Below are 57,671 nucleotides of genomic sequence, written 5' to 3' on the forward strand. Positions count from 1 at the left end.
CGGCCCTGGGCGGCGCCGGGGGCCATGGTGGCGGCGCCGTCGTTGCCCTCGACGATGTGCGCGAGGGTGGTCTTGTTGGGCACGTAACTCATGCTGCGGGCGAGTTCGGTCTGCCACTTCTCGCTGACCAGGGCGGTGATCAGGTCGACGGCCCGGGTGCGGTTCTTCGTCCGCTCGGGAATGATCAGGTCGGAGCCGCCGGTGAGGACGGCGCCGGCCTTGTCGGGGGTCTTGCCGGGTATCGGGAAGAAGCCGAGCTTGCCCTTGAGCGCCGGGTTGGCGGCTTCGATCTGGGCGGCCTGGCCGGGCGGTCCGATGATCTGGGCGACCTGACCGCGGGCGAAGACGTCGGCCTGCGGGGGCGTCTCCTCGTCGGCGTCCTTGGGACCGTCGCCGAGGCTTTGGAGCTGCTTGTAGAACTCCATGCCGGCGAGGGCCTTGTCGTCGTCGAGCGCGCCCACCCACTGTCCGCTCGTCTCGACGGCCAGTTCACCGCCCTCGTCCCAGATGAACCCGGCGAGGACGTACCAGTTCTGACCGGCGAGGTAGATGCCCTGCTGGTCGCCCTTGTCGAGCTTCTGGGTGGCCGCGATCCACTCCTGGCGGTTCTTGGGGGTGGCCTTGACGCCGGCGTTCGCGAAGAGGTCCTTGTGGTAGATCACCACCCGGTTCGCGGCGTACCAGGGGACTCCGTACTGGGCGCCGTTGACGCTGCCCGGGTCCGAGAGGCCCTTGAGCCAGTCCTTGCTGCCCCATGCGCGCAGGCCTTCGAGGGTCACCTCGGAGATGCCTCCGGTCTCGACGTACTGGGCGACCTGGGTGTTGCCGACCTCGATGACGTCGGCGCTCTCCTTGCCCTTGCCGGCGAGGACGGCGTTGACCTTGTCGCCGATCCCGGTCCACTCCTGGATCTTCACCTCCAGGTCGATGCCGGGATGCTCCTTCTCGAAGTCCGCGGTGAACTTCGTGATGAAGTCCTGCGAGGCACTGCCCTTCATCAGCCAGAGCGTCACCTTCTCGGACCCGTCGGCCGATCCGCCCACCAGGCTGCATCCGGTCAGGGCGGTCGCGGCCGCGAGGGCGGTGCACACGGCAAGGAAGCGCATCTTCAAGGGGTCACCTTCTGGAGATTGATCTCAGATGGCTTGAAATTGGCATAGACCAATGGGTGGGTCAAGAGCCTTTCGCCCGGGATTGTTCACGCAAAGTTCGCGGACCTGCCCGTACTGGGGCACCTTGGAACAAGGCAACACGACGACTGGTGGGAGAACCCATGTCCAACCACACGTACCGGGTGACCGAGATCGTCGGCACCTCCACCGAGGGCATCGATCAGGCCATCCGGAACGGCATTTCGCGCGCGGGCCGGACCCTGCGCAACCTCGACTGGTTCGAGGTCACGCAGATGCGCGGGCACGTCGAGAACGGCGAGGTGGCGCACTACCAGGTCGGCCTGAAGGTCGGCTTCCGCCTCGACGAGGAGGAGTGAGGGCCGGCCGTACACCGGTCACGGCGGACGTGCGAACGCGTCCACGGCTCGGACGCGTGGTCGGCTCGGACGCGTTGATGGCTCGGACGCGTTGATGGCGCGGACGCGTTCAGGTGCGGCCCTCCCCCTCCTGGGCGGCCTTCAGCTCCGGCGCGTCCGCCGCCCAGTTCGCGAGGACGACCCGGAAGCCCGCCGCGCGCGCCGCCCGGCAGACCAGTTCGTCGTCGTCGACCAGCATCCGCACCTCACGGCCGCGCGCGATCCGCTTGAGCACCTCCAGCTTGGTCACCCGGGCCGGGCGACGGTCCTGGTTCCCGCGCATCCACAGCCGCCCCTCGGGCAGCCCGTGCCGGGCGAGCCAGTCGACGGTGTCGGCCCGGCACCGCTCCGGGCGGCCGGTCAGGTACACCACCTCGCAGTCGGTCGCGCTCTCCACGGCCAGGGCCACCCCGCGCGCGAGCGGCGGATCCGCCGGGGCCGCGCCGAAGAACCCGTCCCAGTTCCGGGGCCGGCCCTCCAGGAAGTGCTGCCGGTGCGCGGTGTCGGCGAGGGTGTTGTCGAGGTCGAAGACGGCAAGCGGGCGGTGGGACGCGTTCTCGGTCATGGCCGCAGCCTAGGCCGCCCCTCCGACACGACGGACGCCCTCGTCGAGGGTGGCGGCCGGGTGGTCCCCGGTCCGGGGAATCCTGACCGCCGCCCGGTGTTGGCACCTGTGTGATCCGAAGAATCTCGATACTCGACCGGTCCCGCACCCGCGAGGGGCACCCCGCCCCCGAGGCCCTGCGCGACACCGTGGACCTGGCCCGCACCGCGGAGCGGCTCGGCTACCACCGGTTCTGGGTGTCGGAGCACCACGGCGTGCCCGGGGTGGCCGGCTCCGCGCCGACCGTCCTGGCGGCCGCCGTGGCCGCCTCCACCCGGCGCATCCGGGTCGGCACCGGCGGGGTCATGCTGCCCAACCACCGGCCGATGGTGGTCGCCGAGCAGTTCGGGGTGTTGGAGGCCCTCTTCCCGGGCCGGATCGACATGGGCCTCGGCCGCTCCGTCGGCTTCACCAACGGGATCCGTCGGGCCCTGGGCCATGACACCGCCGACGCGGACCGTTTCGAGGAGCAGCTGGCGGAGCTGCTGGGCTGGGTCGACGGCACCCAGCGGGCCCACCCCGAGGTGCACGCCCTGCCGGCCGAGGGGCTGCGGATCCCGCCCTTCGTCCTGGCCACCGGTGAGGGCGCCGACATCGCGGCCCGGGCCGGGCTGCCGATGGTGGCGGGCGACCTCCGCGGCCGTGACCGGCTCGTGGAGACCGTCGAGCGGTACCGCGCCGAGTTCCGACCGTCCGCCCTGGGCGGCGAGCCGTACGTCGTGGTCTCCGGGACGGTCGCGGTCGCCGCCACCGAGGAGGCCGCGCGACGGATCCTGCTCCCGGAGGCGTGGGCCGTGGCCCACTCGCGCACCCGTGGCAGCTTCCCTCCGCTGCGGCCCGCCGAGGAGGTGGAGGCGCTGGAGATGACCCCGAAGGAGCGGGAGCTGTACGAGGGCGCCCTGACCGGGCACATCGCCGGGACGGAGGAGCAGGTCGCCGCCGAGCTGGCCCGGGTGGCGGAGACCACCGGCGCCGACGAGCTGCTCGTCACGACCTCCACCCACGACCGGGCCGCCCTGCTGGACTCCTTCGGGAGGCTGGCCCGGATCGCGGGCCTCTAAACTGGGGCGAATGCACCACTCCCCCGATCCCGACACCCGTACGACGCCGGACGCCCCCGACCCCTGCGTGCGGGTGCGGGGCGCCCGTGAGCACAACCTGCGCGGCGTCGACGTGGACATCCCGCGCGACACCCTGACCGTCTTCACCGGCGTCTCGGGCTCCGGGAAGAGCTCGCTGGCCTTCGGCACCCTGTACGCGGAGGCACAGCGCCGGTACTTCGAGTCCGTGGCCCCGTACGCGAGGCGGCTGATCCACCAGATCGGCGCCCCGAAGGTGGACTCCGTGACCGGGCTGCCGCCCGCCGTCTCGCTGGAGCAGCGGCGCTCCTCGCCGGGCTCGCGCTCCTCGGTGGGGACGGTGACGCTGCTGTCGAACTCCCTACGGATGCTGTACTCGCGGGCCGGTACCTACCCGCCGGGGGCGGAGCGCCTCGACTCCGACTCCTTCTCCCCCAACACCGCCACCGGGGCCTGCCCTTCCTGCCAGGGGCTCGGCCGGATCCACCGCACCGGCGCGGAACTCCTCGTACCCGACGACAGTCTGTCGATCCGTCAGGGAGCCATCGCCGCGTGGCCCGGGGCATGGCAGGGCAAGAACCTGCGGGACATCCTGGACGCGCTCGGGTACGACGTGGACGCGCCCTGGCGGGAGCTGCCGGCGAAGGACCGCGAGTGGATCCTGTTCACCGAGGAGCAGCCGGTGGTCACGGTGCACCCGGTACGGGACGCCGATCGAATCCAACGGCCTTACCAGGGCACGTACATGAGCGCCCACCGCTATGTGATGCGGACCTTCTCCGACACGAAGAGCGCCACCCTGCGGGCCCGTGCCGAGAAGTTCCTCACCGATGCGCCGTGCCCGGTGTGCGCGGGGCGCCGGCTGCGGCCCGAGGCCCTGGCGGTGACCTTCGCGGGCCGTACGATCGCGGAGCTGGCCGCGCTGGCGCTGACCGAGCTGGACGGCGTACTGGCCGGCGCCGACCTGCGCGACGAGGCGGCCCGGGTGCTGGCCGAGGACCTGCGCTCCCGCATCGCGCCGGTCACCGAACTCGGCCTCGGCTACCTGAGCCTGGACCGGACGGCGCCCTCGCTGTCGGCGGGCGAGCTGCAACGGCTGCGGCTCGCCACCCAACTGCGGTCGGGGCTGTTCGGAGTGGTGTACGTGCTGGACGAGCCGTCGGCGGGGCTGCACCCGGCCGACACCGAGGCGTTGCTCACCGTGCTGGACCGCCTCAAGGCGGCCGGGAACACCGTCTTCGTCGTGGAGCACAGCCTGGACGTGGTGCGGCACGCGGACTGGCTGGTGGACGTCGGCCCGCTCGCCGGTGAACACGGCGGGCAGGTGCTGTACAGCGGCCCGCCGCGGGAACTGGCCGGGGTGGACGGATCGGCGACGGCACGGCACCTGTTCGCGTATCCGGAGGCCGCCGGGGCCCGACCCGTGCGCGAGGCGACCGGGACCGTGCGGCTGACGGGTGTCGACCTGCACAACCTCCGCGGCGTGGAAGCGGAGTTCCCGCTCGGCGTCCTCACCGCGGTGACGGGGGTGTCCGGTTCGGGAAAGTCCACGCTGGTCGGCCGGGCACTGGCCGAGGAGGTGGCCGGGCGACTGGCGGATCCGGACTTCCCGGTCCGACGGTTGGTGGAGGTCGACCAGAAGCCGATCGGGCGCACGCCGCGGTCCAACCTGGCCACGTACACCGGGCTGTTCGACGTGGTGCGCAAGCTGTTCGCCGCGACCCCCGGGGCGCGGGCGCGGGGCTGGAAGGCCGGCCGGTTCTCCTTCAACGTGGTGGGCGGTCGCTGCGAGAACTGCCAGGGCGAGGGCTTCGTATCGGTGGAGCTGCTGTTCCTTCCCCGGACGTACGCACCGTGCCCGGAGTGCGCCGGCGCGCGCTACAACTCCGAGACCCTGGAAGTCCGTCACGACGGTCTGAACATCGCCGAGGTGCTGGGCCTGACGGTGGAGTCGGCGGGCGTCTTCTTCGCACGGGTGCCGGCCGCGGCCCGCGCCCTGCGCGCCCTGGAGGACATCGGGCTGGGGTACCTGCGGCTGGGGCAGCCCGCGACGGAACTGTCCGGCGGGGAGGCCCAGCGCATCAAACTGGCCACGGAACTCCAACGGCTGCGCCGCGACCACACGCTCTACCTGTTGGACGAGCCCACGACGGGACTGCATCCGGCCGATGTGCGGGTGCTGTCGGGACAGTTGCACGGGCTCGTGGACGCCGGGCACTCGGTGGTGGTCGTGGAGCACGACATGGAGGTGGTGGCGGGCGCCGACTGGGTCGTCGACCTGGGGCCCGGCGGCGGTACGGAGGGCGGACGGATCGTCGCCGCGGGCACCCCCTCGGAGGTGGCCGACTGCCCCGCCGGTCTGACGGCCCCCTACCTGGCCCGCGCCCTGGGCCGGTAGGGCGGGCGCCCTACACGTCGCCCGGCAGGAGGTGCTGCGGGTACTCGCGGAAGGACCAGGCGCCGCGACTGCGGGTGAACGTCCAGACCAGGTCGTAGCGGTCGGGCCAGGTCGCGGGGACACCGATGACGTGCTGCGCACCGAGGGCGCGGATCAGGGCGGGCAGCCCGGTGTGTTCCCAGCAGATGAGCACGGGCATCGGGGCGGCGAGCACCGCCCGCGCCAGTGCCGCTTCCGCCCCGAGCGCGAACGGGGAACGGACGGGCGTCTTCAGGGAGGCGGCCAACGGTTGCAGGGTCTGCCGACAGCGGGCGGGCGCGGTCACCGGACCGCCCGTCGCGAACAGGGCGGCGGGACGGGGCAGGGAGGCCCTGCGGGCGGGTGCGAAGAGGCGGGGCAGTTCCTCGGCGCGGCGTCGGCCGCGGACCGCGAGGAAGCCGGGGTCCTCGTTGCCCTCGTCGTCCTCACCGGTGTCCCCGGCGTACGGCTTCTCCGCGTGCCGGATCACCATCACGAGGGCGTCCTTCGCGGAGGTCTGCGGGCCGGGAGCCGGCGGGGCCGGTTCCGGACGCCCGGAGCAGCCGGCCACCGCCAAGGGGGCGAGCGCGGCGGCCAGGACGGTACGGCGGCGCGGGCCGGACCCGGCGGGGGCTTCTGGCATGGGGTCACTGTCGCCGACCGGCCCGGCCCGGCCGCGGCGCGGCGCGGCGTACGGCCCGTACGAGCGCCCGGTCGGGCGATCGACTCGGCCGATCGGCCCAGAACGGGGGTCCGGACGCTCGTACGGGGGCGCGGGAGGGGTGACCCGGGGCACTGCGAGGCCCGGCCCGACCCCGGCGGCGGGCGTGGTCAGGTCTTGCGGACCGCGCGGAGCCACTCCTTGTTCATCGCGGCGATCGACGGCAGCGGGATGCCCTTCGGGCAGGCCGTGGCGCATTCGCCGGTCAGGGTGCAGCCTCCGAACCCCTCGTCGTCCATCCGGGCCACCATGTCCAGCACCCGGGTCTCGCGCTCGGGCGAGCCCTGCGGGAGCACGTTGAGGTGGTTGACCTTGGCAGAGGTGAACAGCATCGCCGACCCGTTGGGGCACGCCGCCACGCAGGCTCCGCAGCCGATGCACTCGGCGTGCTCGAAGGCGAAGTCGGCGTCGGGCTTGGGCACGGCGGTGGCGTGCGCCTCGGGGGCCGAGCCCGTCGGCGCGGTGATGTACCCGCCGGCCTGGATGATGCGGTCGAAGGCGCTGCGGTCGACGACGAGGTCCTTGACCACGGGGAAGGCGGAGGCCCGCCACGGCTCGACGTCGATGGTGTCGCCGTCGGCGAAGGACCTCATGTGGAGCTGACAGGTGGTGGTGCGCTCCGGGCCGTGGGCGTCGCCGTTGATGACGAGGCTGCACGCGCCGCAGATGCCCTCGCGGCAATCGTGGTCGAAGGCGACCGGGTCCTCGCCGCGCAGGATGAGTTCCTCGTTGAGGGTGTCGAGCATCTCCAGGAAGGACATGTCCTTCGAGATGCCGTCGACCTCGTAGGAGGCCATGGCGCCGGGGGCGTCGGCGTCGCGCTGGCGCCAGACGCGCAGGGTGAGCTTCATGCGTAGCTCCGCTGTGTGGGGTGGACGTACTCGAAGACGAGGTCTTCCTTGTGCAGGACGGGTGCGGCTCCGGTGCCCCGGTACTCCCAGGCGGCCGCGTAGCCGAACTCCTCGTCGCGGCGGGCCGCTTCACCGTCCGGGGTCTGCGACTCGACGCGGAAGTGACCGCCGCAGGATTCGGCGCGGTGGAGGGCGTCGAGGCACATCAGCTCGGCGAGCTCCAGGTAGTCGACGACCCGGTTGGCCTTCTCCAGCGACTGGTTGAACTCCTCGCCGCTGCCGGGGACCTTGATGCGTCGCCAGAACTCCTCCCGGATCTCGGGGATCCGGGCGAGGGCCTTGCGCAGACCCTCCTCGGTGCGCGCCATCCCGCAGTACTCCCACATGAGTTCACCGATCTCGCGGTGGAAGGAGTCGGGAGTGCGGTCCCCGTCGACGGCGAGGAGCTCGGCGAGGCAGTCACGGGTCTCGCGGACCGCGGCGGCGGCCTCCGGGTGACCGTCGTCGACCTCGTCGTGGTGGGGGTGACGGGCCAGGTAGTCGTTGATGGTGGACGGCAGCACGAAGTAGCCGTCACCGAGGCCCTGCATGAGGGCGGAGGCGCCCAGGCGGTTGGCACCGTGGTCGGAGAAGTTGGCCTCGCCGATCGCGAACAGGCCCGGAACGGTGGTCTGGAGGTCGTAGTCGACCCACAGGCCACCCATCGTGTAGTGGACGGCCGGGTAGATCCGCATGGGGACCTCGTACGGGTTCTCCGCCGTGATCCGCTCGTACATCTCGAACAGGTTGCCGTACTTCTCCGCCACCTTGTCCTTGCCCATGCGGCGGATGGCGTCGGCGAAGTCCAGGTACACGCCCTGGCCGCCCGGTCCGACGCCGCGCCCCTCGTCGCAGACGTTCTTCGCGGCGCGCGAGGCGATGTCACGGGGGACGAGGTTGCCGAAGGAGGGGTAGATCCGCTCCAGGTAGTAGTCGCGCTCCGCCTCGGGGATCTCGGCGGCCGGACGCGTGTCGCCGTGGGCCTTGGGGACCCAGATCCGGCCGTCGTTGCGCAGTGACTCGCTCATCAGGGTGAGTTTCGACTGGTGGTCGCCGGTGCGCGGGATGCAGGTGGGGTGGATCTGGGTGAAGCAGGGGTTGGCGAAGTGGGCGCCGCGCCGGTGCGCCCGCCAGATGGCGGTCGCGTTGGAGTTCATGGCGTTGGTGGAGAGGTAGAAGACGTTGCCGTAGCCGCCGCTCGCCAGGACCACCGCGTCCGCGTAGTGCGTGGAGATCTTCCCGGTGATCAGGTCGCGGGCCACGATGCCGCGGGCGACGCCGTCCACGGTGATCAGGTCCAGCATCTCGGTGCGGGCGTGCATCTCCACGTTGCCCGCGGCGATCTGCCGGGACAAGGCCTGGTAGGCGCCCAGCAGGAGCTGCTGGCCCGTCTGACCGCGGGCGTAGAAGGTGCGGGAGACCTGGACGCCGCCGAAGGAACGGGTGTCGAGGAGGCCACCGTATTCGCGGGCGAAGGGAACGCCCTGCGCCACGCACTGGTCGATGATCTCGACGGAGATCTGCGCGAGGCGGTGCACGTTGGACTCGCGGGCCCGGAAGTCGCCGCCCTTGACCGTGTCGTAGAAGAGGCGGTGTACGGAGTCGCCGTCGTTGCGGTAGTTCTTCGCGGCGTTGATCCCGCCCTGCGCGGCAATGGAGTGGGCGCGGCGCGGGGAGTCGGAGAAACAGAACTGGACGACGTGGTAACCCTGCTCGGCGAGGGTCGCGCCGGCCGCTCCGCCGGCCAGGCCGGTGCCGACGACGATGATCCGGTGCTTGCGCCGGTTCGCCGGGTTGACCAGCTTGGCCTCGAAGCGGCGGCGGTCCCAGCGCTCGGCGATGGGGCCCTCGGGGGCCTTGGTGTCGGCGATCGGCTCACCGGTGGTGTAGTCCGCGTACGACCCGTGCGGGTCGTGGGGGGCGTCGGACTCGTGGGGGGCGGTCTGCGTGGGGGTCTCGTGTGCGCTCATGGTCAGCTCACCACTCCGGTCATGACGGCGACGGGGACGGACACGAAGCCCGCGAAGAGGACGACTGCCAGGCCGTTGGCCAGGAACTTCAGGGCCCGGTCGCGCCGGGCGTTGCCGGCGCCGAGGGTTTGGGCGGCGCTCCAGAAGCCGTGGCGGACGTGCAGTCCCAGCGCGGCCATCGCGACGAGGTAGATCGTGTTGCCGTACCAGGTGGAGAAGGTGGCGAGCACGTTCTCGTACGGGTGGCCGGCCCAGGCCCGCTCGTTGACCGTGAGCGTGGTCAGGTCGAGGAGGTGCCAGACGATGAAGAGGGCCAGGATCACGCCGCCCCAGCGCATGGTGCGGGTGGCGTAGCTCGCCCTGCGCCGCTTGTGGGCGTACTTCACCGGGCGCGCCTTGATGTCGCGTCGGCTGAGCTGGTAGGCGCAGACCGCGTGGGCGACGACGGCGGCGACGAGCACGACGCGGACGATCCACAGGGCCCACTCGTGGTGCAGGAAGGGGGACCCGAGGGTGCGCAGCCAGTGGGCGTACCCGTTGAACTCGTCCGCCCCGAAGAAGATCTTGAGGTTGCCGAGCATGTGCACGACGAGGTAGCCGAGCATGATCAGGCCCGATGCCGCCATCACGGACTTCTTGCCGACGGTGGAGTCCCAGAGCGTGCGCGTGATGGACGGCCGTCGATCCGTCCGCGTTGCCAGAGCCATGACGTCGACGGTAAGGACTTAAGTCCTGAAAGGTCCAAGACATGGTGGAGCTGATCGCGATAGGCCATGCCTATCGAAGGGCTTTAGGATGGCGGGATGCAGTTCCAGCAGCTCGTGTACTTCGTGGCGGTCGCCGAGACGCGGCACTTCACCCGGGCCGCCGAACGGGAGCACGTGGCGCAGCCCTCCCTCTCGCAGCAGATCAAGGCTCTGGAGCGGGAGCTCGGGGCCGAGCTCTTCAGCCGGGTACGGGGCAACATCGCCCTCACCGACGCGGGCGAGGCACTGCTCCCGCTGGCGCGCCGGATCCTCGCCGACGCGGACACGGCACGACTGGAGGTGCAGGAGCTGGCCCAGCTGCGACGCGGGCGGGTCCGGCTGGGGGCGACCCCGAGCGTGTGCACGGGCATGCTGCCGGCCGTGCTGCGCGCCTTCCACACCGCACACCCCGGCATCGAGCTGCTGATCGAGGAGAGCGGCTCCCTGGACCTCGTACGGGAACTCGCGCGCGGGCTGCTGGACCTGGCCCTGATCACCCTGCCCCTGCCGCCGTCGGCACCCGCCCTCACCACCGTCGAGCTCCTGACCGAGGACCTGCTGGTCGTCTCCTCGGCGGAGCTCCCACCGCCGGCGGGCGGGGGCGAGCTGACGATCGCCGACCTGCGCGACGAGCCGATGGTGATGTTCCGCCACGGCTACGACCTGCGGGACCTCACCGTAGGCGCCTGCCGGGCGGCGGGCTTCGAGCCGACCTTCACCGTGGAGGGTGGCGAGATGGACGCGATCCTCGGCTTCGTCCGTGCCGGGCTCGGGATCGCGGTGGTCCCGGCCATGGTCGTCGAACACGGCGGTCCGGGCTTGCGCGCCACCCGCCTCGCCGGCTCCCCCCTGCGCCGCACGATCGCCCTGGCCCACCGTACGGACGTCGCGCCCCCGCGCGCGGCCCGCGAGCTGAAACGCCTCCTGCTGGGCTGACCGACCTCGCGCCGCCGTCCTTCGGCTGCCCGGGCGCGGGGTCAGGCCGGCCGTATCGGCAAGGCGGTGTCGAGGCCGTCGGCCAGCATGGCGAAGGCCCGCTCGGCGTCGGCCACCGCGTCCGGGTACATCTCGTCGGCGCTCCGACCGGCGGCGATCCGGCTCCAGTTCTCCCGGCCCAGTTCCTGGCGCACCGCCACGAGGTTCATGGCCGCCAGCCGTGCGGTGAGCGGCGCCACGGACTCCGCCTCCAGAGCCTCGGCGAGGAGCTCCACCTCCCGCGCCGTGTACTGGGTGATCCGGGACTTCAGACCGGCGGTGGAGTACAGGAGCCCCTGGAAGGCGAGCACGTTCGGGTGGTCGCACAGCCCGGTGATCGGGTCCCGCTCGGCGAGGGCGGCCACGAAGTGGTCGCGGATCGCCCCGACCGGGCTCCGACCGGCGGGCCGTTCGCGCACGACCCGCGCCGCCTCGTCCTGGTGGTCGGCGAAGCGGTCGAGGACGAGGTCCTCCTTGGTCGGGAAGTAGCGGAAGAGGGTGGGCTTGGAGACCTCCGCCGCGGCGGCGACATCGGCCACCGACACGGCGTCGAAGCCGCGTTCCAGGAAGAGTTCCAGCGCCGTGGCCGCCAGCTGGCGGCGCGTACGCAGCTTCTTGCTCTCTCGAAGACCGATCGCGTTTTCCATGCCCACACGGTACCACCGAAAAATGACCAAGTCACGTTCTTTACCGGGTTGCTTTTTCGTTCTCGACGCGCTTTCCTGGAACCCGGCGACAACGAGAGGACCACCGATGAACGACGTGCTGATCGTGGGATCCGGGCCCACGGGGCTCACCCTGGCCTGCGGCCTCGCCCTCGACGGCGTTGCGGTGCGCATCGTGGACCAGCGCCCCGGCCCGCACCGCGAGTCCCGGGGCAAGACCCTGAACACGAACAGCCTGGACATCCTGGAACAGCTGGGGGTGGCCGCGAGGATGACGGCCATCGGCAACGCCGATCTGGTGTTCCGCAAGTACTTCGACGGCGCCCACATCAGCGACACCCCCGTCACCGACGCCCTGTTCATGGGCCAGTGGCAGATCGAGCAGGTGTTGCGCGAGCGGCTCGCGGAGCTCGGCGTACAGGTCGAGTACGGGACCAGGATCACCGAAATCCACCAGGCCGCGGACGAGGTGACGGCGCGACCGGAGGTCGGCCCTGCCATCCGCAGCCGCTACCTCGCCGGCTGCGACGGCGGCCGCAGCACGACGCGCGAACTGCTCGGCATCCCCTTCGAGGGAAGCACCGAGGAGGAGGCGTTGATGGTCCTCGGGGATGTGAGCGCACCGGGGCTCAGCCGCGACCACTGGCACCAGTGGTTCACCTCGGACGGCGGTGCCATGCTGCTCTGCCCGATACCGGGCACTGACTCCTTCCAGCTCCAGGCCTCGCGGGAGCGGGACGCCCACGGGGAGCCGATACCGCCGTCCCTCGAAAGCTTCCAGCGGCTGTTCGACCGGTACGCCGGGATACCGGGCATCGAACTGACCGACCCCACCTGGATGTCGGCCTGGACCGTCAACGTCCGCATGGCCGCCCGGCTACGGGAGGGAAGGGCCTTCCTCGCCGGGGACGCGGGCCACGTCCATCCCATCGCCGGCGGCCTGGGCATGAACACCGGGATGCAGGACGCGGCCGCCCTGGGCCGGGCCCTGACCTCGGCCCTGAGCGCACCTGCCGGGCCCGTCCGGGAGGAACTCCTCGACCGGTACGAGGCGGAACGGCTGCCCGCGGCCGCCGAGCTGCTGGCCGACACGACGGAACGACTGGAGCGGGTCCTCACCGCGGTGCGCGAGCCGGGCAGGGGAACGGAGGCGGGTCTGCGCTGACCGAACACCGCGACGGCCGTCCACACCGCCTCACCGGCCTCACCGGCCACCCCGACGGCCGCACTCGGCTCGTCGGCTCCTGGGCTCCTGGGCTCCTGGGCTCCTGGGCTCATCGACTCCGGGGCTGCTCACCGGTCAGCGGACCGTGGGGCCGCGCCGCCCCACCCGGAGGCCGATCAGCCGGGGGTGGGGACCGCGTCGGAGAGGGACAGGGTGTGGATGCGGTCCGGGGAGCCGGGGCGGGCGTAGTACCAGCCCTGGGCCGTGTCGCAGCCGAGGTCTCGGAGCTGGGCCGCCTGCACCCCGGTCTCGACTCCCTCGACCGTCACGGCGAGTTCGAGGCTGTGGGCGAGCGCGACGATGCCCTCCACGATCTTGACGTCGACGGGGTTGGCCGGCTGCTGCTGCATCCCCTGGGTGAAGGAGCGGTCCAGCTTCAGGACGCTGACGGGGAGGCGGCGCAGGTTCGCGAGGTTCGAGTAGCCGGTGCCGAAGTCGTCGAGGGCGATGTCCACGCCCAGGGCGGCGAGCCGTCGCAGCGGTTCGAGGAGCTCGTCGTCGGCCCCTATCAACGCCGACTCGGTGACCTCCAGGCACAGGGCGCCCGGGGCCAGACCCGAGGCCTCCAGTACCCGGACCGTGTCGGCGACCAGGCCGGGGTGGTGGAGCTGGGTCGGGGAGAGGTTGACGTTGACGCGCAGACCGGAGCCGCCGTTCTGGAGCTGCCAGCTGCGGGCCTGCCGGACGGACTCCTCCAGCACCCAGCGGCCGAGCGGCACGATCAGGCCGGTGCGTTCCGCGAGCGGGATGAAGCGGTCGGGGCCGAGGACCCCGTACTGCGGGTGCGACCAACGCACCAGCGCCTCCGCACCGCGGACGCTGCTGTCGTGCATGTGCACCAGCGGCTGGTACTCGATGAAGAACTCACCGCGTTCCAGCGCGGCGGGGAGCGCGTTGGTCAGGCCGTGCCGGGTGATGGCGCGCGCGTCGGCCGCCGCGTCGGCGAACTCGAAGCGGTTGCCGCCCGCCGCCTTGGCCCGGTACATGGTGATGTCGGCGCTGCGCAGCACCTCCGCCGCGGTCCGTTGGCCGGCCCGGCCCTCTACGATGCCGATGCTGCCCCGCACGGTCAGCTCCCGGCCCTCCAGCCGGATCGGCGTCGACAGGGCGGACAGGATCCGGACCGCCAGGTCCGTGACCTTCTCCTCGTTGTCGGCGGCGGGGCCGGTGGTGAGGGCCACGAACTCGTCGCCGCCCAGGCGGGCCACCACCTCGCCCGGTCCGGTCGCGCAGCTCTGCAACCGATCGGCGACCTCCACCAGGAGCCGGTCGCCGGCCGAGTGGCCCAGGCTGTCGTTGACGGCCTTGAAGCCGTCGAGGTCCAGGTAGCACAGGCCGAAGCGGTTGCCTCCGCCCCCGCTCAGGGCCTTCTCCAACCGTTCGAAGAACAGGGTCCGGTTGGGCAGCCCGGTCAACGCGTCATGGGTCGCCTCGTAGCGCAGCCGCAGGTTCAGCAGTCGGCGTTCGGTGGTGTCCTCCATGAGGGCCAGCTGGTACTGCGGGGTGCCGTCGGTGTCCCGCAGCAGGGACACCGTCAGGTTGGTCCACAGGACGGTGCCGTCGTGCCGGTAGTACGGCTTCTCCACCCGGTAGTGTTCCCGCTCCCCCCGTACCAGCTCCCCGTACATGCGCCACACGTGCGGGGTGTCGTCGGGGTGGCCCCATTCGCTGACGTTGCGCCCCCGTACGTGCCCCTCCAGGCCGCCGAACATCTGCAGCAGGGTGTCGTTGACCTCAAGGACGTTGCCGTCCAGGTCGGCGATGCCGATACCGATGGCGGCCCCCTCGAAGACGGCCCGGAAGCGTTCCTCGCTGGCGTGGAGGGCCTGCTGGGCGTCGCTGCGGGCCGTGAGCGCGGAGCGGGCGATGGCCTCCTGCTCCTTCAGGGTCCGTTCGCGCAGCGCGCGGGCGAAGCCGGCCGCGATGCCGTGCTGGAGACGGGCACAACGGGAGCGGTACTCCTCGGTGCCCTCCGTTCCGGAGCCGTCGGGTCCGCAGTAGAGCACGAGGTAGGACTCGACCACCCCGAGGGTGCCGGCCAGGGCCTCGGGGTCCGTGCAGTGCACGGCGACCAGTGCGGCGCCCACCCGCTGGGCGATGGCGGCGTCGAAGGGCCGGGCGTGCAGGGCCTCGGTGAGGGTGCGGGTGAGCGGGACGAGATGCTGTTCGAACTCCGGCCGGGTCAGGGAAGTGGCCGTGACGGGGAAGATCGCCCGCCCCCAGATGGTCGCGAAGCGCGCGATCCGGTCCTCCAGCCCGCTGCGCAGCTCACGCAGCTGCTCCCGCCCCGGGACGGGGCCGGTGGGCTTCGCGGAGCTGCCGGCCGGGTCCGGGGCGGTGCCGAAGGCGACGGCCTCCGGGAAGGCCCGGCCCGGGGAGGCGGGCGGCGGTGTGGGAGCGGGGAGTCTCACGCCTTGCGTCCCACGCCGCCGAAGCCCGAGAAGGCGTACGGGTCCTCCGACTCGTCGCCCTCGGCGAGCGCCTCGGTGCGGTCCGGGCGCCAGTCCGGCATCGACACGAGACCGGGTTCGAGCAGGTCGAAGCCGTCGAAGAAGCCGCCGACCTGCTCCCTGGTGCGCATGACGAGGGGGTTGCGGATGTCCCGATAGACGTTGACGACGCCGCCCGCGACCTCCTGGGTGAGCGGGATCCCCTCGTACGAGGCGTGCGTGAGGACGAGCAGGCTGCCCGGGGCCAGCGCGTCGCGCAGTTCGGCGACGGCGGCGTACGGCTCGTCCGCTTCCTCGATGAAGTGCAGGACCGCGACGAGCAGCAGCGCGACGGGGCGGTTCAGGTCCAGCAGCCGGCCGACCTCGGGGGCGGCGAGGATCTCCTGCGGCTTGCGCAGGTCGGCGGCGACCACGCCGGTGCGCTCGTCACCGTCGAGGACGGCCCGGCTGTGCGCGACGGCCACCGGGTCGTGGTCGACGTAGACGACGCTCGCTTCGGTGCTCGCCGCGTGGGCGATCTCGTGGACGTTGCCGAAGGTCGGGATGCCGGAGCCGATGTCGAGGAACTGGGTGACGCCCTCGGCGACGGCGTGCCGGACGGCACGGCGCATGAATGCCCGGTTGGCCTGCATGACCTTGGGGAGTCCCGGCATGAATTCCATGGCGCGGCGGGCCGCCTGGCGGTCGACCTCGAAATTGTGGGAGCCGCCCAGGTAGTAATCGTAGATGCGGGACACGCTCGGCACCGATATGTCGATGCCTGCCGGGGCCCAGGCGGGGCGCTCCATCGGGGTCTCCAAGCCGTCGTCGTGTCGTGGTCCGTCCGGGGGGCGGGACGGGGGTCGGACTCCTGTCCGAGCCGAATGTACTGATCATTGCCCAACGGAGCGAGTAAAAGCGGAAATTGGCGGTCCGTTCTTGGTCACACACCAAAGGCTCGAACGGGTCCGGAGAGAGGCGGATCAGAATCCGACAAATACCTTTTGGGAATTGAACGACACTCGGTCAGACACGGTCGTCGGCTGGCTCAAACCTCTCGGGTCCCAACTCCGCCCGTTCAGGCGAACCAAGCCCGTCCCCCACGTGCGCGGGCGCGCGCGGGCCCATGCTCCCCGGGTGAACAGAGCCTGTGCCAGGCGCATGCTGGCGGTCCCGGTCCTGCTGTGGGCGGCGTTGGCCGTCACGCCGGCCGTGGCCGATAGCAGCGCATACGCGACGATCGACGCCGGCGACGGCGGAGCGTCCCCCAAGGTGTTCGCGGCCACCGGCAGCGGCGGGAGCGCGGCCGGTCGAGGTGGCGGACATCACGGCAAGGGGCCCGGCAAGGGGCACGGCGGCCATCACGGCGGAGGGCACCACGGAGGACATCACGGGGGGCACGGTGGACACCACTGCCCGCCGCCTCCCCCGCCGTGCCCTCCCAAGCCGACCCCGACACCGCCGAAGCCGACCCCCACGCCGACACCGACCCCCACGCCCACCCCGACCCCGACGCCCCCGCCGCCCCCGCCGAAACCCACGCCGCCCCCGCCGCCGAAGCCCACCCCGCCACCACCCCCGCCGGCTCCGGCTCCGCCCAGGCCGGCCCCCGAACCGGTACCGAAGCCGCCGGCCCCCGCCCCGCCACCACCCCGGGTGTACAAGGCGCCCGCTCCGCCGCCGCCCGCGCCGGAGCCGACGCCGCCCCCGGTGGTGACCCCGTCACCCGCGCCCAAGCCGGTGGCGCGGCCCAGCTACCACGCACCGGCCCGCAAACCGGCCGAACGGCACATTTCGCCGGTCACCTTCACGCTCATGACCGCGGCTCCGGCCGTGCTCGCGATCGTCGCACTGCGCCCGCGCTGACCGCTCGGGACCGGCCGACCGCTCGAAATCCACTGACCGCACGGAACCGCTGTCCGCGCGCGACCCACTGACCGCGCCGACCGCACCGGACCACCGGTGCGCAGGTTCCTCCTTCCCCGTGATCACCGATTGGGAGTCATCTTGTCGGAATGGCTCGTCCTGTCCCTGGCGATGGCCGCGGCATGCGCCGTGGTCCTTTCCATCGCCTTCTTCAACCACCGCAGGATCGGCGAGGACGACGATCCGAACGAAACCCCGGACGTCATCGAGTACATGACGATGATGATCGGGGTGATCTACGCCATCGTGCTCGGTCTCGCCATCGCCGGCGTCTGGGAAGGCAGAGGGGCCGCCCAGGAATACGTCCGCCAGGAGGCCCAGGCCCTGCACGAGATCAGCGTCCGCTCGGAGGTCTACCCGGCCGAGGTGCGCAAGAAGATCCGCTCGGACGTCGACGCGTACGTGACGTACGTGGTGGACACGGAGTGGAAGCAGATGGCCGAGACCGGCGAACTGACCGACCGCGGCACCGAGCTGTTGGAACGCATCCGCCGGGACGTGACGGACTACGAACCACAGACCGACCACGAGGGACAGGCCTACCAGCCGCTGGTCGACCAGGCCGCCATGGTGGACGACGCCCGCAACTCACGCGGGCAGAGCGCCGGTGCCACCATGCCGGGGGTGGTGTGGTTCGGGCTGATCGCGGGAGCACTCGTGACCGTGGGGTTGATCTTCACCCTGCAGATCCGCCGCTCGTTCCGCGAAATGCTGCTGGCCGGCCTGTTCAGCGCACTGATCGCCTTCCTGCTGTTCCTGATCTGGGACTTCGACGCACCCTTCGGACGGGGCATCTCGGCGACCGCCGAGCCCTTCCTCGCACAGTTCCCGCATCTGGGACTCGGGGACTGAGGGTCGCCCCGGGCGCCCGGAGAACAGGCGCCGGGGGCGGACGTCGGCAAACCGGGGACGGGCCGTCCGTCCCCGGTTCGGCCTACCGCCATGCCCCATTCGCCCGTTCCTGATCGCGGGTCACCGGACCCGCACCTAGCGTGGCGGACATCGAGGTGCATGACCCCTCACGTGCGGAAACGCTGCGCGGCTGCTCCTCGGGGATCCGGAGAAACCAGCCATGGGTGCGATACGCAGCTCCGTCACCACCCTGTTCAGCGCCGGCGCCACAGGCGCGCTCTTCGCGCTCGGCGCATTCGGCGCGCCGGCAGCCCTCGCTGCGGAGGCGGCGCCCATCACCTCGTTCGGCTTCGCCATCACCCCGTCCACGGTCGCCCCCGGCGGACGGACGGTGCTCTCGGTCACCGGCTGCGACGCCGCCTTCGCCACCGCCTCCTCCGGGATCTTCGACACCGTGAGCATCGCACGCGGGCAGACCGTCCCGGTCACCGTGGACGGCGACGCCCGCCGAGGGGCCCAGTACTCCGTCTCCTTCACCTGCAACGGTGAGACCGGCTCCGCCGACGTGACGATCGCGGGCGCGACGAGCACGCCCACCACCAGCTCGACCACGGGCCCGCGTACGGGCACCTCCCCCTCGGCCTCCTCGGTGGCCTCCTCCCCGGCCGCCTCCTCCCCGGCGGCAGCGGTGGCCCCGCCGCGCACCACGCCGGCGTCCCCACCGCGCGCCACGACGGTGACCCCGGCCCGCACGACGGCCGCCGCCGTCCCCCCGCGCACCACCACCGCACCCGTTCCCCGTGCGACCACGGAGTCGGCCGCGCGCGCCACGACGGGCACCGTCTCGGGCGACCTCACGGCCTCGGGTGGTGCCAGCCTCGGGGTCCGGGGCGGGCTCGGCGGCAGCGTCGCCGGGATGGACCCGCTGGAACTCGGCGCGGGTGCGGGTCTCTTCCTGATCGCTTCGGCGGGCGCCGTGTACGCCCTGCGCCGCCGCCGGCCGTCCAACGGTCACTGACCACCACCGCGACGGCTCCCCGAACGACCCGCTGAACGACCCGCGGCACCCGGACGTCCCTCACCACCCCCGGCGGGGTCGCCCCGCCGGGCCCGATCCGCAGGACCGCACGACCGACCCCGTACGCCCGCCCGTCCCGCACCGCGTACACCGCCCCGCGCACGGCCCGACGCTCATCGGCGCTCCCCGCATTCGGTCGGGGCCCACCCGACCGACGGGCACCCACACCGCGTTCCGCCCCACCCGCGCCCGCCCCACCCCGCGAACCGCCGGTCGCCCCGAGGCCCGTGCGGGCCCGGGGCGACCGGCGATCGTCAGGGTGGGCTCGCGCCCCGTACGGTGGGCCCCGTCAGGCCCGACCCGCCGGGACCGGACGACGACGGCGCATGACGTGCACGCCCGCGCCGAGTGCCGCCGCACCGATCAGACCCGCGCCCATGGCCGTCTCGGCGGCGGACGGGCCGAAGGACCCGCCGATGCCGCCCTGGGCACCGCGGCCCGGGAGGATGGTGAAGCGGTGGGTGGCGACCAGGTTGTTGTCGTGGCACTTGACCGACAGCGTGTGGTGGCCCGGCGAGGCGTGGTTGAAGATCCGGACGGTGGCGAAGCCGATCGGGCCGGACGACAGGTTCGTCTGCGGAAAGTTGCCGTGCGACCAGACGGTGCCGCCGTTGCGGCAGCCGGCCGCGCTGACCTGCATCGAAGCACCCTGGTGCACGGAGTACGGGTTGACCGTGACGTTGCTGGGCCCGCTGCCGCCACCCTGCGGGTTCGCGTGGGCGGACGTGGCACTGAGACCGATCGCGGCGCAAGCAGCCGCGGTCACGGTGAGAGCGCGGAAAACACGCATGGTGGAACCTCCAGCGGAAAGCGCCCCGGAGCGGTGGCTCCGGGCAGATCGACGAGAACGCCTCCCATCACGAACCCTCGGTCCGGTCCGCAACCGACGCATGTCCACCTTTGGGCCGCCCGGTTGAGCGACACGCCGAAGGACGCGAAATGAATCTGACGGATCCGCAGGTCACGGGGCGTCAGGCATTTATGTGACGATTACCTGGATGGGCGCACCCCTTCCGGCCCCACCACCCGTTCGCCCCTCCCCGATCGCCGTCCCGACCGAGCGCCCTTAGCGTGCGTGAAGTAGGGCGTACAGGGGTGGGACTGGAACGCGGGTCGGGACCCCCGCGTCGGGAAGGGAGAGCCATGACCGAGGACGAGAGTGAGCAGCGGCCGAGGAGACGTTCCCCCTGGGGCGTGCTCGCGCTGGTCATGCTCAGCGGCCTCGCCATGATGCGCAACGGAGCGAACATCGAGGACGGGCCGCCGCAGCCCACCGCCGCCGCGGCCGTCGCCGTGCGCCCGGACCAGCTGCCGGCGAATCCGCCGACGCCGCCGGCGGACATGGAGGTGCTGGACCACTCGTCGGTGCAGCGCATCCGGGTGCCCTCGATCAACGTGGACGCGCCGGTGATGACGGTCGGGCTGGACGCGCAGGGGTGGATCGACGCCCCTCCGCCGCAGGACCGCAACCTCGCCGGCTGGTACCTCAACGGCATCTCGCCGGGCCAGCAGGGTTCGGCGGTGATCGTGGGGCACGTGGACAACGCGCAGGGCCCGGCCGTCTTCTACGGCCTCGGGTCGACGAAGCCGGGCAGCCGGATCGAGGTGGAACGGTACGACGGGCGCACGGCCGTGTTCGAGGTGTACGGCGTGGAGGTGTTCTCCAAGGAGTCCTTCCCCGGTGCCCGGGTGTACGGGGACACCGGGCACCCGGAGCTGCGGGTGATCACCTGTGGCGGCGGCTACTCGAAGGACAAGGGCTACGACGGGAACGTGGTCGTCTTCGCCAGGATGGTGGCCTCCCGCTGACGGATCTTCCGCCACCCCCTTTCGACGGAACCTCCGGCGGCCCTGTCGCCGGGGTCCGTCGAAGGGTCCGCCGGGGACCCGTTGCCGGGATCCGCCGACACGATGCCTTCCCGCCGCCCCGCAGGGGGAGTTCCCCTCAGCGGGGCGGCAGTGTGGGCAGGGTCATCCGGTAGCCGCGCGCCAGGAGTTGGGGCAGGTAGGTGGCGAGGGCCTGGACGCTCTGCGCGCGGTTGCCGCCGGCGTCGTGGTTCAGCACGATCACCCCGGGCCCGGCTCCGGCCTGGACGCGGGACACGATGGCGCTCGTCCCGGGTTCCTTCCAGTCGAGGGTGTCCAGGGTCCAGGCGAGCGGCTCCATGCCGAGGTCGGCACCGATCTCGAAGGCGGCCCGGTTCCACGCCCCGTACGGCGCCCGAAACCACAACGGCGCTTCTCCGATGGTCTGTTGGACGACCTCGCTGGTGCGACCGATCTCGGAGAGCAGGGCGGGGCGGCTGAGCTTGGGGATGAGCGGGTGTGTCCATGTGTGGTTGCCGATGACGTGCCCCTCGGTGACCATCCTGCGCAGCAGGTCGCGGTTGTCGGTGGCCATCTCCCCGCAGACGAAGAACGTGGCGCGGACCTGGTACCGGGCGAGGGTGTCGAGGATGGCGGGGGTGTAGCGGGGGTCGGGGCCGTCGTCGAAGGTGAGGGCCATGGCGCTGGCGTGGGCCGCGTCGTCGGGCAGTCCGAGGATGGGCCGGGCCCGGACCGCGGGTTTCACGAGGGGTGGCCGCGCGGGTGCCTCGGCGGTCATGGGCCTGAGCCGGTAGGACTTTTCGGGCGGTCCGGCGGGGCGCAGCCCGGGCGCTCCCGCGGCGCCGACGGGCGGCGGGCCCCCGGCCGGGGTGGGGCCGGCCGTGCCGGGGAGCGGGGTCTGTGACTCGCCGGCCGTGACCAGGGTGGACGCGGCGGCGATTCCGAGGAAGACGGCGGTGCGCAGGAGCACGCGTCGCCCTACTGTCGGCTCGTCATTTTTCATTATTACTACGTATCAACGACATCCCGGCAGATGTCGAGAGGCGCGGACGCACCCCCGTTCGCTCACCCGTTCAGCCGCGCCGCACCAGGGGGAAGGGGAGCGTCTCCCGGATCGTCAGGCCCGTCAGGAACATGACCAGGCGGTCGACGCCGATGCCCAGGCCGCCGGTCGGCGGCATGGCGTACTCCAGGGCGTCCAGGAAGTCGTTGTCGAGTTCCATGGCCTCCGGGTCGCCGCCCGCCGCGAGCAGGGACTGCGCGGTGAGGCGACGGCGCTGCTCGACGGGATCGGTCAACTCCGAGTAAGCGGTGCCGAGTTCGGTTCCGAAGGCCACCAGGTCCCAGCGTTCGGCGAGCCTCGGGTCCTTGCGGTGCTGCCGGGTGAGCGGGGAGACGTCGGTCGGGAAGTCCTTGTAGAAGGTGGGCAGCTGGGTGCGTTCCTCGACCAGCCGCTCGTACATCTCCAGGACCACGTCGCCGCGGGTGTCCTCCGGCGCGTGCGGCACCTTGGCCCGGTCGCAGAGTCGGCGCAGCACGTCCTCCTCGGTGTCCGCGTCGACCTCCTCGCCCAGGGCCTCACTGATCGCGCCGTACATGGTCTTGACGGGCCACAGGCCGGAGATGTCGTGTACGACGAGCTTCCCGTCGGGGCCCGCCTTGTGGGCGATCGGCGAACCGTAGGCCGCGGTCGCGGCCCCCTGGATGAGTTCGCGGGTGAGGTCGAGCATGACGTCGTAGTCGGCGAAGGCCTGGTAGGCCTCCAGCATCGTGAACTCGGGGTTGTGCTTGTAGGAGACGCCCTCGTTGCGGAAGGTGCGTCCCATCTCGAAGACCTTCTCCATGCCGCCGACGCACAGTCGCTTGAGGTAGAGCTCGGGTGCGATGCGCAGGTAGAGGTCGAGGTCGTAGGCGTTGATGTGCGTGCGGAACGGTCTGGCGTTCGCGCCGCCGTGGATCTGCTGGAGCATCGGCGTCTCGACCTCCAGGTAGCCGCGGTCCAGCAGCCCCTGCCGCAGGGCCTGCACCGCGCCGGACCGGGCCCGTACGACGTCGCGGGCCTCGGGGCTCGCGACGAGGTCGAGATAGCGGCGCCGGACCCGTGCCTCCGGGTCGGCGAGACCCTTGCGCTTGTCCGGGAGGGGACGCAGGCACTTGCCGGTGAGCTGCCAGTCGGAGACGACCAGGGACAGTTCGCCGGACCGGCTGGTGCCGACCTCGCCGCTCGCCACCACGTGGTCGCCGAAGTCGACCTGTGCGGTGAAGGACTCCAGCGCCCCGGGCCCGGCCTCGTCCCGGGTGAACATCAGCTGGGTGTCGCCGGTCCAGTCGCGCAGTACGGCGAAGACCACGCCGCCGAGGTCGCGCACGACCATCACCCGTCCGGCGAGGGTGACCTGTTCGCCGGTGCGGGCTCCCGGCGGGTAGCCGGGGTGGGCGGCCTTCAGCTGGGCGACGGTGTGGGTGCGCTGCCGGATCCCGACCGGGTACGGGTCGGTGCCGCTCGCCCGGATCCGCTCCATCTTGGCGTGCCGTACCCGGACCTGGTCGGGCAGCCGCTCGGCCCGGGGGCCATCGCCGTCCTCGCCCACGAGGTCCAGGCCCATGGAGTCGATGGACGGCAGCCCCTCGGTGGTGGCGGGGTTGGTGAGGCCCCTGGGGTGGCCGTTGCCCCACAGGGTACGCAGGCTCGGTACGGAGACGAAGCCCTCCGCGATGCCGGAGGCGAGGCTGACCCGGGCGAGTGATCCGGCGTCCTGGTAGCAGAGGAACCGGGGGTACCACTCGGGGCCGTACTTGACGTTCGAGCGGTACAGCGCCTCCAGCTGCCACCAGCGGGAGAAGAACAGGAGCAGCTTGCGCCACAGTTTCAGGACCGGGCCGGCGCCGATCCGACCGCCCTCCTCGAAGGCGGAGCGGAACACCGCGAAGTTCAGGGAGATCCGGCGCACGCCCAGGCCGGGGGCGGCGGCGCACAGCTGCGCGACCATGAACTCCATGACGCCGTTCGGGGCGGACCGGTCCCGGCGCATCAGGTCGAGGGAGATGCCGTCCTTCCCCCAGGGGACGAAGGACAGCAGGGCGATCAGCTCGCCCTGCGCGTCGAAGGCCTCGACCAGCAGGCAGTCACCGTCGGCGCGGTCCCCCAGCCGGTCGAGGGCCATGGAGAAGCCGCGTTCCGTCTCGGTGTCGCGCCAGCGGTCGGCCCGGTCGACGATCATCTGCATCTCGTCCTCGGACAGCGCCGAGTGGCGGCGGATGAGGGTGGTGGCCCCCGCCCGTCGGACCCGGTTCACGGCCTGCCGGGTGACCCGCATGTCCCGGCCGTCGAGGTCGAAGTGGGCGACCTGCAGGATCGCCTCGTCGCCGAGCTGGAGCGCGCTGAGCCCGGACCGGGCGTAGGCGGTCGCGCCATCCTCGGAGGCGCCCATCACGGCGGGCTGCCAGCCGTAGCGGCGGGCCACGGCCAGCCAGGCGTCGACGGCGGGGGTCCAGGCGGCGGGGTCGCCCACCGGGTCGCCGCTCGCCAGGCAGACCCCGGCCTCCACCCGGTACGTCACCGCCGCCTTGCCGTTCGGGGCGAAGACGACGGCCTTGTCGCGCCGGGTCGCGAAGTAGCCGAGGGAGTCGTTGCGGCCGTACGCGCCGAGGAGGGCCCGGATGCGGGGCTCCTCATCGCCGTGCAGGGCGGCGGTGAGTCGTTGGGAACGGAACAGGGTCGTGGCCGCGTTCAGCAGGGCGAGGGCGCCGAAGAGGCCGAGGAGGAAGTACAGGGGGCGGGGCGGGCGCCCGTCGAACTGTCGGGCGGAGAAGAGGCCGCCGAACACCTGCTTCGCGGCCCAGTCCAGCCACTGTCCCCTGGGCAGGGTCCCGGGGAACAGCGCGACGAGCCCCCACCCGACGAGGACCGCGGCGAGCAGTCCGAGGCCGAGCACGAGCATCGCGCGCCAGACGGCGCCGTGTCGGGACGCGGCGTAGAACTCGCCGCGCGCCGCGATGAGGATGATCATGGCGGCGACGGCGACGAACAGGGAGGGACCGCCGACCCAGTAGTCCCCGTCGGCGATGATCAGTACGTCGACCAGGATCAGCAGGGCCAGATAGGTGACGACGATCCACCAGGCGATCTTCTTGCGGGTGCCGAGGGCGGCGGCCAGCAGGAAGAGGAACACGGCGTACGCGAGGTTCTCGCTGACGGGCACCACGAACTGGTCCAGGAAGCGGACCACGGGCCTCAGCAGCCGTCTCAGCGTCGGGGAGAGGGCCAGCAGGGCGCACAGCAGCCCGAGCGTTCCGAAGAACGCGCCGAAGGCGTCCGGTACCCGGCTCAGGAACCGGCCGCCGGCCCTGCCGGTCCCACGGGTCTCCTCCACGGTGGCACTCATGGTTCGCACTGTAGGGAGGGCCGCGCCGGTCCGCGCGGCGAGCCCGCTAGCCTCGGGAGGGTGACAGAGCACGTGAACACGGGATTCGAGCGCGGCACCGACGGCCCGAAGGTCATCCTTGCCGGAGTTGACGGTTCCGACTCCTCCTTGCGGGCCGCCGCGTACGCCGCCGGCCTCGCCCGCCGCCAGAACGCCCTCCTCGCCCTCGTGTACGTCCAGCCCGTCCTCCCGGCCGGGGCCTCGATGGGTGCGCCCGTCGCCGACACCACCGGGGAGATCGCGGAGGGCATCGTCGCCGAGATCCGCGACGCCGCGGAGCGCCTGAAGGGCGTCTTCGACGTCCGCTGGCAGTTCCACACGTTCCGCGGGGACCCGTACGCCGGCCTCGTGAGCGCCGCCGACGAGCTGACGGCGGACGCCGTCGTCGTGGGCGCCTCCGAGCGGGCGGGCCACCGCATCGTCGGCTCGGTCGCCGTCCGTCTGGTCAAGGCGGGCCGCTGGCCGGTGACCGTGGTGCCGTAGTCGGGTGGTGCGCCGGCGTACGGGTTCCCGGCCGTCGTCGTCGGCGCGGTGCCGCGGCCGGAGACGTCAGCGGGCCGGTTTCAGGCCGTCCTTGGCGGCGCCGCGGCCGAGGACGGCCTCGGTGACGGCCTCCTGGGCCTCCTCGTAGTCGCCGCGGTCGGGATCCTCCGCGAGGGCCGCGGGGAGGTTGACCACCCGGCCCGGGCCGAGGTCCATCATCTGTGGGATGAACTCGGCCTTCGTCACCTGCCAGCGCTGCCCGGGCGCGGCGGGCGGGGCGAAGGTGAAGCGGCCGATCGAGCCGTAGTTGCCGCGCAGGTCGCGCGCGCCCGAGTGGTTGAACATCTCGCCGGCGACCTGGTCCCCCATCCCGTAGACGATCCAGGTGCCGTTGACCTTCTCGTAGGCCTGCGGTACGTGTGCGTGCGTTCCCAGGATCATGTCGATGTCGGGCCTGCCTCCGGTCTGCGAGGCGGTCAGTGCCTTCCCCAGCGAGAGCTGCGTCTCGTCGGGATCGGTCTCCCACTCGGTCCCCCAGTGGAGGCTGACCAGGACCACGTCCGCGCCGGCCTTGCGGGCGGCCCTGGCGTCGGCGACGATCCGGTCCTGCTTCATCTCGTTGACCGCCCACGGTTGGCCGTCCGGCATCGGGTGGCCGTTGGTGTCGTAGGTGTAGGCGAGGTGCGCGACCTTGGCGGGCCCGGCCCGGTACATCGTCGTACCGGCGGCCTCGGTGGCCGTGCGCGCGGAGCCCGCATGACCGAGCCCTACCTTGTCGAACCTGTCGAGGGTGCGCCGGATGCCGTCCGCCCCGTCGTCGAGGGTGTGGTTGGAGGCCGTGGAGCAGCCGTCGTACCCGGCGTCCTTCAGCCCGTCGGCGACCTCGGGCGGGGAGACGAAGGCCGGATAGCCGCTGAACGGTCCGCCGTCCTCACCGTAGATCGTCTCCATGTGGCACAGCGCGAGGTCCGCGGCCGAGACCACCGGCTTCACCGCGGAGAACATGGGGCGGAAGTCCCAGCCGTCGCCCGCGGCGTCCGTCGCCGCCCGCTTGATGACCGAGGTGTGCGGCAGTACGTCGCCGCTGGCCACCAGGGTGAATCCCTTCTCGGTGGCGCCGGGGGCCGCGGTTCCGGTGGGGGCGGGCGTACCGGCGGACGGGCCGGCGGCACTGGCGCCGGTACGGGCCGGGGCGGGTCCCCCGGTGGAGCAGCCGGCGGCCGCCGCCGGCAGCAGGAGGGCGGAGAGGAGTGCGAGTGCCCGTCGGGTGCGTGTGCTCATCTTCGCCGGCTCCCTTTTGTATGACTATCGGATCATCTGATCCGCAATCCATAGGAGAAGAAGCGCGAAGTCAAGGAACAGTGCCGTCCGCCCGAGCCGGCCCACCCCGTCGGCCCCCCGCCCGTTCGCCGCGCCGTTCGACCGTTCGTCGTGCGCCTCGGCCGCCCACCGGATGACCCGGGTGCTTGGGCGCAACGGCGGCACCGGACGGTTCCGGGCGGGCTCCGTGCAGGTCAGGGTGAGCGGGTCGGTCCCCGAAGCGGGAGCCGAGACCCCAGCGGCCCCCCGGAAGGAGCCGATCGTGCCGCCCTCCCCCACCCTCCAGCACACGGAACCCGAGGCTCTCGCCGAACTCCAGCGCGATCACGGACGGGCCGTGTTCGGTTTCCTGCTCGGCCTCACGGCGGGGGACGCCCAGCGCGCCGAGGACCTCGTCCAGGAGACCCTCGTACGGGCCTGGCAGCACCCGGAGGTGCTGACCAGCGGCCACGAGTCCATGCGGCCCTGGCTGTTCACGGTCGCGCGGCGGCTGGCGATCGACGCCCGCCGGGCCCGCCTGTCCCGCCCGCAGGAGGTCGACCCGCACGGTCTGGAGCACGCGCCGGAACCCCAGGACGCGGTGGCGGGCTCGGTCACCGCGATCGACGTCCGGCGCGCCGTCGGCAGTCTGGGACCCGAGCACCGGGACGTGCTCGTGCAGGTCTACTTCCAGGACCGCTCGGTGGCCGAGGCCGCCGCGGAGCTCGGCATTCCGGCCGGAACGGTCAAATCCCGTACGTATTACGCCCTCCGTGCCCTCCGGAAGGGACTCCAGGGGTACGGCCTCGGCGCCTGATGCCCGGGCCGCACGACTTCCACGGACCGCCACCCCTCGAAGGGCACCGGAGAAACTCTCAAGGATCGTCCGTCATGCGCACGAACCGGACAGGTAACGCATCGATTGCGGCATCAGAGCGTTCAAGTTGAGTAAACATCCCCCGCTCCACGAGTCGTGCGGTGAAGGCTCAGGGGTGACGGCGGAAGCTCGACGCACGGAGAGGTGGAACGGTGCAGCCCGAGGGTTCGAACGGCACCAGTGACGGCGGACTGGCAGTGCCCATGGCGTGGCTCTACGCGGAGTACATCGCCGACGAGCTGCTGCGCACGGGCCGGCTGATCCCGGTCAGCACCCTGGAGTTCCGCGCCGGACGCGACACTCTCGCGTTGACGATCTACCTTTCGGACGCGGCCGGTGAGCTCTCCGGCATCCGGGTGGTCTCGCAGCTCGACGAGTGGCTGTCCCTGACCGCCTACGGGCACCCCTGGCGCGACTGGGTCCACACCCGGTTCCTGGCGCTGGGCGAGGATGCCCGCGAACGCGGCGACGCGGAGGACCCCGACCTCGAACTGGCCCGCGCGGCCTGGCGCTGGCTCGACCACACCGAGCTGTTCGCCACCAACATCGACCCCGCCCGCCACGGTCACACGGACACCCCGCCGGGGCTGGACGAGAACGTCCGCGTCTGGACGCCCGCCTGGCAACTGGGCCTTCCCCTGGGGCACTTGGCGATGCACCTGTTCTAGGGTCCGTCCGCCCCCGCGACGCCCCGCAGGGTGCTCCTGCCGGCGCGGGCGCCCGGTCGTCCCTCAGGCCGTGTCGGCCGGGTCGGTCACCAACCCGGTGAAATCGGCCTCGTTGCGCTCGGCCCGGGTCACGTACCAGCGGGCGATCAGCCACATCACCGGGTACGCGGCCAGGCCGAGCGCGATCCAGACCAGCGGGCCGGCCGTCGACCGCGGGAGCAGGAACACCGGCGGCAGCAGCACCAGCAGCAGCGTGAGCACCGCGAGCGCGCCCAGTCCGGACCGCAGTTGGCTGCGCATCAGGGCCCGCACGTAGGTCGTGCCCAGTGTGGTGTGCTCGGAGATCTCCGAGCAGGCCGGGGCGTACGCGGGCGGCCGGCGACGGGTCCCCCGGGGCACGCCGGTGACGGTCTCCCGCCGGGGCGGGTGCTGCGGGTCGGCCATGGTGCCGGAGTCTACGCAGTGCCCCGCTACTTGAGGAGGCGGGAGAGCCTGCGGTCCGCGAGGGGCTTTCCGCCGGTCTGGCAAGTGGGGCAGTACTGGAGCGAGGAGTCCGCGAACGACACGGAACGGACCGTGTCCCCGCACACCGGGCAGGGTTCGCCCTCCCGGCCGTGGACCCGCAGCCCGCTCTTCTTCTCCGCCTTCAGCTTCCCCGCCGCGACCCCGTGGGCACGCTCGACCGCCGCGCCCAGGGTGTCCCGCACGGCCTCGTACAGGTGCGTGACCTGGTCCTCGTCGAAGGAGGCCGCCAGTTTGAACGGCGAGACGCGGGCCTCGTGCAGGATTTCGTCGCTGTAGGCGTTGCCGATCCCGGCGATGACGGACTGGTCGCGCAGCACGCCCTTGATCTGCCGGCGCTCCCCCGCCAGAAGTGCGGCGAAGGCGTCGCGGTCGAAGCCCTCCCCGAGCGGGTCGGGGCCGAGCCGGGCGATGCCCGGGACCTCCCGGGGGTCACGCACGACGTACACCGCGAGGCGCTTCTGGGTACCCGCCTCGGTGAGGTCGAAGCCTCCGCCCCCTTCCAGTACGACGCGCAGGGCGAGCGGCCCCTTGCCCGGCCGGGGCGGCTGCGCGGGAAACGCGTCCCGCCAGTGCAGCCAGCCGGCCCGGGCCAAGTGGGTGACGAGGTGGAGGTCGCCGATCCGCAGGGCGAGGAACTTGCCGTGGCGGGCGGTGGGCCCGGCCGTCAGCCCTTCCAGGGCGGTGGGCGGCGGGTCGTACGTCTTGAGCACGCTGACCGCGAGCGGGAGGACGCGCTCCACCACCCGCCCGGCGAGGTGCTCGTCGAGGAACCCCCGCAGGGCCTCGACCTCGGGCAGCTCCGGCATTCCCCCAGCCTGCCGCCACCCCGCCCGATCCGCGACCCGGACCGCTCGCCTCGCCGGGAGGCGTTCGGCGGGGATCGTCGTCCTGCCCGGCGGAGGCGGAATCCAGCCGGCAGGTCAGGACATCACGAACTCGCACCACACGCATTTGCCGCTGCCCCGGGGCTCCACGCCCCAGAGGTCCGCGAGCCGGTCGACGAGCATCAGGCCGCGGCCCGACACGCCGGACTCGCCCGCCTCGCGGCGCCTGGGGAGGGCGCTGGAGCGGTCCTCGACCTCCACGCGCAGCCGCCGCTCGGGGCCGCTCAGCACGCGCAGGGTGACGATGGCCGGCCCGTCGGTGTGCATGAGGGCGTTCACGATGAGTTCGTCCGCGACGAGTTCGATTTCGTCGGCCCTGTTCCGCGCACCCCACGCCCGGACCGCCGCGCCGATCATGTGCCGGGCGGCCACGAGGGCTTCGGGGTCCCCGGGGGCCACGTGCTGCTGGAGCCGGCCGCCGCCCTTCGGGGCCTCCTCGCCCTGGCGGCGCAGCAGGAGCAGGGCCATGTCGTCGTCGCCACCCCGGTCGTCGACGACCTCGCACAGCCGGTCCGCGAGGAGTTGCAGGTCGGCGGGGCCGTTGCGGATCAGGGAGGTGAGGAACCGTATGCCGTCGTCGAGGTCGGCGCCGGGCTGTTCCACGAGCCCGTCGGTGCACAGCAGGAGCGTTTCTCCAGGATCCAGTTCCACCGTGGTGACCGCGTACTCCAGCCGGCCGAACTCCGCCGACAGGCCGAGCGGCATCCCGCCCTCCACCGGCAGCCGTCGGCAGTCCCCGTCGCTGGTGCGCAGCAGCGGGTCCAGGTGGCCGGCGCGCACCAGCTGGAGGACCCCGGTGGAGAGGTCGGCCTCCACGTACGTACAGGTCGCGAAGCGGTCGGTGTCCAGCTCGTGCAGGAAGACGGACGCCCTCGCCATCACGGTCGCGGGCGAGTGGCCCTCGGCGGCGTACGCGCGCAGGACGATCCTGAGCTGGCCCATCACGGCGGCCGCGTGCGTATCGTGGCCCTGGACGTCTCCGATGACGGCGCCCACCCGGCCGCCCGGCAGCGGGATGACGTCGTACCAGTCGCCGCCGATGTCCTGGCCCATCCGTGCGGAGCGGTAGCGGACGGCGATCCGGGCGCCGGGGACGGCCGGGATGCGTCGTGGCAGCATGGCCTGCTGGAGTCCCTCGGCGAGGTCGTGTTCCTGTTCCAGCAGCATGGCCCGTTGGAGGCTCTGCGCGATGCTGCTGCCCAGGGCCACCAGCAGGTTCCGCTCGTCCTGGGTGAAGCCGTCCTTGTCCTGGTAGAGGAGTCCGATGGCGCCGATCGGGCGGGCCTGCGCGATCAGCGGGAGGTAGGCGGCGGCGGAGATCCGCATCGGGGAGATCTTCGCCCAGAGCCCCGGGTAGCCGTGGGCGAACTCCTCCGCCGAGTCGAGGAAGCGCGGCTGGAGCGAGCGGACGACCTCGCTCATCGGGTACGGCTCGTCGATGCGGGTGTAGCGGGTGCCGGGCACGAAACTGCCCTGGGGACCTTCGGCCACCAGGTGGATGCGGCCCGCCTCGACGAGACCCATGACCATGCCCATCGAGCCGAGGCGTTCCAGGCCGTGGGCGTCGCCCAGGGCGTCGATGACGTCCTTGACGGTCCGGGCGTGCGCGAGCGCCGCCGTGGTGCTCTCGACCACGGAGGTCTGGCGGCGGCGCTCGTCGTCCAGTCCGAGGCGTTCGGCGGAATGGCTGAGTTCCTCCGTGGCGTCGCGGACGATGCCGATGATCCGGTACGGGCGGCCGTCGGGGTCCCGCATGACACGGCCCTGGGTGTGGGTCCAGCGGAGCTCGCCGTCGCGGCAGCGGATCCGGAAATAGGCTCCGTAGCTGTCGACACCGCTCTTGAGGGCGCTGGAGACCAGCGCGTCCAGCCGGGTGGATTCGGCCGGCGGGACGCGCGGGGAGAGGGATTCGGGCCGTCCGTCGTAGGCGTCGGGGGTGGTGTCGAAGACTTCGAGGGCGGCTGAGTCCAGGTGCATGAGGCCGGTGACCAGATCCCAGTCGAAACTGCCCATCCGGTTCAGTGACAGCGACCGGTCCGCGTGTGCGGGCCAATCGTCCGGCAGCGATGTGGTGCTCGACACCGATCCACCATGACACAGCCGGGGGTCAGGCGCTCTCCAGGTACTGCGGGTCCTCGAACCCCCCGGTCAGCGGGTCCGGGACGTCGTACGGGAGGTCGGGCAGGAACGGGTCGAGCATGTCCTGCAGGGCGTCCTCTTCGGGGTATCCGGGCAGGGCGGCATCGCCGTCCGGGCTCTGCGGGAGCTGCTCGGACCGTACGTCGCCGGATGCGTCCCCGGGTGCGTTCGGCGCGGGGTCCGCAGGATCCGCCGGCCGGGCCGGGGACGGCGTCCCGGGCGCCTGCGGGGTCACCGGCTGCTGCGGGTTCACGGGCGGCTGCGAGGGCTTGCCGGGCGGGACGTCCGCGGCCGGCGGGCACGGGACGGCCGCGCCGGCGCCCGGCAGCTGCGACTGCTGGCCCGCGAGGGGCAGGTCTGCGGACGGGTCGGTGGGCACACCGGCCGCCCCGTCGCCGGGGACGCCGCCCGGGACGCCGCCGGGGGCACCGCCCGGGACGCCGGAGGACCCGTCGGCGAGCGGGCCGGGGGCGCCCGGGACGCCGGAGGAGACGCCCGTCGAGGTGTCGGGCAGCAGATCGAGGGGCGCACCACCGGACAGGTCACCGGCCGGGGCGCCGGACAGGTCGCCGAACAGGTCAGCGGGCAGGTCAGCGGCCGGGGCACCGCCCGGGCCGGTTCCGGTGGCGCCGGCGCCGAGGCCGCTGCCGGTCGTCCCGGTGCCGGACTCCGTGTAGAGGTCGGCGCTGAAATCCGTGGGGAGGTCGCCGCCGAGGTCGTCCGCGGTGAAGTCGTCGACGGGGCCGTCGAGCGGGCCGCCGGCGAGGTCGTCCGCGAAGTGGTCGGGCCCGGCCTGCGGCACCCCGGCGGCCGGGTCGGACGGCAGGCTCCCCCCGGCACCCCCGGTCACGTCGGACGGCACGTCCCACGGCAGGTCCCCGGTGAGGTCGGAGGGAGGCCCGGCGGGCGGCGCCGAAGGGGACACCGGCGGCTTGGTGCGCTCCAGGCTGTGGGAATCGGCCGCGGTGCAGGGGTCGGAGGCCGTCCCCGGCGCGTCGGCGGGCCCGTCGGGGATGCCGTCGGCCGGGTCGTAGGGCGGCAGCACGCGCGGTGTCCGGTCCTGGGCGCCGTCGTCCCCGGTCCGGCGCTCGATCCAGGTGTTGTCGGCCATGTTGACGATGAGCAGGTTCGCCAGGGGGCGGGCGCTCGGTTCGACGACGACGACCTGGTTGGCCTGGTAGCCCTGCCAGGGATCGCCCTTGATCACCGGGCTGCCGTTCGCGGAGCGCGGCGCGACGAGCGGGTTGCCGCAGCCGCAGCGGACCCGCGGCATGCCGTGCTCGTCGACGAGCACGGCCGTGCCGGCCTGGAGGACGGCCTGGAAGTCCTCGGGGTGGCCGTCCTTGAACCCGTGGCTGGTGACCCGGGTGTCGGCGCGGAGCACCACCGGGGTGAGCCCGCGCAGGAAGTCGGGGAGCTTGGCCTGTTCCACTCCGGCGACGGAGGCGAAGGCACGCCCCCTGGCCTCGTCGGCGACGAGGAAGCCGACCTGCCGTTCCACGTCACAGCTGCCGAACCGCTGCGTGCCGCCGTAGAGGCCGGGGGTGCCCGCGCCGATCGTACGGATGCCCCGACCGCTGCGGTTCGGCAGCGGCGGCTGGACCGGGGCCGACTCCCGGGTGGCGAAGGAGGCCGTGAAGGGCGCGGGGCCGGCGGCGCCGACGGGCTGCAACTGGACCTCCTTGCTCTCCGCGGCCGGACCCTTCGTCAGCTCGGGCGGCGAGCCCGTGCATCCTGCGGCGAGCAGTCCGACGAGGGCGAAGAGGGTTGTGCAGGTCGGTACGTGACGGCGCGACGTCTGACGGGATGTCATCGGTGCGGGCACGTCATTCACGTCTTTCACGCTGATCTCCCTGTTCGCCCCGGTTTGTCTTCTCCTGTCTGCCGCATGTTCCGGAGCACCGCAAGTGGAGCGCCGCGCGGGGGGAGCCGACACTCCGCACCCACAGTCTTGAACATGTTCAAGGAACCCCGTAGGGTCACGACAGTAACTTGAACACGTTCAAAGGAGTGCGTCATGACGGTGATCGTCAACCTGATCGTCACCCTGGGCATGTTCTACGTCGTCCCCGTGGGCCTCCTCCTCATCGACCCCACCGGATTGCGCACAGCCGCCCGACTGTGGCCGCTCGCGGCCCTTCCCGGGGCGCTGTGCCTGTGGCTGCCACGCGGAGCCGCGGCCACCGCGCTCGCCGCGCTCTACGCGCTCGCGGCGCTGGCCCTGGCCGCACACGCCCCGGTCCGACTGCTGCGGACCCGCTCCCTCGCCCCCGCCGAGGTGGCCGCGCTGACGGCGCTGGTCTCACCCTCGATCGCCGGGACCGCACTGGTCGCCGAGCGGGCCGGATACCGGCTCTTCGGCTTCGACCTCGACATCCTGGCCCTGACCGTCCCCCACTTCCACTTCGCCGGGTTCACGGCGGCACTGGTGGCCGGACTGGTCTGTCGATCGGCGGGCGGCCGACGGTGGGCGCGCTGGGCGGCATACAGCGTCCCCGCCGGCACCTTGCTGGTGCTCGTCGGATATTTCGTGGACGACTGGGCCGAACTGCTGGGGGCGGTGGTACTGACGGCCGGGATGTGGGCCGTGGCATTCGTGACCTGGCGCGACCTGCGGCCCACCGCGCGGGACCGGACCACCGGCACCCTCCTGGCGGTCTCCGCGGCCGTACTGATCGCGACGATGCTGCTGGCCCTGTGGTGGGCGGTGGGCGAGGCCACCGGGATCGCACACCCCACCTTGACCTGGATGGCCGCGACGCACGGCCTCGGCAACGCGCTCGGCTTCGCCCTCTGCTCGCTGCTGGCCTGGCGCCGCCTCGCCGCCACTCCGGGCATCCGGAGGACCCCGACCGCACCCACCGACCCGACCGCACCCGCCGCGCCGGCCACACCCACCGCCCCTGCCGCCCGACCCGTCCCGGGCGAACCGATCGACCGCGCGACGACCGCCGCGCCCCGGGCCATGACCCGCTGAACGCGAACCCACGAACGGAGAGCACCCCATGACCCGCCTCACCACCACCGGCCGGGACACCCTCAACTACCCCGACCGCGGAGCCACCCTGCGTCGCCCCCTCCCCGCCGGCTACAACCACCTGCACCACCGGGCCCGCATCGGACACGGCCGCGAGGTGTTCGAGACGGCGGGCAGGGCGGTGTCGGAGTTCGCCATGCACCGTGCGACCGGGGCCGACGTCCGGGCGGACGGGCCCGCCGCACCCGGAGTGCGGGTGGAGATCGGTCTCGGCATCGGCCCGCTGCGCGTCAGCGTGCCGTGCGAGGTGATCTGGGTACCGGACGCCGCGGACCGGGCCGGTTTCGCCTACGGCACCCGGACCGGGCACCCCGAGAGCGGCGAGGAGTCGTTCCTGGTGGAACTCGCCGAGGACGGCACGGTGTGGTTCGAGGTGACCGCCTTCAGCCGCCCGGCCACCTGGTACACCCGCCTCGCGGGCCCGATCGTCCCCGTCCTCCAGCGCGGCTACGCCCGGTGGCTCACCCGCCACCTGCGCGGACTGGCCGCGGGCGGCTGATACTGGAGGGGATGGACTGGTTCACCGCTCCCGCGTACTGGCCGGCCCGGATCGTGTTCCAGCGGACCCTCGCCGGCGTCTACGTCCTCGCCTTCGTCGGGGCCGCCCTGCAGTTCCGGGCCCTGATCGGGGCCCACGGCATGCTGCCCGTCCCGCGCCACGTGCGGTACGTGCCCTTCCGGCGCGCGCCGAGCCTGTTCCAACTCCACTACTCCGACCGGCTCTTCGCCTGCTGCGCCTGGGCCGGCTCGGCGCTCGCCGCCGCGTTGGCGGCGGGGTTCGGCGACGCGGTCCCGTTGGGCGCGGCCATGACGATGTGGGCCGTCCTGTGGTTGCTGTACCTGTCCATCGTCAACGTGGGGCAGACCTGGTACTCCTTCGGCTGGGAGTCGCTGCTGCTGGAGGTGGGCTTCCTCGCCGTCTTCCTGGGCAACGCCCGGGCCGGTCCTCCCCTGCTGGTGCTGTGGCTGCTGTGGTGGGTGCTGTTCCGGGTGGAGTTCGGCGCCGGACTGATCAAGATGCGGGGCGACGCCTGCTGGCGGAAGCTCACCTGCCTCTACCACCACCACGAGACGCAGCCCATGCCCGGGCCGTTCAGTTGGTTCTTCCACCACCTGCCGAAGCCGCTGCACCGGGTGGAGTGCGCCGCGAACCACGTGACGCAACTCGCCGTCCCGTTCCTGCTGTTCGCCCCACAGCCGGTGGCGTCGTTCGCCGCTGCCGTGATGGTCGCCACCCAACTGTGGCTGGTCCTCTCCGGCAATTTCGCCTGGCTGAACTGGCTGACGATCGCGCTCGCCCTGTCGGCCGTCGACCTCACCCGGTTCACCGGGCCGCCGCCCGCCGCCGCCTCGCGCACGGCTCCCCCGTGGTACGTGGTCCTCGTGTGCGCGGTGACCGTCCTGGTCCTGGTGCTGAGCCGGCACCCGGTCGCCAACATGATCTCGCGCCACCAGGTGATGAACCGTTCCTACGACGGGCTCCACCTGGTCAACACCTACGGGGCCTTCGGCTCGGTCGGCCGGATCCGCGAGGAGGTGGTCGTCGAGGGCACCGACGAGCGGACGCCGCGCGAGGACGGCGTGTGGCGGGAGTACGGCTTCAGGGGCAAACCCGGTGAACTCCGCCGGCTGCCGCGCCAGTTCGCCCCCTACCACCTGCGCCTCGACTGGCTCATGTGGTTCGCGGCGCTGTCCCCCGGCTACGCGCGGGACTGGTTCGGACCGTTCGTCGAGCGGCTGCTCGCGGGTGACCGGGACACCCTGCGGCTGCTGCGCCACAACCCCTTCCCGGACGCCCCGCCGCGCTTCGTGCGGGCTCGGCTGTACCGCTACCGGTTCACCACCCGGAGGGAGCTCCGTGAGACGGGCGCGTGGTGGCACCGCACGCTGGTGCGCGAGTACCTGCCGCCGACCCGGCTCACGGAGCGGGCCTCCTCAGAACCCCCGGATCCCGAGTAGGGCCGCCTCGCGCTCGGCGGAGATGCCCTTCTGCGGACGGTCGGGACGGTGCGGGGCGACGCCGCCGAGGCTCTGCAGCCAGGCCCAGGTGTCCGCGGCCGTCTCCTCGACGGGCCTGCAGGTCAGGCCGGCGTCGAGGGCCTTGGTCACGTCGGCGCCGAACATGAAGTCGTACAGCTCTCCCTCGGGAAGCCAGATCGGCAGTTCCGTCCAGGGTTCGATGCCGGCCTCCTCGATCACCGCGTCCGGGGTCCAACGCGGCTCGACCGTACCGCCGGTGGCGGCGGCGCAGGCCGCGATGAGGCTGCCCATGGTGGCGTGGCCAGGGGGCGAGACCAGGTCGTAGGCGCCGGAGCGACCGGCCGCGGCGGAGTCCAGGGTCCAGCGCGCGAGGTCGCGCACGTCGATGTACTGGAGGGGCAGGTCGGGGCGGCCGGGGGCCAGGAGGGGGCCGCCACGGGCCACCCGGTTCAGCCACCAGGGCAGCCGGCCGACGTTCTCGTACGGGCCGACGATCAGGCCCGCCCGCACCAGTAGCGCACGGTCCCCGAAGGCGGCCTCGACGGCCAGTTCGCCGCCGCGCTTGTCCTCGGCGTAGGCGGTCGCCTCCGCGTCGGGGGATCCCTCGACGAGCGGGCCGTCCTCGCCGGCGCCGGCCGGAGCGGGGTGGGCGTACACCGAGCGGCTGGAGACGTACGTGTACCGCCCGACCCGGCCGGCCAGCAGCCGGGCGCTGTCGCGCACCACGACGGGGGCGCCGCTCCAGGTGTCGACGACCAGGTCCCACTCCCCCTCGGCGAGGGCCGCGAGTCCGTCGGGAGCCGTGCGGTCCCCGTGGAGCGCGGCCGTGCCGGGCGGGGCGGCGTGGTGACCGCGGTGGAAGACGGTCACGTCCCAGCCTCGGTCCAGGGCGTCGTCGACGATCGCGCGGCCGACGAATTCGGTACCACCCAGCATCAGTAGTCTCATGGACCGAGACTGCACGACCTGAGCGGCCCGGGTAAGGGCTGATCGCCTTCAGCGATCACGCCGAGGGCGGACGCGGAACGGGAACTCCGCGCACGCCGTGCCCCCGTCGCCCATCGGCGCGGGGGCACGGACCGGTTCCCGGTCTGGGGGCGTGCTAGTCGATGCCGGGCAGGATGTGGGGTTCGGCCAGGTCGTCCTCGTAACCCGCCAGCCGGATCGGCGCGGAGCGCGCCCACACTTCGAGGCTGCCGAGCTCGTCGGACTTCGTGCGTGTGCCCCGACCCGGTCGCTCCAGGGTCTTTTCGGGCTTCGTCGTTTCAGTCACCGCGCACTCCCTCGTGTCGCGTAACCCGGCGAACACTGACGCGCGCCGGACATAGGGAAATATAAGAGTTTCCGGACGCGGTGGCGCCTTGGTGGAGCGGTGCCCGGGTGGGGCTCCTTGCGGCTCAGCGTACACATATGAGCGGGGCCCCGCTCGATGGAAGGGTAAAATCCACGCTGGACCGCATGTTTTCGCCCGGCGTTCGGCGAGTCGTACACCGGTGTTCCACCCCGGACCCGTCCGCTCGACGGCCGTGAGGCGTGCGCGCGAACAATGACCCGAACGGGGGATGGGACGGCGTTGGCGGACGTACCGGGGATCGGCAGTACCGACGAGCTCATGTGCTGCCGGACGCGCACCGGGGCCGCGGTCACGGACGGCGGCGCCGCTGCGCCGTTCGCACCGGCCCGACAGGGAACTCCGGGCGGCCGGACTGCTGCACGGCCCGACCCGGGAGCGGCGGCCGCTCCTGGGCGCCCGCGTCGCGGGCATCGCCCGGGAGCACCCCGCTCCGACGCGGCCCTATGAGCAATAGGACCCGGAGACCCTGCGTCATCGCGTCCGCGTCCGCGTCGACCGCGGGGTGACGGAGGACTGCCGGCCGGTCCTCGAACTGCTCGCCGCGCGCGTGCGCGGGGTGAACCGAGCGAGGACCCCGGAGCCCGGGGTCCTCGACGGCGGTTCCACCGGTCGACGAACGACCGTGCGGCGGACTACCAGTTGGCGGGGGCGTAGTCCTTGAGGAACACGCCGAACAGGTCCTCGCCGAGCTCGCCCCGGACGATCGGGTCGTAGACGCGGGCGGCGCCGTCGACCAGGTCCAGGGGGGCGTGGAAGCCCTCCTCCGCCAGGCGGATCTTGTCCGGGTGCGGACGCTCGTCCGTGATCCAGCCCGTGTCGACGGCGGTCATCAGGATCTGGTCCTTCTGGAACATCTCCTGGGCGCTGGTGCGCGTCAGCATGTTCAGCGCGGCCTTCGCCATGTTGGTGTGCGGGTGGCCGGCGCCCTTGTAACCGCGGCTGAACACCCCTTCCATGGCGGAGACGTTGACCACGTAGCGGCGTCCCGCCTCGGCCGCGGCCATCGCCGGCCGGAGCCGGCTGATGAGGATGAACGGGGCGGTGGAGTTGCAGAGCTGCACTTCGAGGAGCTCCACGGGGTCCACCTCGGACACCGTCTGGATCCAGCTGTTCGTGTCGTGGAGGTCGGGCACGAGGCCACCGGCGTCGATGGCGGTGCCCGCGGCGATCCGAGCCGGCGAGGCCGAGCCGGAGACCAGCGCGAGGTCGGTGACGTCCTGGGCGCTGAGCTTCTCGCCGCTGCCGGACGTCAGGGCGGCCCCGCGGTCGACGGTGCCGCTGCCGAAGGTGCCGATGACCTCGGCGGAGGGCAGCTCACCGGCCGGGAGCGGGGCGTTCTCCGCCGCGACCAGCTCGCTGTAGGCGCCGGGGGAACGACGGACGGTCTGGGCCGCGTTGTTGATCAGGATGTCGAGCGGACCCTCGGCGGCGACGGAGTCGGCGAGGGCGACGACCTGGGCCGGGTCGCGCAGGTCGATGCCGACGATCTTCAGGCGGTGCAGCCATTCGGAGCTGTCGGGCATCGCCTTGAAGCGGCGGATCGCGTCGCTGGGGAAGCGCGTGGTGATGGTGGTGTGCGCGCCGTCGCGCAGCAGCCGCAGCGCGATGTACATGCCGATCTTGGCGCGGCCGCCCGTGAGGAGCGCGCGCCGGCCGGTCAGGTCGGTGCGCGCGTCGCGGCGCGCGTGGTTGAAGGCGGCGCAGTCCTGGCAGAGCTGGTGGTAGAACGCGTCGACCTCGACGTAGCGGGTCTTGCAGACGTAGCAGGACCGCGGGCGCTGGAGTATTCCGGCGATCGGGCCCTTGGCCGCGGCGGTCAGGGCGTTGCCCTGGGTCTCGTCGTCGATCCGTTCGGCGGAACCGGTCGCGGTCGCCTCGGTGACGGCCTTGTCGTTGGCGGTCTTGGCGGCGCGGCGCTCCTGGCGGCGGCGCTGCTTGACCGTCCGGTAGAGGCCGGCGGTGGCGCGGCGTACGGTGATGGCGTCCGGGTGGTCGACGTCCAGCTTGTCCAGCTCGTCGATCACACCGAGGCAGAGGGCAAGACGCTCGGGGTCGATGCCCGGCCCGTATGCGTGGTTGTCTTCGGTCACCGTCATGGCCGCTGCCGTTCCTGGTTGGTCTGCGTCCGCGTGCTGCGGAAGTCCTCAAAACCGCAACTGTACGGAGCCTGTGCGCCGGGAGCCAAACCCGTCCTTGCGCACCTCACACAACGCGAGCGGGCTGTCACGGTATGGATGGTTACGTGACGCTCCGCGTCCCCCGCGCCCCGGACCGCGACCGCGGGCCCGGCGAGCGGCTGCGCCCCTCGGCGTGCCGCACGGACTCCTACGGTGACGCACGACCACCTGGGGCGATCCGGACATCGGGGAGGTCGCGTTCCGGCCGCGGAGCGGAGGCCCTTCGGCGGCACCGCGTACCGCTCGCGTACGAGCGATGACCCGACGTACTCCTCCTGGTGTATGCCCGGAGGATGACTCGGACGGCGATCATGCCCCCTCTGGGCGGATGAACAGCCGGCCGGGCTGGGGCATGGTGGATCTTATGAGTGCCTTGGCCCTGTCGGTTCTGCTCTGCCTGGTGTCGGCCGTCGCGTACGCGGCCGGCGCGATCGTCCAGGAACGTGTCGCGGCGACCTCCCCCGGCCGCGGTTACGCACCCCTGCGCCGGGCCGGATGGTGGGTGGCCGTGGGGCTCAACGGCCTCGGCGCGCTGCTGCACGTGGCGGCCCTGGCGTACGGGCCGTTGAGCCTGGTCCAGCCACTCGGTGCGCTGACGATCGTCTTCGCGCTGCCGATGGCGGCCGTGTTCGTGGGACGCCGCGCGGGGGCGGCGGCATGGCGGGGCGCGGTCATGGCGACGGCGGGACTGGCCGGGCTGCTCGCCCTGACGGGTGGGGACGGCGCCGGACGCCAGTCCCTCGTAGGAGGGGAGCGGATCCTCCTGCTGACGGTGACGGGAGCCGTGGTGGCGGCGCTGTTCCTCGCCGCGCACCGGGTGGTCCGTCCCGTGCTGCGCAGCGTGCTGCTCGCGGCGGCGGCCGGCACGGCCTTCGGGATGGGCTCGGTGTTCACCAAGGCGGTGGCGGAGGGCTTCACCCCGGGCGCCCTGGCCGCGCTGTGGCCGGACCTGGCGGCGATCGCCCTGCTGGCCGCGGGCGGACTGCTGCTGTCGCAGGCGGCGTACCGGGGGGCCGGGCTGACCGCGCCGCTGGCCACCGTGACGGTCGTCAATCCGGTGGTCGCGGCGGCGGTCGGGATCTCCTTGTTCGACGAGGGCTTCCGCCACGGCACCGTCGGCGCGCTCGCCGCGACGACGAGCGGGCTGCTGGCGGCGGCCGGCCTGATCCTGCTCACGGCCGTGCCGCCGCACGTGCGGGGGTCAGATGCGGACGCCGTGCCCGCGCAGGTACTTCAACGGGTCGATGTCGGAGCCGTACCCGGGAGCCGTGCGCATCTCGAAGTGCAGGTGCGGACCGCTGCTGTTGCCCGTCGAACCGGACCGGCCGATGCGCTGGCCGCCGGAGACCTGCTGACCGGCCTTCACGCCGAGCGCGGAGAGGTGGGCGTACTGGGAGTACCGGCCGTCGGAGTGCTTGATGACGACCTGGTAGCCGTAGGCGCCGGCCCAGCCGGCCGACAGGACCGTGCCGGGACCCACTGACTTGACGCTGGTGCCGGTCGGCACCGGGAAGTCGACGCCCGTGTGGTACCCGCTGGACCAGGACGATCCGGAGACCCGGTAGGCGGTGCCGAGGCCGCCGTCGACCGGCGCGGAGAACCCTCCGGCGGCCGGCTGCTGAACGGGCTTGGCGGCGGGCTTGGAGACCGGTTCCGGCTTGGGCTTCTCGACGGGCTTGGCCTGCTCGGTGGGCTTGGGCTTGGCGGCGGGCTTGCTCTGTTCCGGCGTCGGCTTCGGGGCCGGCTGCTGCGCGGGCTTGCTCCGCTCCGGCGCGGGTGCCGCCGGCTCCACCGGCTTGACGGGCTCCGCGGTGCGCGGCGGCTTCTCCGGGTTCTGCGCGGGCGGGGCGGTGGTGATCCGCAGGGTCAGCCGCTGCCCGGGGAAGATCAGGTTCGGGTTGCCGCCGATGGTGGTGCGGTTCGTCTCGTAGAGGGCCTGCCAGCCGCCCTCGACGTGCTGGTCGGTGGCGATGGCCGAGAGGGAGTCGCCGGGCGCGACGACGTACGGGTTCGGCAGGACCGACGTCCCGGTCGGGCGGGGCAGTGCCACCGGCGCACCCGTGGTGGCCTTGGTCGCCTGGATCCGGTCCTTGGGCGCCTGCGCCTGCGGCTGCTGCGCCTTGGACTCCGAGGCCTTCGGCTGCGGGGCCTTCGGCGGCTGGGGCGCGGCCGTCGAGCCCAGGACGGGTGCGGGGCCGCTGCGGCTGAGGCCTGCCTGCGGGCCGCACGCCGGCCACGCCTTGGGCCCCTGGCCCTTCAGGACCTTCTCGGCGACCGCGATCTGCTGCTCCCGGGTGGCGAGGTCGGCGCGCGGCGCGAAAGCCGTTCCGCCGAACTCCCGCCACGTGCTCTGGCTGAACTGGAGCCCGCCGTAGTAGCCGTTCCCGGTGTTGATCTTCCAGTTGTTGGTCGACTCGCAGTGGGCGACCTTGTTCCACGTATCCACGGAGGCGGCGTTCGCGACCCCGGCGCCGATCAACGGTAGGGCGATCCCGGCGCCACCGGCGGTGACGGCGAGCGAGGCCCGGTTGATGCTGCTCGGCTGGTACCGGCGGTGCCGGCCCCGTACACCCATGGGAGCCCCCTTGAAGACATGCAGGAACCGCACAACCTAACGGCGTGCCACATTCCTGGCAAGGGCCACAACCGGCCGCCCCCAAGGGGAAGTTGACCGCTACATCCGGCTCCGTCCGTCTTTCGTCCGGCTCCGCTCCCGGCCCGACCGTCCCGGACCGGGAGCGACCACTCCGAAGGGGGCGTGGTCTCCCGGCCGGCTAGCCGCGGCTCAGCGGGCCGGGCTGCGGGATCGGCGCGGGTCCGGGCGGCGGGGGTACCGGGTCGGGCTCGGGGACCGGCCCGGGCACGGGCGGTGCCGGGCGCGGTACGGGCGGGGGGCCCGGTACCGGCGGGACCGGCGCGGGGATCGGATCGGGGCCGGGCACCGGGGGCTGGGTCTGCTCTGCGTTGCGCACCATGTGTCCCACCTTCCCCCGATCCGGCCGGGCACGCCCCCCGGATCCGCGCGGTCCCGGGCGGGCCGCGGGACCCGGCCGGATCCGGGGCCCGACTTCACCCGAACGGGCGATTCCTCGCTCGTGGTCGCGGTCCCGGAGGGAGTTCCGCGACGGGCCTACGGGGTCAGGCAGGCGGCGAGACCGCTGAGGGGGCTCGTGAGCACGGGCAGTCGAGTGCGCACGAGGGGCGCGGCCCCGGCCATCGAGACCTGCGCCAGCACGATGACGTCCGCGTCGGTGACGGAGTCCACCGCCGCGGCCACGGCGGCATGGAAGTCGGCGTCGTCCCCGGCCTCGAACAACGGCCACGCCGCGTCGACGAGGTGCGTACGCACCGACACCGGACGGCCGTCGGCGACCTCGGCCAGCAGCTCCGCGGTCGGGGCGAGCGTCGACCCCACGGCCGCCAGTACGGCGATCCGCGGACCGCGACGGACGGCCTCGGCGGCCATCGGACGGTCCACCCGCGACACCGGAACCCCGAGGGTGGGGGCGAGGGCCTCCGCGACCGCCCCGATCGTCGAACAGGTCACCAGCACGGGGCCGTCGACGCCTTCGAGCCGCGCCGCGATGTCCCCGACCACCGAGCCGGGCCCGTGCGCCCGGGCCCGGTCGAGGAGCCCGGGGGCCACCAGGTGCCGCAGGGCGGCGTCCGGATGGTGCCGGTCGCGCAACGCGTCGAAGACCGGGACGTGGACGGAGGAGGTGTGCAGCAGGGTCAGCTCCCTCACCACAACTCGGGGTCACCCTTCAGCTGCGCCTTGGCGGCCTCGACCACCTCGGCCGCCGCCTCGGGCGCCTCGTCGGGGTGCTTGGCGGCCCAACTCGCGGCGTAGGGGCAGAGCGGTACGACCGGAACGCCCTCGGCGGCGGCCGTCCCGTAGAAGTGCCGCACCAACTGCCCGGCGATGCCCTTGCCCTCGTGGCCCGCCTCGACCACGGTGTGCACCGCCACCAGGGCGTGGGGTTCGTCGGCGAGGACGAAGTAGGCGATGTGCCCGACCGTCCCACCGTCCTCGACGGCCAGCAGCCGGCCCGCCGCGCGTTCGTCCCGCAGTTCGATCGCCATCGTCCCCACTCCCTCAGCCGGCCACTGCGTGCGGGCTTCGCCGCTGGTCCGTACCCGGTACCGGGGCGGACGGGTCCGCGCCCAGTTCGATGATCCTGTTGTCGGCGTCGACGTGCACCACGCTCGGCACGAGGACCCGCGCCTCGGCGTCGTCCACCTGCGCGTAGCTGATGAGGATGACCAGGTCCCCGGGGTGCACGAGGTGGGCGGCGGCCCCGTTGATCCCGATGACGCCCGAGCCGCGCTCACCCTCGATGACGTACGTCTCCAGACGCGCCCCGTTGGTGATGTCCACGATGTGCACCAGTTCCCCGGGGAGCAGATCGGCCGCGTCCAGCAGATCGGCATCGATGGTGACGGATCCGACGTAGTGCAGGTCGGCCTGGGTCACGGTGGCCCGGTGGATCTTGGACTTGAACATGGTACGAAGCATGCGGAAACTCCCGGATTGTCTGCTCCCTGCCCGCTTTCCGCAGGTCAAGGGCGGTCTCCGCACCCTACAACGAGTCGCCCTCCCGGTCAGCTCCCCCGGGCGTACGGGCCGGCCCCGGACGGTCGGGGCGGGGGCCGCGGCGGTGGAGGGTTTCGAGGGCCTCGACCAGCACCCGGGGGTCGCGACGGCCGGCGAAGACGGGCGGCGGTCCCGTGTCGAGGTGGAGCAGGCCGGCCACCGCCGTCCAGGCGGTGCGTACGGAGTACTCGACGGTGAAGACGACGTCGTCCGGCACCTCGGCGTACTGGCCGATGAAAGCGAGGTTCGTCGACTTCTCGGGCACCACCGGCGGCCGGTCGCCCCGGCCGCGGACCAGGAACTGGCTGGTGATGTAGGGCATCAGGGCGGGAATGACGATCGAGGTGTCGAGGATCCGCGGGGCCTGTTCGAAGCGCAGGTGGTGCAGGACCTCGTCGAGGATCTCCCGGCCCGAACAGTCCCGCATCGGCTTCCCGACGAAGTCGCCCTCCCGGTCGGGGAAGAGCCCGTATCCCCACCACACGAAGGTGTCGTCGGGCTGGTCCCGGAAGTGGGGCTGGTGGTTGAGGACGATGGTCAGCAGCCAGGCCGAGTCCTTGAAGGTGATCAGTCCGCCCTTGCCGGCCTCGCTGCCGCTGAAGTCCTCCATCAGTTCGAAGAAGGTGGGGTCCTTGGTGGTGACGGTGAAGGAACCCCAGCAGGAGTCGGTGGGCGAGGAGTTGAAGACCGCCGGGCGGCCCAGGCCGGGCCGTTTCGCGGCGAGCGTCTCCCACAGCGCCCAGGAGCCGCCGGGGGCGGTCGCGTCGAGGACGGGCGGTGCGTCGGTCGTGCCCAGGGCGGAGCCGGCCGTCATCGAGCCGTTGGTGACCATGACCAGGTCGTCGGGACCGACCGCGATCCGTTCGGCGCGTCCTGCGCGGGTCACGGTGAGCGCGGTGACGGTGAGCGCGTCCCCGTGATCGCCGCCGTCCCGGTTCCGGCCCCGTTCACCTCCCCCTTCGCCTTCACCTTCTCCGGCGAACGTCAGGTCCGTGACCCGGCTCCCGAGGCGTACGGTCACGCCCTGGTCGGTGAGCCACTTCAGCAATGGCCGCACGATCGAGTCGAACTGGTTGAAGCGGGTCCGGTAGATGCCCGACATGGTGTCGAACGTCTTGAAGAGGTGGACGAACCGGTTCAGGTAGCGGTGGAACTCGACGGCGCTGTGCCAGGGCTCGAAGGCGAAGGTGGTGCACCACATCCACCAGAAGTTCGTGCGGAAGAAGCCCTCGCCGAAGCAGTCGGTGATCCGTTTGCCGTCCAACTGCCGCTCCGGCGTCGCCGCGCACGCGATCAGCTCCAGCCGGTCCCGCTCGGAGAAACCCATGCCGTGCGCGTCGACGATCCTGCCGTTGGCGTCGACCAGCCGGGCGTGGTCGTCCCAGGCGAAGTCCTCGTGGAAGGCGAAGGTGTCCGCCGTCACGGACTTCGACGGGTCGTCCAGGGAGGGAATGGAGCGGAACAGGTCGTAGGTGCACTCGAAATGCAGCTCGAACATGCGTCCGCCGCGCATGGTGTAGCCCGTCGTGGGCGAGCCCGCCGCGTCCAGACTGCCGCCCTCGCGGTCCTGTTCCTCCAGGAGCACGATGTCGGACCCCGCGAACCCGCCGTCCCGGATCAGGAACGCCGCGGCCGAAAGGGCCGCGATCCCGCTGCCCACCAGGTACGCCTTCGCCATGCCGGAACTCCCTCCGCCGGACACCGGCCGCTCGCCGCCGCTCCCTGTGCACGATAGGGGCGCGCCCGGGGGCCCGCCCGTCGAGCCGGGGAGCCCGGGGCGAGGCCGCGCTTCGGACCGTCAACCCGTACGGGTCAGGTTCCGGGACCAGCCGGCCAGGGCGGCCAGGGCGAAGGACAGGTGGGGGCGTGTCGAGGACCGGGCCTGCTCGCGGATCAGCTGCCCGACCAGTGACGGGTCGATGAAGGGGGCCAGTCCCCCGGCATCGACGCGGGCCAGCTCCGCCATGAGCGGGCTTTCGGTGCGGAGGGGGACCTGGTCCGCGTAGAACGGAGTGCTCGGCAGGCCTGGTCCGCGCAGCCAGTAGCGCGGCGGGGGCCGACGGGAAGTGGTGGCACCGTAGCGTTCCTCGGGGTAGCGCAGGAGCTCCGGGTGGAGGCGGTCGATGGCCCAGCGGTGCCACCGGTCGCCCAGTTTCCAGTGGCGGGGCAGTCGCTGGACGGCGTCGCTCCAGTCGGGGTCGAGCAGGGGGACCCTCCAGTGGACGCGGGTCCCGATGGCCGCCAGGTTGACGGCGATCTTGCGCCGGCCGTACTGCGTGCGGAAGAACGTCTCGGTGGCGCCGAGCAGGGTTCCGCGACCGGCGTCGGAATCCGGGCGGGGGCCCACGTCCCGGGAGATCGCCGAGCGGATCCGCTCCTCCATGGCCCGCGGGCGGAGCGCCTCGCGGAGGTCGTCCGCGAGACGGTGGTGTTCGGGCGGCAGGAACGGATCACCCCCGCTGCGCGCGAGCAGGTGTCCGGGCGCCTCCGAGGCCGGGCGCGCGGACAGGGGCCATGCCCGTAGGCCGATGGCGGGAAGGTGATGAGCCCGGGCCAGCTCCCCGTGGTAACCGAAGAGGACCGGCTCGGCGCCGATGCTCTCGGCCACGTGGGCCATGCCCGCCCAGTTGCTCAGGGGCAGGAGTCCGTCCGTGGCCCGCACCGTGCGCGCGGCTCCGGCCAGGAGCGGGGCGGGGGCGACGGCGTGCACCTGGTGGGGCAGGCCGAGGTCCCGGGCGATGGCGACGGCGACGGTACGGTCGAACGAGCCCGGCACGCCCGAGATCAGCAGGCGCGGACGGACCCCGTCCGCGAGCAGCGCGGCCAGCAGCAGGCGGGCGTCGAGGCCGCCCGACATGGACAGCGCGCACGGGACGTCGGCCGCGGCGCGGACGGCGGTGCGCAACGCGGTCAGCGCGAGGTGGGCGGTGGCGGTGGGTGATGCCGGGGAGTCGGCCGGGCCGGGTGCGGTCGGTGCGGTGATCAGGGCGGGGGCGTCGTGGGTGAGGGTCGCGACGGCTCCGGCCGGGACCCGGCGGACGTCGCCGTCGAGGGTGGCGTCACCGAGTGGGTGCCCGTGCACCAGGTGGTCGGCGACGGCTTCGGTGTTCCAGCGTGGTTCGCGCCCCGCGGCGGCGAGGACGTCCGCCAGGCAGGCCCCGTGGGCCCGGGGTGCGCGGGTGTCGTAGAAGTGGGCGACGGCTCCCGACCGGGACACGAGGACGACATCGCGGTCGGGGTACTCGACGGTCACCGCGAAGTGTCCCGGCAGGTCCGCCAGGGCGGCACAGGACGCGGTGTCGGCCGGCGCGGTGGCCAGGGCGGCGCGGAGGGTCGCCTCGGAATCCGGGGGGCAATGGCCGCGGACCGTGATCCGGGGTCCGCGGGCCGCTCGGTCGTTCACCGCGGGGCCTGTTCCAGCGACTCCAGGACGACGTCGGCGACGGCCATCACCCCGAGGGAGCAGAACCGGGTCCGGGTGGCGGCCAGGTCCCCGGTCTCGGCCCACTTGTTCGCCGGGGCACCGCCCCCGCACAAGGAGTAGTAGGGGCAGGTGCGTTCGCAGTGCGCGCGGCCACGCTCGATGTCGGAGGCCATCCGCCGGAAGGGCTCGGGCCAACGGTCGAAGCGGAAGTCCGGGTCGGTCACCCGGCCGGCGACGAAGTCCCCGTAGGTCTCGCTGGTCCATCCGAAGAGTTCGGGGGAGAACGAGGACACCCTGCCGTCGACGCCCACGGTGACGATGGACAGGGGTTCGTTCTGGGTGTTGCGGACGGGCAGGTCGTTCTCCAGGACGTGGCGCCGCATGTGGACGAGCTCGCGCACGTCGATCCCGGTCCGCCCGGACCATGCGGCGACCTCGCGCAGGAACGTCCGGTAGCCCTCCTCGAACCCGGCGGACCGGTGCAGGGTGGACGCGTTGCCCCCTTCTGTCTCCTCGGGGTTCAGCCCGAGCGAGCGGGGGGCCAGCTCCGCCATGAAGTCCAGGTACTCGCGCGTCCGGGAGAGGGTGACCGGGGTGATCACGGAGATCACGTCGTAGGGCAGCCCCGCCTCGGTGAGGTGGGCGACCCCCTTGAGGGCCCGGGCCAGCGTGCCCCGTCCGGCTCGGGTGCGCCGGTAGGCGTCGTGCACCTCCTCGGGGCCGTCCAGGCTGACGCCGACCCGCACCCGTTCCGTACCGAGGAACCGGACCCAGGCGCTGTCGAGGAGGAGGCCGTTGGTCTGGAGGGAGAAGCTCAGCCGGGTCCGTTCCTCCAGTTCGTGGCGCAGCACGGCGTGCGCCTCGGCGTAGAACCGGCGCGGGGCGGTCAGCGGCTCGCCGGCGTGCCAGCGGATCTCGACCTCCTCCGCGAGCAGCCCGCTCCCGGCGAGGGCCCTGGCCGTGGCCCGCACGGTGGCCAACGGCATCACCGTCCGCGTGAGGCGGTCGGGGAGGTAGCAGTACGAGCAGTCGATGTTGCAGAAGCCCGTTGCCTGGAGCACCACTTGACGGATGGGGCCGACCGGCGGGACGCCGGCGGGCGCCGGCGTCGTCACGGCGTCCCCCGCACGCCCACGAGTGCGGGAGACAGCCGATTGGCCGTCAGGAACGAAATGTCCGCCTCGCCTTCGGTGTTCGTGGCGCCGTCGTGCAGCACGTCCTGGGTGTTGACGAGGTACGCCTGTCCGGGCCGGAGCCGCACGCGCAGTACGGGCTGGGAGGGGAAGGCGGTGACGAACGCGTTCTTCAGGGCGTGGCCGGTGTCCGGGACCTCCCGGCCCGTGTCGGCGAGCAGCCTCATCAGGTCGACCGCGCGGAGGTTGACGAAGTGGACCCAGCGGTCGGCGGTGCCGAGGTTGGTCACCGTCAGCAGGAGGGAGCGGTGCCGCTCGGCCAACGCGTGGTCCTCGTGGTTGTCGAGGTGCAGGCCCATGAAGGTCCGCTGCTCGTAGTTGTACGCGGTGGAAACGAGGCCGGGCCGGTGCACGACGCTGTCGGCGGCCCCCTGGCGGGTGCTGACGGCGCCCACGCCGCGCAGCACGGCGTCGAGGATCCGCTCCCGGACCTCTCCCAGGACGGCGCTGCGGTGCCCGCTCTCCTCGTCCTCCTCGTCCGTTGCGTTCCGACCGGCCGTCGCGAGCAGCGGCAGCAGCCGGTCCTGGCATCGTGCCAGGGACTCCGCGTCGAGGCCCACCACGGTCAGCATGAGGTTCAACGGGGTGCCGGGCCGGGCGCGGAGCAGTTCCCGCTCGCGACCGTCGAGGGGGCGCCAGTCGTCCCTGGGGACGACGGCCGTCGGGTCCGCCGCGACGCCGGGGACGCCGGCCAGCCGCCTCGTACCCGAACTGATCATGACGTCCGACGGGCGGAACGCTTCGGAACGGTTGGACAGGGTGATCCCGGTCGTCAGCATGCGGGCTCCGGTTGTGGGGGTGGTCCCGGGGCCGCGCGGTGCGGCGGCCCCGGGACACGGGTCGGGTGGTTGTCAGTCGCCCCAGGTCGAGTAACCCGAGAGGCAGGAACCGCGACTCGCGGACGGGTGTGCGGCACGGATGCGTTCCACACGGTCCGCGACGGACCTGACTTCCCCGGTGGCGACCGACACCGAGACGGGGCCGCTCGCGGATTCGGTCAAGGCCTTCATCTGTGCTGCCAGTTCGGTTCGCCGTTCTGTCGCCGGCATCTTCGACTCCTTGGTGAGGTGGTGTGTCGACCCGCCGATTCGACCCGCCGGCGCGCTTCCCCCACAAGGGCCGTCCCGCTGCCGGGGCGCTTCCTCTTCGCTTCCGCCCGCCCCGCCGACGACCGCTCGTTAAACTGGCTCCGCGTTCAGGGGTGTTGGGACGAATGGCGGCGAGGGCCACGTGGAGAATCTCCGGCTGACACTGTTCGGACGGGCCCGGGTGCGCCTCGGGGAGGACCGGATCGCGCCACCCCCGTTGACGACAGCCGTCCTGGCCCGGCTCGCGCTCGGGCGGGGCGAGTCGGTGTCGGTGGACGAGATCGCCCACGACGTGTGGGGCGTCGACGTGCCGGTGCGGCGCGGTGACCGGGTGGCCGTGCAGAAGCACGTCCTGGCCCTGCGCCGACTCCTGTCCCCCGGTCGGGACGGTCGCGGCGACGAGGTGATCGTCACCGAGCCGGGGCGGCCCAGCGCGTACCGGTTGGCGCTGCGGACGGAACAGATCGACCTGTGGGAGTTCCAGGCCCTGGTCGCGGAGGGGCGACGGCTACCGGCCGCCTCGGCGGTCACCGTCCTGTCGAGGGCCCTCGCCCTGTGGCGGGGCCGACCCCTTCAGGACGTCGAGGGGTACGACTTCGCCCGGAGGCCCGTGCGGCAGCTGTGGGCCCTGCGGGAATCGGCCCAACGGGAGCTGTTCCGGGCCCACATGAAGGTGGGGGACAGTTCGGCCGCCCTGTCCGTCGGCGAGGAGCTGGCCGAGCACGCAGCCGGGGACGCCGAGCTCGACCGTACGCTGTCCGCCCTCCGCGACCGGGTGCGCGAGGTGGGCAGGGCGGGCGAGACCGTGCTGCGGCGGGAGTTCCCGCTGCTCAGAACGGCGGTGGTGCTAGTCTCGGGCGACCTCTTCGACCAGTCGGACGCCGACCTGGCGATCGGGTTCACCGACACCTTCGACACCTCCACCGACGACCGGGTGATCAACCGGGACAGTCTCCAAGGCCAGTTGCCGCAGGCCCTGTTCGGTGGCGACCGGACCCGGCTCGACGGCGAGCTGCGCCGCGCGCTGCGCCACGTGTCCCGGGTTTCGGTCGAATCGAGGTCGCGCAAGAGGCTGGGCAAGCTCATCCGGTACCCGATCGGAACGGTCGTCCCGCTGTGGGCCGGTGACCGGCAGGTCTTCGGCGTCGCCTACAGCCGGATGGGCAACGACCTGGTGGCCACCTCGTCCTTGGAGCACCTGACGTCGAGCCTCGACCGCCTGTGGGACCACGTCGCCCGCCACGGCCGCCGCCGCCCCCTGGCGATGGGGCTGGTGGGTTCCGGGCTGGCCCGCGTGGACGGCACCACTCCCCCGGAGCTGCTGACGATGGTGGTGCGCTCCTTCTTGGCGCGTGCACGAAGCGGCGTGATCTGTCCGGAACTTCGCCTGGTGGTGCGGCCCGGCGACATCGGACGGATCGGGCCCGCCGCCATCGCGGATCTCCTCCGCGCGCAGCCCGATGGTGCGAGAATCGAAGGCCTTCGGCCGGACGGACGGGAGGGACCCCGCACGATGTCCTCACATGACGAACTCGCCACGGCGCAGGGTGGATCGACGGACTACTCCGACGCCATCGAGGTCTTGGCCGGCTGTCTCAAGTGGCAGCTCCCCGAGGCGGACTGGGTGGGGGTCCGGCGGGCCGTGGAGGCTTTGGCGACCGCTCTTCGTGACGGGTCCCACGAAGGTCTGAGGGACGCCACCTCCGCTCTGGAGGACGCAGCGCCCTCCCGGATGATCAAGGCCGGATCGACGCCCGAGGAGGAGGGCGCCGATCCGGGGCTGCAGGAGCGCGTCGCCGTCCTCCTGCACGACCTCGTCCACCGAACCGCGCAGCAGCAGGCGGACGGGCCGGCCGCTCCCGGTCGCGGCGGATCCGCCGGTGACTGAAGGGGTCCGCCCCGAGGCGGGGACCGGGGAACTCCTCGACGAACACCTCGTCCTGCACCTCTTCGCCCCGCTCGGCGGTCCGCACGCCGCCGCGGCCTACCGCGCGGTGGCCGACATCTGGACGGCCTGCCGGCACCTGTTCGCGATGGAATCGCCCCTCCGGGGCACCGGGCTGCCCCGCGACCTGCCGGCGACGGCCGCCGAGCTGACCCGGGCCGAGGACGGCTCGGCGGGCACCCGTACGGTGGCCGCCCAGGAGCGGGCCGACGACGACTACCAGGCCGTGCTGCGCCGCCATCATGACGTCCTGTCCCTCTCGGTGGCGCTGGCTCCGCGTACGGAACGGCCCGGGTGGCGGCTGCTCGAACGTCAGTGGAACGCGGTCTCCCACGGCAGGACCGCGCCGCTGATCGGGGAGTCCCGGGTCCGTGTCGCCCGACTCGCGCGGCCCGTCCACGGCGCCGACGACGTCGTGGCCGATCCCGTCGGGATCGTCGCCGGGCCGGCCGCCCGGCTGCCCGATCCCCCACGCGATCCGGCGTGGCAGCGGCGCGGGGTCGTCGTCCACGAGCGGTTGTTCATGTGGGAGCCCGATCCGGGCGCGGACGAACGGCCCCGACGGGACGTCCTGCTGGTGGCCGGAGCGGACGACGAGGCCGCGGCCAGCGCCTGGGCCTGGTCGTCGGGCGGCACCGCGATCCCCCCGCTCGCCCGATACCTCCTGCACACGTCCACACTGCGCTACCAGTTGCGCGTCTGGCGCCGGGACGGTCGGGCGGGGCTCCTGCGCGAACTCATCGAGGAGGCCACCGAACGCGCGGTCGCGGGGCTGTCATCGGGACGCGCCGAGATGGCCGACCCCACCCTGCTGATCGCCGAAGCCCGTCAACTCCTGCCGAGGTTGCGCTCGTTGCGTCGCACCGTGGACATCGCGGCCGACAACATGGCTCGGGTCCTGGGCGCTCCACCCCCGTACACGGGTCTCCTCGCCGACGACCACGCGCTCGCGGGCCGGCTGCTCGCGGCGCTCGACGACGAGACGGGCTACCTGACGGACGCCGTGGACCGCTGGGAGGCCACGCGCGGAGCGGGCACGGTGGCAGTTCCCCTGGTCCGGGAGGTGGAGCCCGTGCCCCGCCCGACGCCCCCTGTCGAGGTTCCCGACCCGCGGTGCCCCCGCTCCCCCGACCCCCACGCGACACGCCGCAACGTGTTCGTCGTCCACGGACGGGAGTCCGTCGTGCGCGCCGGAATGTTCGCCTTCCTGCGCTCGCTCGGTCTGAACCCCCTGGAATGGGAGAGCGTCGTGGAGTCCACCGGTGAGGGCAGTCCCTTCCTCGGGGAGGTGGTGGCGCAGGGCATCCGGCGGGCCGCCGCGGTCGTGGTGCTGCTGACGCCGGAGGACGTGGTCCAGCTCCACCCCGGGCTGTGCGACCCCGGGGATCCGCCCGAGGAGACCTCGATCGGCATGCAGGCGCGACCCAACGTCCTGCTCGAACTCGGCATGGCCCTCGCCCACGCCCCCGAGCGCACGGTGATCGTCCGGGTCGGCGCGCACCGCCCCATCGCCGATCTGGCGGGCCGCAACTTCATCCAGTTGTCGGACACCGCGGCCTGCCGGCGCAAGATCGCCCAACGGCTCCGGGTGGCCGGTGCCCTCGTCGACGACCGGGGTCAGGACTGGCTGACCGAGGGCGTACTGTCAGCCCCCGATCCGTTGCCCGTCCGAGATCCGTCGTCCTGAGGCGGGCGGGTGGGTCCCCCGGGCCGTTCAGGGACCACTGTGCACGAAGGTCGACCACTGGTCGGGGCGGTCCGGGTTGCGGTCCCGCATCCACCGCGCGGTCCGGTTCAGCGCCTCGGCGGCGGTGCCCGTGGTGTCCGGGAGTTCCTCGTAGAAGCGGCGGGCGAACCGCACGGCCACCGGGTCGGACACCGGCCACAGGCTGGAGACGACGTGCGGGAACCCCGCCTGCTGGAACGCGGACGCCAGGTGCAGGGCCTCTCCCGCGTATCGCCAGCCGCCCTGGCCCGTGGAGCAGGCCGACAGGTAGGCCAGGTCCGCGTGCGCCAGGTTCAGTGCGCTGATCTCGGCGATGCTCAGCGGGCCGTCGCTCAGGTGCAGGGCGCCCTCCGAGGGCGACAGGGGGCTGGTGCCGGCGTGGCAGGCGAAGTGCACCAGGTCCGCCGACGGCAGGGCGGCCAGGACACCGGCCCTGTCGGCGTCCAGCAGGACCTCACCACCGCGGGCCGCCAGTTCCCGGGCCTCTTGCCGGGCTCCGGGCAGCTCCCTCAGACCCGGGCTGTTCGGTACGGCGACCACGAGTCGGCGCCGTGGACGGGCCCGATCCACCCCTGCGGGGGCGCGCAGCGGCCCGCGCACGGTCGTCGCGTACGAGGAGACGACGGCGTCCAGGCACCCGGGGCCGCCGTCCGCCGGGCCGGCCGTGTGGAACGGCAGTACGGACAACATCCCGATGGGGATCCACCACACCCTGGGAGGCTGTCCGGGCAGCAGCTGCCGCACCCGGGCGGTGACGGGCTCGCCCACCGCACGCCACAGCCAGTCGAGGATCTCGGGCAGCAACTCGGCCGGACGGGCCTCCAGTACCACCGGAATCTGCCCGGTCGCCTGGACGAACATCCCGGTGTACCCGGTCACCATCTCCCGGGTCAGGGCCGGCAGGGGCAGCGCGATCGGCTCCGCGTCCGGTCCGATGATCAGGGCGTGGCCGGTGCGCAGGCCGGGGCTGACGACGACGACCGCCCCGGAGACCCCGGGGGGCCGCAGGCCGGAGACGTCTGTGGGAAACAGGAACCGGGCCAGGCCGGGCCGTTGCCGGAGCGACGCACACGCCTCCTCATACGTCCGGCGGTCGGCGTCCGGGTCGGCCGCGGCCCGTCCCGGCGGGTTCCGGGACGTCGCCGGGGCAAGTCCCCGGCGGACTTCGGCGAAGCGCCGGGCTGCCGCGGCGTGGGCGGCGCCGTCGAGGAGCGGGCTCCCGTCGGCCCGCTCCGGCGGGCGCGTACCGCCCTTCGTCAGGACGCCGCGGGCGAGTTCGGCCGAGGCGAGGGCGTCGGAGGGACTGCCGAGGGCGCAGTGTGCCTCGATGGCGTACTCGGCCGTCAACAAGTGGAGGGTGAGGGGCAGGATCAGGTCGATCGGGGCCGTCCCATCGGGTATTGCCGCCGGGAGCATCAGCGCGGCCTCGTCCAGGAGCTGCGCCGCGAGGTCGTGCCGACCGGAGGCGAGGGCGAGGCCCCCCAGCTCCTGGAGGTACTGGACTCGGGCGCGGGACGCCGCGGGCGGGCCCCACGAGCGGTCGAGCAGGAAGGCGGCGTGTGCCCGGTCCGTGGGGCTCGGCTCCTTCAGGAACCGCTCCAGGAGCGCCGACGCCGCGAGCCCGGACGTGACCAACCCACCGGGCCCGCGGGACGCGTCGGGGGTCAGCTCCCGCAGGGCCCCGACGCAATGTTCGACCGCCCGGTCCAGGTCGTGCGGCTGCCCCGACCGCCGGTAGCGGGCGAGGTGGGCGTGTCCGAGGTTCGAGCGCCGAGCGGCGCTCCTGGTGCCCGGCGGGGTACCGCGCAGGGCGCGGCCCGCCGTGTCGACGACGAGGTCGAGGTCCCCCGGGTCCCTCCGGAGCGCGTAGCGGCCGAGGTACGCGGTGCCGAGGCTGTCGTGCACGTCCGCCAGGAGCGGGTGCCCTTCGGGTGTCCCGGCGATGGCTTCGCCCAGCAGGGATATCGCGCGGTGCACGTCGTCGATCTGCTCGTCACGGGAACCGCGGGAGATGAGACAGTTCGCCAACAGCTTCGCCGCGAGAGGACGGTCCCCCGGGAGGACCGCTGCGGCCAGGCGGTCCTCCGCCAGATCGATCGCACGGTCGAGATCGGCGGAGCGGCCCTCGTGCTCGTAGCGGATCAGATGGCTCTGCGAGAGTGCGCCGAGAGCACTGAAACGTGACGCGCGGGCCGTGCCGTCCGTAAGGTCCGCACTGTCGGCGGGCAGCAGCGCCAATGCCCTCTCACCGTGCTCCACCGCGCGGTCGCCGTCCTCGGGACGGCCGGACAGCAGGTACTTGTGGCTCAGCACGGTCTGGAAGACACTGTGGCACCGCTCGGCAACATCGGGTCGGAACGGCCCCAGGCGCATCGCCTCGGTCATGACGTCGACGGCGCGGTAGGCATCGGACGGGTTCCCGTCGGTGTCGTGCCGGTCGCTCAGGGCGGTGGCCAGGTCGGCGATCCTCAGCGGCAGTTTCTCGTCACCGGGTGGCGTCTCCCGCACCACGTCCTCCAGGAGCATCACCGCCTCCGCGATGTCGGACGTCGCCTCCCCGAACTGGTGACGGGACTGCAGGGCCAGGCCGAGGCGGTACCGCAGCCGGACCCGGAGCACGGGGTCCGGCGGGGCGATGTCGACGGCGGTCCGGCACAGCGTCACCGCGCGGTCCAGTTCGGAGCGGTCGGCCCCCAGCTGCGCGTGGGCGCGCGCCCGGTGCGCGTTGCCCAGCCGGCTCGTCAGTTCGGCCCGGTGCGCCGGGTCCGTGGTCCGCTCGGCCGCTCCGTGCAGCAGCGCCATGGCGGATCCGGTGAAGCGGTCGTCGACGAAGGCCGGCCCCCGTTCGAGGAGCATCGTGGCGAGGTCCAGCTGGGCCCGGGGATCGGGGACGTTGCCGAGCGCCGGCAACAACGGTGGGGGG

46 protein-coding genes and 1 pseudogene (2 of these 47 cut by a window edge) are annotated in these 57,671 nt (G+C 72.6%); 18 read left to right on the plus strand and 29 right to left on the minus strand.

The window, feature by feature from the left end; all coding sequences use genetic code 11:
- Positions 1-1,112 carry the 5' portion of an extracellular solute-binding protein gene (locus ACZ58N_RS30760; protein WP_471166440.1) on the minus strand. The gene continues 151 nt to the left of window position 1, outside the view, so the window shows 1,112 of its 1,263 coding nt (coding positions 1-1,112); it begins with the start codon at positions 1,110-1,112; its stop codon lies beyond the left edge, outside the window.
- A 161-nt stretch (positions 1,113-1,273) separates the two neighbouring features.
- Between ACZ58N_RS30760 and ACZ58N_RS30765 the strand changes: the two genes are divergently transcribed.
- Positions 1,274-1,489, plus strand: coding sequence for a dodecin (locus tag ACZ58N_RS30765; RefSeq protein ID WP_471166442.1), 216 nt, complete (start codon positions 1,274-1,276; stop codon positions 1,487-1,489).
- Positions 1,490-1,598: 109 nt separating this feature from the next.
- Here the strand turns inward: ACZ58N_RS30765 and ACZ58N_RS30770 are convergent, their stop codons facing one another.
- Positions 1,599-2,093: a phosphatase domain-containing protein gene (locus ACZ58N_RS30770; RefSeq protein WP_471166445.1), complete on the minus strand. Its 495-nt coding sequence runs from the start codon at positions 2,091-2,093 to the stop codon at positions 1,599-1,601.
- A 110-nt stretch (positions 2,094-2,203) separates the two neighbouring features.
- On the opposite strand from ACZ58N_RS30770, the gene ACZ58N_RS30775 reads away from it, so the two are divergent.
- Both ACZ58N_RS30775 and ACZ58N_RS30780 read left to right on the plus strand, forming a co-directional pair.
- Positions 2,204-3,193, plus strand: a complete 990-nt coding sequence (locus ACZ58N_RS30775) for an LLM class flavin-dependent oxidoreductase (RefSeq protein ID WP_471166448.1) — start codon at positions 2,204-2,206, stop codon at positions 3,191-3,193.
- A gap of 10 nt (positions 3,194-3,203) precedes the next feature.
- Complete coding sequence (locus ACZ58N_RS30780; protein ID WP_471166451.1) at positions 3,204-5,609, plus strand: excinuclease ABC subunit UvrA; 2,406 nt, start codon at positions 3,204-3,206, stop codon at positions 5,607-5,609.
- 10 nt (positions 5,610-5,619) lie between these two features.
- Here the strand turns inward: ACZ58N_RS30780 and ACZ58N_RS30785 are convergent, their stop codons facing one another.
- The 4 genes from ACZ58N_RS30785 to ACZ58N_RS30800 all read right to left on the minus strand — a co-directional run bounded on the left by ACZ58N_RS30785 (position 5,620) and on the right by ACZ58N_RS30800 (position 9,915).
- Positions 5,620-6,270, minus strand: coding sequence for a hypothetical protein (locus ACZ58N_RS30785; protein WP_471166453.1), 651 nt, complete (start codon positions 6,268-6,270; stop codon positions 5,620-5,622).
- Between the two features lie 188 nt (positions 6,271-6,458).
- On the minus strand, positions 6,459-7,199 hold the full coding sequence (locus tag ACZ58N_RS30790) for a succinate dehydrogenase/fumarate reductase iron-sulfur subunit (RefSeq protein ID WP_471166456.1): 741 nt from the start codon (positions 7,197-7,199) through the stop codon (positions 6,459-6,461).
- Positions 7,196-9,208: a fumarate reductase/succinate dehydrogenase flavoprotein subunit gene (locus ACZ58N_RS30795; RefSeq protein ID WP_471166458.1), complete on the minus strand. Its 2,013-nt coding sequence runs from the start codon at positions 9,206-9,208 to the stop codon at positions 7,196-7,198. Before ACZ58N_RS30795 ends, ACZ58N_RS30790 begins: the two co-directional genes overlap by 4 nt.
- Before the next feature lie 2 nt (positions 9,209-9,210).
- Positions 9,211-9,915, minus strand: coding sequence for a succinate dehydrogenase cytochrome b subunit (locus tag ACZ58N_RS30800; protein ID WP_471166461.1), 705 nt, complete (start codon positions 9,913-9,915; stop codon positions 9,211-9,213).
- A 96-nt stretch (positions 9,916-10,011) separates the two neighbouring features.
- Between ACZ58N_RS30800 and ACZ58N_RS30805 the strand changes: the two genes are divergently transcribed.
- The gene (locus tag ACZ58N_RS30805; RefSeq protein ID WP_471166464.1) at positions 10,012-10,890 is read left to right on the plus strand and encodes a LysR family transcriptional regulator; all 879 of its coding nucleotides are present in this window, start codon (positions 10,012-10,014) and stop codon (positions 10,888-10,890) included.
- Between the two features lie 41 nt (positions 10,891-10,931).
- Here ACZ58N_RS30805 and ACZ58N_RS30810 read toward each other — a convergent pair whose 3' ends face one another.
- Positions 10,932-11,576 carry a TetR/AcrR family transcriptional regulator gene (locus tag ACZ58N_RS30810; protein ID WP_471166466.1) on the minus strand — a complete coding sequence of 215 codons (645 nt, stop codon included), beginning with the start codon at positions 11,574-11,576 and terminating at the stop codon, positions 10,932-10,934.
- A gap of 106 nt (positions 11,577-11,682) precedes the next feature.
- On the opposite strand from ACZ58N_RS30810, the gene ACZ58N_RS30815 reads away from it, so the two are divergent.
- Positions 11,683-12,759, plus strand: coding sequence for an FAD-dependent monooxygenase (locus ACZ58N_RS30815; protein WP_471166468.1), 1,077 nt, complete (start codon positions 11,683-11,685; stop codon positions 12,757-12,759).
- A 176-nt stretch (positions 12,760-12,935) separates the two neighbouring features.
- Here ACZ58N_RS30815 and ACZ58N_RS30820 read toward each other — a convergent pair whose 3' ends face one another.
- Both ACZ58N_RS30820 and ACZ58N_RS30825 read right to left on the minus strand, forming a co-directional pair.
- On the minus strand, positions 12,936-15,095 hold the full coding sequence (locus ACZ58N_RS30820; protein WP_471166603.1) for a putative bifunctional diguanylate cyclase/phosphodiesterase: 2,160 nt from the start codon (positions 15,093-15,095) through the stop codon (positions 12,936-12,938).
- Positions 15,096-15,226: 131 nt separating this feature from the next.
- Positions 15,227-16,057 (minus strand): SAM-dependent methyltransferase, encoded by an 831-nt coding sequence (locus ACZ58N_RS30825; protein WP_471166471.1) that lies wholly within the window; start codon positions 16,055-16,057, stop codon positions 15,227-15,229.
- Positions 16,058-16,958: 901 nt separating this feature from the next.
- Between ACZ58N_RS30825 and ACZ58N_RS30830 the strand changes: the two genes are divergently transcribed.
- From ACZ58N_RS30830 to ACZ58N_RS30840, 3 genes are all read left to right on the plus strand, one after another.
- Complete coding sequence (locus ACZ58N_RS30830) at positions 16,959-17,114, plus strand: hypothetical protein (protein ID WP_389702154.1); 156 nt, start codon at positions 16,959-16,961, stop codon at positions 17,112-17,114.
- A 141-nt stretch (positions 17,115-17,255) separates the two neighbouring features.
- The gene (locus ACZ58N_RS30835; protein WP_471166473.1) at positions 17,256-18,026 is read left to right on the plus strand and encodes a bestrophin-like domain; all 771 of its coding nucleotides are present in this window, start codon (positions 17,256-17,258) and stop codon (positions 18,024-18,026) included.
- A gap of 220 nt (positions 18,027-18,246) precedes the next feature.
- Positions 18,247-19,044 (plus strand): hypothetical protein, encoded by a 798-nt coding sequence (locus tag ACZ58N_RS30840; protein WP_471166475.1) that lies wholly within the window; start codon positions 18,247-18,249, stop codon positions 19,042-19,044.
- A 349-nt stretch (positions 19,045-19,393) separates the two neighbouring features.
- On the opposite strand, the gene ACZ58N_RS30845 is transcribed toward ACZ58N_RS30840, so the two are convergent.
- Complete coding sequence (locus ACZ58N_RS30845; protein ID WP_281210216.1) at positions 19,394-19,894, minus strand: hypothetical protein; 501 nt, start codon at positions 19,892-19,894, stop codon at positions 19,394-19,396.
- 353 nt (positions 19,895-20,247) lie between these two features.
- On the opposite strand from ACZ58N_RS30845, the gene ACZ58N_RS30850 reads away from it, so the two are divergent.
- Entirely contained in the window at positions 20,248-20,913 is a 666-nt protein-coding gene (locus ACZ58N_RS30850; RefSeq protein ID WP_471166478.1) for a class F sortase, read from the plus strand.
- Between the two features lie 136 nt (positions 20,914-21,049).
- Here the strand turns inward: ACZ58N_RS30850 and ACZ58N_RS30855 are convergent, their stop codons facing one another.
- Complete coding sequence (locus ACZ58N_RS30855) at positions 21,050-21,934, minus strand: polysaccharide deacetylase family protein (RefSeq protein WP_471166480.1); 885 nt, start codon at positions 21,932-21,934, stop codon at positions 21,050-21,052.
- A 70-nt stretch (positions 21,935-22,004) separates the two neighbouring features.
- Positions 22,005-25,316: a bifunctional lysylphosphatidylglycerol synthetase/lysine--tRNA ligase LysX gene (lysX, locus tag ACZ58N_RS30860; protein WP_471166482.1), complete on the minus strand. Its 3,312-nt coding sequence runs from the start codon at positions 25,314-25,316 to the stop codon at positions 22,005-22,007.
- A gap of 60 nt (positions 25,317-25,376) precedes the next feature.
- Here lysX and ACZ58N_RS30865 point away from each other — a divergent pair, with 60 nt between their 5' ends.
- Complete coding sequence (locus tag ACZ58N_RS30865) at positions 25,377-25,838, plus strand: universal stress protein (protein ID WP_389702168.1); 462 nt, start codon at positions 25,377-25,379, stop codon at positions 25,836-25,838.
- 66 nt (positions 25,839-25,904) lie between these two features.
- Here ACZ58N_RS30865 and ACZ58N_RS30870 read toward each other — a convergent pair whose 3' ends face one another.
- A complete protein-coding gene (locus tag ACZ58N_RS30870; RefSeq protein ID WP_471166484.1) occupies positions 25,905-27,119 on the minus strand; it encodes a CapA family protein in 1,215 nt (404 codons plus the stop codon).
- Positions 27,120-27,420: 301 nt separating this feature from the next.
- Between ACZ58N_RS30870 and ACZ58N_RS30875 the strand changes: the two genes are divergently transcribed.
- Positions 27,421-27,954 (plus strand): sigma-70 family RNA polymerase sigma factor, encoded by a 534-nt coding sequence (locus ACZ58N_RS30875; protein WP_471166486.1) that lies wholly within the window; start codon positions 27,421-27,423, stop codon positions 27,952-27,954.
- A 263-nt stretch (positions 27,955-28,217) separates the two neighbouring features.
- A complete protein-coding gene (locus ACZ58N_RS30880) occupies positions 28,218-28,682 on the plus strand; it encodes a hypothetical protein (RefSeq protein ID WP_471166606.1) in 465 nt (154 codons plus the stop codon).
- Between the two features lie 63 nt (positions 28,683-28,745).
- Here ACZ58N_RS30880 and ACZ58N_RS30885 read toward each other — a convergent pair whose 3' ends face one another.
- From ACZ58N_RS30885 to ACZ58N_RS30900, 4 genes are all read right to left on the minus strand, one after another.
- Positions 28,746-29,126 carry a hypothetical protein gene (locus tag ACZ58N_RS30885; protein ID WP_471166488.1) on the minus strand — a complete coding sequence of 127 codons (381 nt, stop codon included), beginning with the start codon at positions 29,124-29,126 and terminating at the stop codon, positions 28,746-28,748.
- A 26-nt stretch (positions 29,127-29,152) separates the two neighbouring features.
- Complete coding sequence (locus ACZ58N_RS30890) at positions 29,153-30,013, minus strand: Fpg/Nei family DNA glycosylase (RefSeq protein WP_471166491.1); 861 nt, start codon at positions 30,011-30,013, stop codon at positions 29,153-29,155.
- 114 nt (positions 30,014-30,127) lie between these two features.
- Entirely contained in the window at positions 30,128-32,191 is a 2,064-nt protein-coding gene (locus tag ACZ58N_RS30895; protein ID WP_471166608.1) for a SpoIIE family protein phosphatase, read from the minus strand.
- A gap of 7 nt (positions 32,192-32,198) precedes the next feature.
- Positions 32,199-34,073, minus strand: coding sequence for a DUF6777 domain-containing protein (locus tag ACZ58N_RS30900; RefSeq protein ID WP_471166494.1), 1,875 nt, complete (start codon positions 34,071-34,073; stop codon positions 32,199-32,201).
- 174 nt (positions 34,074-34,247) lie between these two features.
- On the opposite strand from ACZ58N_RS30900, the gene ACZ58N_RS30905 reads away from it, so the two are divergent.
- From ACZ58N_RS30905 to ACZ58N_RS30915, 3 genes are read left to right on the plus strand one after another with little or no spacing between them, the layout of a single operon-like run.
- Positions 34,248-35,207 (plus strand): YndJ family protein, encoded by a 960-nt coding sequence (locus ACZ58N_RS30905; protein WP_471166496.1) that lies wholly within the window; start codon positions 34,248-34,250, stop codon positions 35,205-35,207.
- Between the two features lie 28 nt (positions 35,208-35,235).
- Positions 35,236-35,766, plus strand: coding sequence for a DUF1990 family protein (locus ACZ58N_RS30910; protein WP_471166498.1), 531 nt, complete (start codon positions 35,236-35,238; stop codon positions 35,764-35,766).
- A gap of 11 nt (positions 35,767-35,777) precedes the next feature.
- Complete coding sequence (locus tag ACZ58N_RS30915; RefSeq protein ID WP_471166500.1) at positions 35,778-37,226, plus strand: lipase maturation factor family protein; 1,449 nt, start codon at positions 35,778-35,780, stop codon at positions 37,224-37,226.
- On the opposite strand, the gene ACZ58N_RS30920 is transcribed toward ACZ58N_RS30915, so the two are convergent.
- The 3 genes from ACZ58N_RS30920 to ACZ58N_RS30930 form a co-directional block, all read right to left on the minus strand.
- Complete coding sequence (locus ACZ58N_RS30920; protein WP_471166501.1) at positions 37,203-38,195, minus strand: NAD-dependent epimerase/dehydratase family protein; 993 nt, start codon at positions 38,193-38,195, stop codon at positions 37,203-37,205. The two genes, ACZ58N_RS30915 and ACZ58N_RS30920, sit on opposite strands and share 24 nt — an antisense overlap.
- 154 nt (positions 38,196-38,349) lie before the next feature.
- Positions 38,350-38,520, minus strand: coding sequence for a hypothetical protein (locus ACZ58N_RS30925; protein WP_471166502.1), 171 nt, complete (start codon positions 38,518-38,520; stop codon positions 38,350-38,352).
- A 713-nt stretch (positions 38,521-39,233) separates the two neighbouring features.
- Positions 39,234-40,697, minus strand: coding sequence for an SDR family NAD(P)-dependent oxidoreductase (locus tag ACZ58N_RS30930; protein ID WP_471166504.1), 1,464 nt, complete (start codon positions 40,695-40,697; stop codon positions 39,234-39,236).
- Between the two features lie 445 nt (positions 40,698-41,142).
- Here ACZ58N_RS30930 and ACZ58N_RS30935 point away from each other — a divergent pair.
- Positions 41,143-41,901: pseudogene (locus ACZ58N_RS30935) on the plus strand (DMT family transporter); the annotation flags it as partial.
- Positions 41,902-41,979: 78 nt separating this feature from the next.
- Here the strand turns inward: ACZ58N_RS30935 and ACZ58N_RS30940 are convergent.
- The 8 genes from ACZ58N_RS30940 to ACZ58N_RS30975 all read right to left on the minus strand — a co-directional run bounded on the left by ACZ58N_RS30940 (position 41,980) and on the right by ACZ58N_RS30975 (position 50,768).
- Entirely contained in the window at positions 41,980-43,353 is a 1,374-nt protein-coding gene (locus ACZ58N_RS30940) for a transglycosylase family protein (RefSeq protein WP_471166506.1), read from the minus strand.
- 555 nt (positions 43,354-43,908) lie between these two features.
- Positions 43,909-44,523, minus strand: coding sequence for an arylsulfatase (locus ACZ58N_RS30945; protein ID WP_471166508.1), 615 nt, complete (start codon positions 44,521-44,523; stop codon positions 43,909-43,911).
- A complete protein-coding gene (locus tag ACZ58N_RS30950) occupies positions 44,520-44,861 on the minus strand; it encodes a GNAT family N-acetyltransferase (RefSeq protein ID WP_471166511.1) in 342 nt (113 codons plus the stop codon). The genes ACZ58N_RS30945 and ACZ58N_RS30950 overlap by 4 nt, the downstream gene beginning before the upstream one ends.
- Positions 44,862-44,874: 13 nt before the next feature.
- Entirely contained in the window at positions 44,875-45,294 is a 420-nt protein-coding gene (gene panD / locus ACZ58N_RS30955) for an aspartate 1-decarboxylase (RefSeq protein WP_471166513.1), read from the minus strand.
- A 64-nt stretch (positions 45,295-45,358) separates the two neighbouring features.
- Positions 45,359-47,050: an oleate hydratase gene (locus tag ACZ58N_RS30960; RefSeq protein WP_471166515.1), complete on the minus strand. Its 1,692-nt coding sequence runs from the start codon at positions 47,048-47,050 to the stop codon at positions 45,359-45,361.
- A 120-nt stretch (positions 47,051-47,170) separates the two neighbouring features.
- Entirely contained in the window at positions 47,171-48,775 is a 1,605-nt protein-coding gene (locus ACZ58N_RS30965; RefSeq protein WP_471166518.1) for an asparagine synthase-related protein, read from the minus strand.
- On the minus strand, positions 48,772-49,911 hold the full coding sequence (gene grrM / locus ACZ58N_RS30970) for a cyclophane-forming radical SAM/SPASM peptide maturase GrrM/OscB (RefSeq protein ID WP_471166520.1): 1,140 nt from the start codon (positions 49,909-49,911) through the stop codon (positions 48,772-48,774). The genes ACZ58N_RS30965 and grrM overlap by 4 nt, the downstream gene beginning before the upstream one ends.
- Positions 49,908-50,768, minus strand: a complete 861-nt coding sequence (locus ACZ58N_RS30975; protein WP_471166522.1) for a hypothetical protein — start codon at positions 50,766-50,768, stop codon at positions 49,908-49,910. The genes grrM and ACZ58N_RS30975 overlap by 4 nt, the downstream gene beginning before the upstream one ends.
- 451 nt (positions 50,769-51,219) lie before the next feature.
- On the opposite strand from ACZ58N_RS30975, the gene ACZ58N_RS30980 reads away from it, so the two are divergent.
- Complete coding sequence (locus tag ACZ58N_RS30980) at positions 51,220-52,965, plus strand: CATRA system-associated protein (protein ID WP_471166525.1); 1,746 nt, start codon at positions 51,220-51,222, stop codon at positions 52,963-52,965.
- Positions 52,958-54,709 carry a CATRA conflict system CASPASE/TPR repeat-associated protein gene (locus tag ACZ58N_RS30985; protein WP_471166528.1) on the plus strand — a complete coding sequence of 584 codons (1,752 nt, stop codon included), beginning with the start codon at positions 52,958-52,960 and terminating at the stop codon, positions 54,707-54,709. Before ACZ58N_RS30980 ends, ACZ58N_RS30985 begins: the two co-directional genes overlap by 8 nt.
- A gap of 27 nt (positions 54,710-54,736) precedes the next feature.
- Here ACZ58N_RS30985 and ACZ58N_RS30990 read toward each other — a convergent pair whose 3' ends face one another.
- Positions 54,737-57,671, minus strand: partial view of a CHAT domain-containing protein gene (locus ACZ58N_RS30990; RefSeq protein WP_471166531.1) — the 3' portion only. The gene runs 302 nt beyond the window's last position; the window shows 2,935 of its 3,237 coding nt (coding positions 303-3,237); its start codon lies off the right edge, out of view — the gene reads right to left on this strand; the stop codon is at positions 54,737-54,739.

It is taken from the genome of Streptomyces sp. NPDC040432, assembly GCF_055595445.1.

Bases quoted from the DNA above. Each gene is read 5' to 3' on its own strand.
- ACZ58N_RS30765 (WP_471166442.1), top strand. From the start codon at position 1,274: ATGTCCAACCACACGTACCGGGTGACCGAGATCGTCGGCACCTCCACC.
- ACZ58N_RS30770 (WP_471166445.1), bottom strand. From the start codon at position 2,093: ATGACCGAGAACGCGTCCCACCGCCCGCTTGCCGTCTTCGACCTCGAC.
- ACZ58N_RS30780 (WP_471166451.1), top strand. From the start codon at position 3,204: ATGCACCACTCCCCCGATCCCGACACCCGTACGACGCCGGACGCCCCC.
- ACZ58N_RS30785 (WP_471166453.1), bottom strand. From the start codon at position 6,270: ATGCCAGAAGCCCCCGCCGGGTCCGGCCCGCGCCGCCGTACCGTCCTG.
- ACZ58N_RS30790 (WP_471166456.1), bottom strand. From the start codon at position 7,199: ATGAAGCTCACCCTGCGCGTCTGGCGCCAGCGCGACGCCGACGCCCCC.
- ACZ58N_RS30795 (WP_471166458.1), bottom strand. From the start codon at position 9,208: ATGAGCGCACACGAGACCCCCACGCAGACCGCCCCCCACGAGTCCGAC.
- ACZ58N_RS30800 (WP_471166461.1), bottom strand. From the start codon at position 9,915: ATGGCTCTGGCAACGCGGACGGATCGACGGCCGTCCATCACGCGCACG.
- ACZ58N_RS30805 (WP_471166464.1), top strand. From the start codon at position 10,012: ATGCAGTTCCAGCAGCTCGTGTACTTCGTGGCGGTCGCCGAGACGCGG.
- ACZ58N_RS30810 (WP_471166466.1), bottom strand. From the start codon at position 11,576: ATGGAAAACGCGATCGGTCTTCGAGAGAGCAAGAAGCTGCGTACGCGC.
- ACZ58N_RS30815 (WP_471166468.1), top strand. From the start codon at position 11,683: ATGAACGACGTGCTGATCGTGGGATCCGGGCCCACGGGGCTCACCCTG.
- ACZ58N_RS30825 (WP_471166471.1), bottom strand. From the start codon at position 16,057: ATGGAGCGCCCCGCCTGGGCCCCGGCAGGCATCGACATATCGGTGCCG.
- ACZ58N_RS30840 (WP_471166475.1), top strand. From the start codon at position 18,247: ATGGGTGCGATACGCAGCTCCGTCACCACCCTGTTCAGCGCCGGCGCC.
- ACZ58N_RS30845 (WP_281210216.1), bottom strand. From the start codon at position 19,894: ATGCGTGTTTTCCGCGCTCTCACCGTGACCGCGGCTGCTTGCGCCGCG.
- ACZ58N_RS30850 (WP_471166478.1), top strand. From the start codon at position 20,248: ATGACCGAGGACGAGAGTGAGCAGCGGCCGAGGAGACGTTCCCCCTGG.
- ACZ58N_RS30855 (WP_471166480.1), bottom strand. From the start codon at position 21,934: ATGAAAAATGACGAGCCGACAGTAGGGCGACGCGTGCTCCTGCGCACC.
- lysX (WP_471166482.1), bottom strand. From the start codon at position 25,316: ATGAGTGCCACCGTGGAGGAGACCCGTGGGACCGGCAGGGCCGGCGGC.
- ACZ58N_RS30870 (WP_471166484.1), bottom strand. From the start codon at position 27,119: ATGAGCACACGCACCCGACGGGCACTCGCACTCCTCTCCGCCCTCCTG.
- ACZ58N_RS30880 (WP_471166606.1), top strand. From the start codon at position 28,218: ATGGCGTGGCTCTACGCGGAGTACATCGCCGACGAGCTGCTGCGCACG.
- ACZ58N_RS30885 (WP_471166488.1), bottom strand. From the start codon at position 29,126: ATGGCCGACCCGCAGCACCCGCCCCGGCGGGAGACCGTCACCGGCGTG.
- ACZ58N_RS30890 (WP_471166491.1), bottom strand. From the start codon at position 30,013: ATGCCGGAGCTGCCCGAGGTCGAGGCCCTGCGGGGGTTCCTCGACGAG.
- ACZ58N_RS30905 (WP_471166496.1), top strand. From the start codon at position 34,248: ATGACGGTGATCGTCAACCTGATCGTCACCCTGGGCATGTTCTACGTC.
- ACZ58N_RS30910 (WP_471166498.1), top strand. From the start codon at position 35,236: ATGACCCGCCTCACCACCACCGGCCGGGACACCCTCAACTACCCCGAC.
- ACZ58N_RS30915 (WP_471166500.1), top strand. From the start codon at position 35,778: ATGGACTGGTTCACCGCTCCCGCGTACTGGCCGGCCCGGATCGTGTTC.
- ACZ58N_RS30920 (WP_471166501.1), bottom strand. From the start codon at position 38,195: ATGAGACTACTGATGCTGGGTGGTACCGAATTCGTCGGCCGCGCGATC.
- ACZ58N_RS30930 (WP_471166504.1), bottom strand. From the start codon at position 40,697: ATGACGGTGACCGAAGACAACCACGCATACGGGCCGGGCATCGACCCC.
- ACZ58N_RS30940 (WP_471166506.1), bottom strand. From the start codon at position 43,353: ATGGGTGTACGGGGCCGGCACCGCCGGTACCAGCCGAGCAGCATCAAC.
- ACZ58N_RS30950 (WP_471166511.1), bottom strand. From the start codon at position 44,861: ATGGCGATCGAACTGCGGGACGAACGCGCGGCGGGCCGGCTGCTGGCC.
- panD (WP_471166513.1), bottom strand. From the start codon at position 45,294: ATGCTTCGTACCATGTTCAAGTCCAAGATCCACCGGGCCACCGTGACC.
- ACZ58N_RS30960 (WP_471166515.1), bottom strand. From the start codon at position 47,050: ATGGCGAAGGCGTACCTGGTGGGCAGCGGGATCGCGGCCCTTTCGGCC.
- ACZ58N_RS30975 (WP_471166522.1), bottom strand. From the start codon at position 50,768: ATGCTGACGACCGGGATCACCCTGTCCAACCGTTCCGAAGCGTTCCGC.